Genomic DNA, 57,671 nt, shown 5'->3' on the forward strand with positions numbered 1-57,671 from the left:
GCCATTAAAAGAAGAAGTCAGACAAGGGCAAAGACGCCCCAAAGGAAATTTACTGCCTCAGGCCATAGGCTACTTTCTGCAACAGGACTGGGCTATGGATTTACATTGGCTAAGAGTTGCACGTATTGCGGTACCAGCTGCGAAAAGACGACGTAAAGCCGCCTCCGAATTGCTGGCTGAGATTTACCGGTGGGCACTGGACAACAATTACCAAATGCTGGGCACCAGTTTTGCCTGGTCACCGGGACTGGATAATTTCTGGAAGAAAAATGGCTATGCCCTTTGGCGCCTCAGTAGCCGTATAGACAGTGTGTCCGCACGGCCGGCGGCTATTTATGCACTCCCACTAACCAATGAATTCACTGAATTATACCGGGTATGTCAATTGCTCGGTCAGTGGGGACAAAACCAGCTACAATGGTTGTCAGATGGCAAAGAGATGCTGCAACTGACAGACGAACACAATGAGATAAGAACAAGCCTTATTCAAGCCTATCGCAGTAAGACTATCCCGTTTGACGCGGCACATTTTGCCTTAGCTCAGTGGTTCTGCTGGCAACATAGTAATCACCCTCTAACCGAACTGTTGTGTAACTCATCGACAACACTCAAACATCTGGGCGAGTATTGGGGTGGAGTATCTCAGCGTCAGGCGAATGAAAATCTCTGTAAAGAAGTATGCTTACTACACTAATGTGACTTGTTGTTTTGACAGCAAATTCCTATGATCACCGCAGAACCTAAACAGGAAGCCCAACCATGACTCGTTATTCAGCTTTTATTCTTTGTTCAACTGTGTTGATACTGAGTGCCTGCAGCTCGTTTGAACAGGAAAAGGAACAACCTAAAGGCCCTTACCCCGAAACTAAAACCGTCGAGCAGCAAGATGATTATCACGGTACCCGGGTTGAAGATCCTTACCGCTGGCTAGAGCAGGACAATCAGGAAGTGTCTAATTGGGTGCATGCACAAAACCAGTTATCTACCCCTTTATTGCAAAATCTTCCGGCGTTCGCGGACATTAAAGACCGCATGACTGAACTGTGGAATTATGAAAAAGTCAGCACGCCTTTTCGCTATGCTGACCGGTATTTCTACTTCGCAAATGACGGCCTTCAAAATCAGTCCGTGCTATACACCATGACCGATTTAAACAGTGCGCCGGATATTCTGATTAATCCTAATAACTTCAGCGACGACGGAACCGTGTCGCTGGCGCGTATTAACGTTTCTCCCGACGCTACCTATGTTGCTTATGCCACTTCTGACGGCGGCAGCGACTGGACGGAAATAAAAGTCCGTAATGTAGACTCAGGAAAAGACACCAGCGACGTTATTGAAGGGGTTAAATTTACCGAAGTTGCCTGGCTACCAAATGAACGTGGTTTTTATTACAGCCGCTACCCTGAAAATAAAGACGGCAGCTTTAATGATACAAAACCCGTCAGTGTTTATTTTCATAAACTGGGAACCAAACAAAGTGACGATGAGCTGATTTTTGCTTTTGACAACCAGCCCGAACTAAACCCTTACGCCAAAGTATCGGACGACGGTAAATACTTACTTATTGATGTTTTTAAAGGCTACGACGCTAATGCCGTCTACCTGCGTCCGCTAGCACAGGAAAATGCACCTTTTAAAGGGCTTTTCACCAAGTGGGACGGCCAATATCAGTACGTTACCAGCCAAAAAGGCCTGCTGTATTTTAAGACTACCAATGAAGCGTCGACAGGTCGTGTCGTTGCCGTTGACCCTAAACAACCTAAACCTGAGAACTGGACAGAAATTATTGCTGCTAAAACTCATACACTGAAAGACGTACATGCAGTAGATGGTCAACTATTTGCGCATTATCTGCAGTCAGCGCGCTCGCGAGTGGCTATCTTTGATATAAAAGGAACCATGCTTCAGGAGCTGGCTTTACCCGGTATTGGCTCAATTAGCGGTTTTGAAGGCAGCCATAAAGCACCCGATGTATTCTTTTCCTTCAAAAGCTTTACCGAACCGGGAAAAATCTATCGCTACCAGCCTGACCAGCAACGTACCACCTTGTGGTATGAAACCAAAGTGCCAGCCGAATTAGATCAATATACAACTGAGCAAGTGGTATACAACAGTGCCGATGGCACCGAAGTTCCAATGTTTTTAGTGCACGACAAGAACATTGAGCTTAACGGCGAAAACCCAACGCTGTTATATGGTTATGGCGGTTTCAATATTTCTATTACGCCAGATTACGACACAACCCGTCTTGTCTGGTTAGAAATGGGCGGCGTACTAGCCATTCCAAATCTTCGCGGCGGCGGTGAATTTGGTGAAATGTGGCATCAACAAGGCACTAAAGAAAACAAGCAAAACGTCTTTGACGACTTTATTGCCGCGGCTGAATGGTTAATAAACAACAACTACACCAACAAGAACAAGCTGGCTATTCAGGGACGGAGTAACGGCGGTTTATTGGTCGGCGCTACCATGACTCAGCGTCCTGAGTTGTTTGCCGCAGCCCTTCCTGCCGTTGGTGTTATGGATATGCTGAGATACCAACTGCCCAGCGCCAATGCACGAGGCTGGGGTAGTGAATTTGGTTTAAGCGAAAATAAAGAGGAGTTCAAAACTCTTTATGCTTACTCTCCAGTGCACAATACCGAGAGCGGCACCTGTTATCCGGCAACCTTGATCACCACCGGCGATCACGATAATCGAGTGGTTCCATGGCACAGCTACAAGTTTGCAGCTGCACTGCAACGTGACCAAAGTTGCGACCAACCCATACTGTTGAATGTAGAGACTCGCGCTGGTCACGGAGCCGGTACACCAACCTGGATGCGCATTGAAGAACATGCCGAAAACTGGGCATTTTTACATAAGCATTTAGGTATGGATTCCGAGGCAGCACAAAGCAACGCTTCTGAATGATGATTTCATAAAAATATGCTATCTTTCGCAGCAACTTTATTAGTTAAAAGATTTCTGTGAAGGATAGCATTCATGTCTAAAGTTCTAATTATTGGTGCCGGCGGTGTTGCTGGCGTAGTCGTACAAAAATGTGCAGGCCTACCTGAAGTATTCTCTGAGATTCATCTTGCCAGCCGTACCCTGTCCAAATGTCAGGCGTTGCAGGAAAAAGCGGGTAAAGACCGCGTTGTTGGTGTGTATCAGGTAGACGCCGATGACTCTGCAGAAGTAGCTGAGCTTATTCGTGGCATTAACCCGTCACTGGTTATTAACGTTGCGCTTCCATACCAGGACTTACCTATCATGGATGCGTGCCTCGAAACCGGCGTTCACTACCTGGATACCGCAAACTACGAACCAAAAGACGAAGCGAAATTTGAATATTCGTGGCAGTGGGCTTATCAGGAACGCTTTAAAGAAAAAGGTTTAATGGCCTTGTTGGGTGCCGGTTTTGATCCGGGTGTTACCAACGTATTTACGGCTTATGCCGCCAAGCACTACTTTGACGAAGTGCATTATCTGGACATTGTTGACTGCAACGGTGGTGACCACGGTCAGGCCTTTGCAACCAACTTTAACCCGGAAATTAATATTCGCGAAATTACCCAAAAAGGTAAGTACTGGGAAAACGGCGAGTGGCACGAAACCGACCCTATCAGCGTGCGTAAAGATCTGGATTACCCAAATGTTGGTGTTCGCCCGTCTTACCTGCTGTTCCACGAAGAGCTGGAGTCGCTGGTTAAGCACTTTCCAACCATTAAACGCGCGCGTTTCTGGATGACTTTCGGTGAGCAGTATCTGACTCACTTACGGGTACTTGAAAACGTTGGCATGACCTCTATCCAACCGGTAGACTTTGAAGGCAAAAAAATTGTACCACTGGAGTTTCTCAAGGCGGTACTGCCGAACCCGGGTTCTCTGGCGGAAGGCTATACCGGAAAAACCTGTATTGGTACCTATGTCACAGGACTGAAAGACGGTCAAGAGAAGACTATTTTCATCTACAACAACTGTGACCATGCCGAAACCAACAAAGAAGTTGGCGCCCAGGCAGTCTCTTACACTACCGGCGTACCGGCAATGATCGGCGCTTCTATGATGTTGCAGGGTCATTGGATGGAACCCGGCGTCTGGAATATGGAACAGTTTGACCCGGACGAGTTTATGGAACGGCTAAACAAATATGGCCTGCCATGGCAAGTTCTGGAATGCGATAAGCCATTTGAGAAGTAACAGAGAAGACAACGCATGAGTCAATATACATCGCCGGAAATTCCGTCTCCTTGCTATGTGCTGGACGAAAAGCTGCTACGCAAGAACCTCGAGCTGATGCAAAAGGTACAGGAGCAAAGTGGTGCCGACATTATTCTGGCACTGAAAGGCTATGCCATGTGGTCTGCCTTTCCACTTATTCGCCAGTATCTTAAAGGCTGCACAGCCAGTTCTGTCTGGGAGGCAAAGCTGGCAGCAGAGGAATTTTCGCGCGAAGTTCATGCTTATGCGCCAGCTTATAAACAAGAAGACATCGACGAACTATTGCCGTTAGTGAATCACTTGTCCTTCAACAGTGTTTCTCAGTGGCATAAATACCGTGAACAGGCCGCAGATGCCGGTGTTTCCATTGGTCTGCGCATTAATCCGGAGCATCAGGAAGCCGAAACCGAGCTTTATGATCCCAGCGCGCCCGGCTCACGCCTGGGGATTCGCGCAAGCGAGCTTAAGCAGCAGGACTTAACCGGCGTTGAAGGTTTGCATGTGCACAACCTTTGCGAGTGCGACTCTTTTGCGCTGGAGCGCACACTGGAAGCCGTGGAAAGCCGTTTTGGCGAACAGCTAAAACAAATGAAATGGCTGAACCTGGGCGGTGGGCATCTCATGACCCGCAAAGGTTACGATGTTGATCACCTGATAAAGCAGTTAAAACGCCTGCGCGAAACCTACGACCTGCAAGTGATACTGGAACCCGGCTCTGCCGTTGCCTGGCAAACGGGCCCGCTGGTCTGTGAGGTGGTGGATATTGTTGAAAATCAGGGGCAAATTGCTTTACTGGATATTTCAGCTACCGCGCATATGCCGGACGTGCTGGAAATGCCTTATCGCCCGGTCATTACCGGCGCAGGCTTACCCGCCGAAAAAGCCTTCAGTTATCGCTTAGGTGGCAACAGTTGCTTAGCCGGGGATGTTATTGGCGAGTACAGTTTTGATCAGCCGCTGGCTGTTGGTGACCGCTTAGTGTTTGAAGACATGATGCACTACACCATGGTGAAAACGTCATTCTTTAACGGCGTTCAGCATCCGGCTATTGGTATTTTGCGGGAAAGTGGTCAGTTTGACTGTGTACGGCAATTTAGTTACGAAGATTTCCGCAACCGACTATCCTAACTTTTCGTTAAGCTAAATCTAAAGAAAAAGGCCACTAATCCAGTGGCCTTTTTGCTTTTTCAACTACCGAAGGTGGCATCCGTTCAGCCAGCTTCGCAAGTTTTTGTTCAATATCCGCATAGGTACGCTTATCCGCTGTAATTGAGTTATGCAGCCAATGATAAGCTTTTTCGTAATCATAAGGGCTGCCTTCACCGGCGAGCAGAATATCGGCAAAGCGCCGTTGCGCAGGCAAATTCCCTAACGATGCGGCTTCACGAAGGTACAGAATGGCTCGCTCAATGTCTTTTTGCACCAGAACCCCTTCATGGTAATAGCGCCCTAACTGTTCCAGAGCCTCTAGTAAGCCATGCTGAGCTGCTTTCTCCATATACAGCAGGCCAAGTTCAGGGTCACGGTCATAACACACGCCCCAGGCCATCATGTCGCCATAAAGAAACTGATAAGTCGGTCGGCGCTCAAGCTCGGCCTGAGCTTCAATATCCTGTGCCAACTGGCAGCGATCGGTATCGCGTACTCGTTTCAGGTGCGCATTAGTTGCAAACATCTCAACCAGTTCCGCGTCTGAATATAGCTGTACCGCTTCAACGTCCTGCGCATGTGCTTTGTGTATAGCGGTCAATCCGGCTACAGCAATCAGCATTGGAATGACTATCTTCATAAAGTTGCCTGTGGTCTCTCTGAATATGCCTAAAAGCTTAACTGTTTAGGTTATCGGCACAGAGTCGTAAACCCTTAAACAACAAATCGTCATAACGGCAAAATTCAACCGACAACGTTCGCATCAAATGTTCACCGTCACCACCGGTGACCACCACCTCAAAAGGCTGGTCGGAAAAATAGCGGCCGGACAACTGAATCGCTTGTGCAATAGCGCCGGTTAAAGCCGCTTCAGCCCCTTGAGTAATGCCGTCAAAAGTATCCAGCCCGGCAGCTAAACCATCACGCTCAATGTCATTTACCGTAATGCCCTTTAAATTGGCCGTACCCTGACCCAGCGCATTTAGCATTAACTGCCGTCCGGGAACAATCCAGCCGCCAAGATGGCGGCCATCAGCCGTTAACCAATCAATAGTCAGCGCAGTACCCGCATCCACAATCAATGCGTTCTGTTTCACTTGCTCATGACAACCGAGTAATGCCATCCAGCGGTCCGAGCCAAGACGCTCTGGTTCTTTAGTGTAACCATTAGTAACCCCTGCTTGTTGTGCTCTGGTTTTTTGCCAGAAAACTTTTATACCCAGTTCCGCCAGCGAGCTATTTAATGTATCCATAACCTGAACAGCGGCCACACTGCAACCAATAGCCTGTTGCTCTCGTTCTAGCTGGTGGCTGCTGACAACCTCAAGTAACAAATCTTTCAGCGGCTGGCTTAAATCGTTTAGCCAGCTTTGATGAGGAATAGCTCCCAGAATCTCTATTTTGTCTGTGTTTGTATTCCACCATGCAAATTTGCTGCGAGTATTGCCCGCATCAATTAGTAGCATCTTGCGCCCTCAATGAAACTTCACCACCAAAATAACGGCGTACGCCCTGCTCATCTTCTACCAGTAACGCACCATTTTCGTCTATTCCACGACAGGTTCCTAAACAAACTCTCTGCCCCATAATCAGCTTCACCGGCTTATCCAAAAAGCAGTCGTATCGGCGCCAGCTTTGCTGAAAAGCAGCCAGCCCGTGTTGTTCGTATTGCTGTAAAGCCGACAGCACTGAGGCACGTACCTGCGCCGCAATATGATTACGCGACATTGGCTGCGGCAATTCGGAGTTCAGATCCGTCCAGGCCTGATCAATGCTCGCACCAACATGCTCTGGCATGGTTAAGTTAATACCAATACCGATAATACTGTGCGCCGCGCCTTCAGGGGAGGTTTCAAGATCGACCAGTATTCCGGTCACTTTTTTCCCGCCAATATAAACGTCGTTAGGCCATTTTACGCTAACGGCTTTAATACCCAAGTCAGTAAAACATTCCGCCAAAGCTACCCCCGCAGCAAGGCTTAACCCCATGGCACCATGAATGCCGTCATCTAAAGGCCAGTACACGCTAAAGTAAAGGTTATTACCAAAGGGCGAAATCCATTTTTTTCCACGACGCCCGCGCCCGGCAGTCTGAGCTTCAGCGAAAATAGAAAACCCCGCTTCTAAAGGCCCTTCTTTGGCCAACTCCTTAACCCGGTCGTTACTGGAATCAACCACCGACTTCACTTCAAACCCCGGTGACTGCCGCCACTTTTCAGGGCTTTCATTTTCAATCACCCCGGCCTGCAAAAGCTCTATCGGCCGGGCAAGCTTATAGCCCCGACCCGTTACCGAAAACAGCTCCAGCCCAAGCTCTTCAAGTTTATGAATGTGTTGATTTACCGCTGCCCGGGATATAGCCAGAGACTCACCAATAGCCTGCCCGGAATGAAACTCACCATTAGCCAGTAAAGTAATTAACTGATCAAGACGTTCTGCCTGCTTCATTTCTTTACCGCCAACTGCACAAGGCCATGTTGGCCGACCAGACGAACTTCAGGTTCCAGCATAATGCCACTGGCATCCACCACTTGTTTCATAATTTTTAGTGCCAGCTGCGTAATATCACTGCCCGTGGCCTGTGCTTTATTAATCAATACCAATGCCTGATGCGGGTTAACAGCTGCATCGCCGACAAACGCTGATTTCAGACCTAAATGCTCAATAAGCCATCCAGCCGCCACTTTTACTTGGTTATCGGCTACTGGAAAATAGACCATGTCCGGCCATTTCTGCAACAGCTCATCAAGCTGCGCTTTGGTAATAACCGGATTTTTAAAAAAGCTGCCGGCATTGGGTATAACTTTTGGGTCCGGCAATTTTTTCTGACGTACTTCCACAACCGTATCGAAAATTTTCTGAGCACTCACATGCCCCTCAAGTTGGTTTAACGGAGCATAGTGAGTAACCGGCTGCCAGTCTTTGGGCAACCGAAACACCACCGAAGTTATCAACCAACGGCCAGGATTTTGTTTGAATATACTGTCGCGATACGCGAACTGACAGGCTTCTCTGTTCATAGAAACCCAGCACTTTTCTTTAACATCCCAGGCGGTTACCTGTTCAATAAAAGTTGCCACCTCGACCCCATAAGCCCCAACATTTTGCACCGGAGCCGCACCGACTGAGCCCGGAATTAGCGCTAAGTTCTCCAGCCCGTCGATACTTCTTACGCGTAAGTCAGCAACAAAGTTATGCCAGTTCTCGCCCGCTGCGGCAGTAATTAAATACGAGCTTTCCTGCTCTTCAATACAGACACCCAGTAGCCGGTTACAAATGACAGTTCCATAAAAGTTATCAACAAATAAGGTGTTACTGCCCTCACCAAGCAAATAATAAGGTTCTTCAAATGCTAACTGCTCAACGTCGTCGCTGCTTTTCAGTTCAATTAACGAACGGCATTGTGCCGGGAGTTTAAATGTGTGTCGCTCGGCAAGCTCTATCAACTTCTGGCTCCTCCTGCCTTTCGAGTGCTAATGTATTTTAAGAATGCTTTTAATGCGGCGGGCTTAGCCGGCTTAGGTAAAAACTGCAGGCCACTTTTGCGGGCTGCCTGCTTCACGGCATCATCGCGCATGGCTGTCACCAAAGCCGCCGGTATCTGTTGCTGCCAGATATCACGTAATTCCTGCGCTAACTGCAAGCCGTCGCCGTCACCTAACTGATAATCTAATAACAGTCCGTGCGGCGCTTTGTTCTGACTGTGAGCCTTGGCGTACGCCAGAGCTTTACTATAACGATTAAAGGTCAGCGCTTCACATCCCCACTTATTCAACAGCGCACTCAACGCGCTTAAATTCTCATTGTCGTCATCGACCACAATAAGCTGTAAAGGGTCAGATAAAGCATCTTCCAGTTGTTTCTTTGGCCGGCTGACAACCTGAGCGGCATTGCCTAATGGCACTCTGACCGAAAAACACGAACCTTTACCTTCAACCGACTCAACCTGTACGTCACAGTTTAACTGCTCACCCATACGTTGCGCGACACTTAATCCAAGGCCAACACCGTCTACGGTTTGATTCTGCACTCGATAAAATGCATCAAATACCTTGTTTTGCTGCTGCGCTGCAATACCCGGACCGGTATCCCATACGGCTATCTGGAGCTCCTCTCCGCGTTTGCGCACGCCCAACAGCACGCTCCCCCTTTGGGTGTATTTTATGGCATTAGATAAAAAGTTCTGCACAATTCGGCGCAAATAAGTTGGGTCGGTATACACCGGCCTGTCTTTATAAAACGCACGAAAATCCAGGTTTCGCTGCTCTGCCAGCACCGCGTATTCTTCAACCAAAGGCTCCAGTAATGAGCTAAGTTGCACATGCCGGAACTGAGGCTTCAATGCACCCTGATCCATTTTTGCTATCGACAATAAAGTAGAGAGTAAATGTTCTGTTGAACCAAGTGCGGTATCCAGCTTGCCAACCAAAGACAAGTTCCGCTCCGAAAGTTCTTTTTCCTGAATAGCAGAAAGGTACAAACGCGCCGCATTAAGAGGCTGCAAAATATCATGACTGGCCAGCGCCAGAAAACGCGTTTTAGAGGCATTAGCCGCTTCAGCTTCCGCCTTGGCTTTTTTCAACTCCTCCTCGACCTGTCGACGCCTGTCGATTTCTGCTGTCAGTTCCTGGTTTATTTCGCGTATTTCCTGAGTTCGAACGTCGACCCGCTGCTCCAGGTCAATATTGGCATCTTCCAGCGCCTGTTGGGTTTCAACGTGCGACGTAATGTCGGTAAAACTGGTAACGAAGCCCCCGGTTGGCAGCGGATTACCCACCATCTCTATCACCCGGCCGTCGGCTCGACGACGAATAAAACGGTGTGGCGACCCAAGCTGCATATAACGCAAACGCTTATTAACCAACTCGTCAACGTCACCAGGACCACATTCTCCGCGCTCTGCGTTATAGCGAATAAGGGTGGCTATAGGCTGTCCGGGTTTCACCATGCCCTCAGGATACTGAAATAAATCCATATAGCGTTTATTCCAGGCCACCAGTCTCAGCTCTGCATCGACGACACTAATGCCCTGAGCCAAATTCTCCAGTGAGCTAAACAAAATAGATTGCTGAGTTTGCAGAGCTTGCGTTGTATCGTCGAAGAAGTGAACAACTTCCTCTAAATTCAGCTGTTTATCGCGCAGCGCAGCGTCAACCAATGAGCGCGCCGTGGCTGACCCCAATACCCCCGCTATTGCTCTCTCCACAAAGCTGATAAACGGTTTCTCTGCCACAGCTTCCAGCGGAAGTTCGGTGTTTTCCGGACGCTGATAATATTGCATTAACTGCTGAGCCCGTTCCGCACCTAAAAAGGTTCTTAACAGCAATAACATATCGGCATTGGTGGCGCTGTCATTTTTGTTGAAATGCAAATCAGGTAAAGCGGCTCTGGGTTTAACAAAGGCCGTTGCCTGAATACGATCAACGAGACGTGGTTTTGCTAACAGTGAAAACACAATAAAGCCGAAGCTGTTTAGGGCTAACGAAACCACAGTACCCCGGGTTATGATTTCCACATCGGTTAGCTGTAAGTCGGTATAAAGGGGTATTAATACAGCTAAAACCCAGCCAACGGAACCTGCAGCCAACCCGGCGTAAACACCCCGTGCATGTCCTTTACGCCAGTAAAGTGCGGCAAGCAATGCCGGCAACAACTGCAACACCAGCGAGAAAGCCAACAAACCAATACTGACTAAATTAGTCCGGGCTGCCCAGAAGTAATAACATAAGAACGACAGCACCATAGTAACGGCAATAGCCACACGTCGAATTAATAGTAACGCCCTGTCGTATTCCCGGCGTCTATGTTTTAGTGGTAAGCGCGACTCGCGCTGCAGCAAAATAGGCATGATAACGTCGTTGGTTATCATAGTACTCAAAGTAACAGACGCGATGATCACCATGGCTGTCGCTGCCGATATACCACCAATAAAAATAACCAGTGATAACCAGAGCTGGTCTTTGAGTAACGGCAGTTGCAACGCAAAAGTTGAACCGTCGGTGGTTGCTGACAAATAGAAAGTCCCTGCAATAGCAATGGGGACAATAGCGGCAGCGGTCAGTGCCAGATACAGAGGAAAGCCCCAACGGGCCGTACGTAAATGGCGGACATCAACATTGTCCACTACCGCCACATGAAACTGTCTGGGTAAACAAAGAATAGCCCCGGCCGCCATCAGGGTTTGTACAATGAATTCAAACTCACCAAAGGCTGCAAACGACCACTGCGGTTTCGTCACGTCACTAAAGGAACTGAATAAGTCCGACTGCGCGTCTCCCTGAATCAAAAACCAGGCGAAAACACCGGCCGCCAGCAAGGCGACTAGTTTTATCATCGACTCAACGGCAATAGCCAGTATCATGCCACTGCGATATTCAGTGACTTCAACGTGGCGGGTACCAAACAACATAGCAAAAATTGCCATTAGCGCAGCGGCACCCAGCTCTTTTATAGAAAACTCGGCCATCACTCCAGTGCTTTCAGTCAGAACCGCAAAGCTAATGCCCACAGCTTTTAACTGCAACGCAATGTAAGGAATAATAGCAACGGCAGCAATGGCAGTAACCGCCACCGCCAGCCGCCTGCGTTTACCAAAGCGGGAAGAAATAAAGTCGGCTATTGAAGTAATGTTTTGCTGTTTACTAACCGAAACCAGCTTTTCCAGGATGCGGATACCAAACAGGAACAGCAGAATTGGCCCGAGCAAAATAGGAAAGAACGCCCAACCGTCAACCGCTGCATTGCCCACAGCACCGTAATACGTCCAGGACGTGCAATAGATGGCCAGCGACATAGAATAGACAACTGGCTTGTGACTGATTTTATTCGCCCAGGATCCTAAACGATCACCCCAGGTCGCAATGGCGAATAGAAAAATGACATACGCCAGTGAGGCGAATACCAGCAGCCAAGTCATAACTGTAGACGTTCAGCGACCAGTACGGCTTGAGTACGGCTATAAACTCCGAGTTTACGGAAGATTGCCGTAATGTGAGCTTTGACAGTCGCTTCAGTAATACTTAACTGATAAGCGATTTGTTTGTTTAGTAGGCCTTCGTGTAAAAAATGAAGTACGCGGTATTGCTGCGGTGTCAATTCAGACACTTTACGCGCCAGTTCCTGGTCTTCGTCAGATATGACATCCAGGCGCTCGCGGGACTCTTTAGGCACCCAGGTTTCGCCTTGCAAAATGGTGTCTATCGCTTCTGCTATTTCCGCTGACGGCAATGACTTAGGAATAAAACCAAGCGCCCCAAAACCAATACATTTAGCAACAATTGACGCATCTTCACTGCCGGAAATGATAGCAACAGGCAATAACGGATAGTCTTCACGGACTCGAATAAGGCCGTATAAATCACCGCTGCCGGGCATGTGCAAATCGAGCAGCAATAAGTCGACGTCGTCGTCTTTGTTTAAAGCCGCTAGTGTCGAGTCCAGGTCTTCGGCTTCGCGTAAGGTAAGCTCAGAAAAGTGATTCGCGAGAGCGCCTTGCAGCGCCTCGCGAAACAGAGGGTGGTCATCTGCGATTAAAAATTTCGCCATGAGATTCCAAATTAAGTGACATTATTTATTCATTCGATTCTCTATCAATGAATCTACCACACTTGGATCAGCAAGCGTAGAGGTGTCACCGAGATTCTCATATTCGTTAGCGGCAATCTTACGCAAAATACGACGCATGATCTTACCTGAACGTGTTTTCGGCAAACCCGTCGTCCAGTGAATCAGGTCAGGGGTTGCAATTGGGCTTAATTCAGAACGAACCCAGTTACGTACTTCTTTGGTTAATTCATCGGTTACTTCCACACCTTCAACCGGTGTGATGTATACGTAAATACCCTGACCTTTTAAGTCATGCGGATAACCAACAACAGCCGCTTCGGCCACTGACTTATGCGCAACCAACGCGCTTTCAATTTCAGCCGTACCTAGACGGTGTCCCGATACATTCAGAACGTCATCCATGCGACCAGTTATCCAGTAGTAACCATCGGCGTCACGACGCGCGCCATCACCACTGAAGTAACGGTTCTTGAAAGTCGAAAAGTAGGTTTGCTCGAAACGCTCATGGTCGCCCCAAAGAGTACGCATTTGACCAGGCCATGAGTCATTAATAACCAAACCTCCTTCGGCTTCGCCTTCCTGGATATTCCCTTCTCCATCAACCAGTGCAGGTTGAATACCAAAGAATGGACGTGTTGCTGAGCCGGGTTTTAAATCGGTAGCACCCGGCAGTGGTGCAATTAAAATACCGCCGTTCTCGGTTTGCCACCAGGTATCCATAATTGGACATTTACCATTACCAATCGCGCGGTGGTACCACTCCCAGGCTTCTGGGTTAATTGGTTCACCAACACTGCCCAAAATACGCAAACTTTCACGGGTCGACGTCTTCGCTGCTTCGTCACCTTTCGCCATTAAGGCACGAATTGCCGTTGGCGCGGTGTAAAGGATATTGACCTTGTGTTTATCAACAATTTCGCCAATACGGCCAACCCCAGGATACGTTGGCACACCTTCAAACATCAGTGTGGTTGCACCGTTTGCCAGCGGCCCGTAAACAATGTACGAGTGACCAGTAATCCAGCCGACATCGGCTGCACACCAGTAAACATCGTCATCGTGATAGTCGAAGACATACTCATGCGTCATTGACGCATACACCATGTAACCACCGGTAGTATGCACAACCCCTTTCGGTTTTCCGGTCGAGCCGGACGTGTAAAGAATGAACAGCGGGTCTTCGGCGTTCATCACTTCTGCCTGGCATTCATCGCTGACATCGCCAATCAACTCATGCCACCAAACGTCACGACCTTCTGTCCATTCAACGTCACCTTCGGTAACACGACATACAATGCTGTGCTCTAATGAAGGACAAACGCCATCAGACAAGGCTTTATCCACATTGGCTTTCAAACCAATAGTGCTGCCGCCACGACGACCTTCGTCGGCGGTAATTATAGCCTTTGCCTGACAGTCGTTAATGCGGTCCGCAATAGCATTTGGTGAGAAACCGCCAAAGATAACGGTATGAACCGCGCCAATCCGGGCACAGGCCAACATCGCATAAGCCGCTTCCGGTACCATAGGCATATAAATAGCGACTCGGTCACCTTTACCAATACCTAATTTTTTCAGGCCATTAGCAAAACGGGATACCTCTTTATGTAGCTCGCGGTAGGTGATGTGTTTATCTACACTAGGGTCGTCGCCTTCCCAGATAATGGCTGTTTTGTCAGCTTTATCAGCAAGGTGACGGTCGACACAGTTATAACAAGCGTTTAAAGTGCCGTCCTCGTACCATTTGATGCTGACTTTACCTGGCTCAAACGTTGTATTTTTGACTTTGTTATAGGGTGTGAACCAAGTAATGCGCTTTCCGTGTTCACTCCAAAAGCCTTCGGGGTCATCAATGGATTGCTGGTACAGTTTTTTATAACCGTCATTGTCGATTTTAGCTTTTGATTTTATATGGTCTGGAACTGGATACAGTTGCGACATTACCTCTTCCTCCTTATTCGCAAGATGGTAACTGTTGTACGTTTTACGCGCGTTAAACACTATTAGACCATAGTCTAGATTGATAAAAATTGACCAATTAACGACACTTAACAGCGTTTATACATAACTATACCAATTAAAGAAAAACATTTAGCTGACAGGGAGAACACCATGGCTAAAGCAAGTATCACAAAAAAATTCACCTTATCGGCGGCGAGCGCCGCTGTATTGGGTGTTATGAGCTTGGGCGCCCAGGCTCAGGTTAACGACACCGACATTGACTTTGGCGGTTACGTAAAATTAGATCTGTTAGTATCAGACTATGCGGATGGTCCTGCGCCAGCAAGTGCCAGCATCGGCCGTCAAATATACATCCCCAGTATTACGCCGGTAGGTGGCGAAGGCGATGACTTAACGACAGACTTCCAAGCACGCCAGTCCCGTTTCTTTCTTACCAGTAAAACCGAATTAGACAATGGTGAAACGCTGACCGGACATATTGAGATGGACTTTCTATTAACCCCTGACGGCGACCAACGTATTTCTAACTCCTACAACCCGCGCCTACGTCACGCTTTTCTTAAATACGGTAACTGGACATTCGGTCAAACCTGGTCAAACTTCCTGGACTTAAACATTCTGGCAGAGTCAGTCGACTTTATCGGTATTACAGACGGCATCATCTTTAACCGTCAGGCACAGATCCGCTACACTTCGGGCGGCTTCAGCGCTTCCATTGAAAACCCCGAGACAACAGTTACAGAAACCCGGGCTAATGGCGCAACTGCGCCGGGCGGCCGCATCGTTTCCAGTGATGGATTTGTTCCGGACGTTACCTTCAAGTACACAGGCACAGCAGAAAATATCATCTGGCAGGCATCGGCGCTTCTACGTCAGTTAGCTTACGACGTTCCGCAAAGCGGTGATGATGAGACCACTTTCGGTTATGGGGTAAGCTTCGGTGCCAAATACACCTTTGGTATGGACGACATTCGTGCGTCTATTACAACTGGTTCGGGCTTAGGTCGCTATTTAGGTCTTAACACATGGAACGGCGCTTATATCGATGGTAACGGTGAGCTGGAAGCCATTGACTCAACCGGTATTTCATTTGCTTACCGCCACTTCTGGACTGAGAAGCTACGCTCGAATGTCGTTTACTCGCGTGGTTGGGCAGACAATGATGAAGAGCTGCTAGCTCTCGCTGGTGACATGACTGAATACACACAACGCCTTGCGTTTAACGTGATGTATTCCCCAGCTTCAAACCTAACCTTTGGTGCTGAAATTTCACAAGCGAACCGTGAAACTGAAGCCAATGTTGACGGTGATTTAAACCGCCTGCAATTAATGGCTATGTATAAGTTTTAATCAATAAAAGAAATACGGGCGCACAAAGAGCGGTTTTACTTTGTGCGCCTGCTGTTTTCAATAGACCACCAGTTCGTAACCTAATTTCTGCATAACGTTGGCCTCGTACTCAAGTTGCATAGTAAGTACTGAATCCTCTTTCGCTGAACCTTTCAGTTGCAGTTTCAACGCTCCGTCTTCAATAATCGCCTCTTCCAATGAAATTGAGTTTTGTCTATCGCTGTTTAAAATAACGCCCAGACGCATCATTATCAGCATTTTAATGAGCTGATTTTGGCTAAACAGAATCAGATCCGGGAACTCTGCGGTTTGTATTTTTTTACGAAAGTACCGAACAATAGTTGATAAGAACCGCTGTTCTTCGGCATTAAACCCGGGCATATAAGCATGAGCTAAAATATAACCAGAATGCTTTTGTACACCACTGGCACTAATGCTTAGCCCGACCTCATGTAACTTAGCCGCACCTTCTAATAACACTTCCAAATCTTGTCCAGTGAGTCCCCAGCTTTCAGCTACACCGCCCCAAATCTGCTGCACCGTAGATAACACCCGCTCGGCTTGAGCCGAATCAACCGAGTAACGTTGCGCCAAACTGTTAATGGTGCGTTCCCGTACGTCCTGGTGCAGCAAGACTTCGCCCGCCAGTTCATACAAAACGCCTTCTCTTAGCGCGGAGTCGTGAGGAACCAGACGCTCAATTCCCAGTTCTTCGAAAATGCCCAAGAGTACCGCAACACCGCCCGCAATAGATTCCCTGCGCTCTGGCGAGACCCATTCTTTATTCAGTTTTTTTATCGACTCAGCGGCAATAAGGTCACTCCGGCATCCCTGAAGCTGGGAATACGTTATACCCAAAGGTTGCTCGCCATCGCGCTTCACAATCCATTGGAAAATAGCCTTGATGGTTCCCGACGTACCGAAAACGCTTTCCACCGGATGCTCAGCCAAATAATTTGCTATTGGCTCGACATGCTGACGAGCTGATATAACCGCCTTATCAAAACGTTTGGGGGTGATTTTCCCTGATGCAAAAAACTCTTTTGAAAAAGCCAGGCTTCCAATACTTCGTGAGCTTAAGAACTTCGGCTGGCGATTTTTTCCAATAGCAAACTCAGTGCTGCCCCCGCCAATATCAATAACCAGCTGAGACCCCGTAGATTCTGAGCTGGTTTCTGCCACGCCACGAAAAATTAACCGGGCTTCTTCCCTGCCAGAAATGACTTCGATAGGAAACGGTAACACTTTGGCTGCTTCTGCCAAAAATCGCTTACGATTCTTAGCTTTACGTAATGTGTGTGTAGCTACAACTTTCACGGTATCGCGATGGAAACCCTCCAGCCGGACAGCGCATTGCCGGAGCGCTTCAATACCACGGTAAACCGCAGCGTCACTCAGGTGGCGATTAGAAAGACCTTCTCCCAGTTGCACGGGTTGCTTGAATTTGAAAATAGGCTGCAGCTGACCTTCAACTAAACGCGCAATAATTAAATGAAAGCTATTGGAGCCAATATCCAAAGCAGCAAACTGCTTCGGGTCATTATTAGAGGTCTTTTTGTTGGCTTTCATAATCTCTCTTACGTCGCTTAAGATATCGATGAATAGCGACTTGTGAAGGCACCAGCGAGCGGCCTTTAGGAGCCAACCTATCCGACTCAAAACAGTATTTATTCTGTTGTTCCGCATCAATAAAGCGCGATTTCGCTTTATCCTGCCACTGCAAATTCATTATTTTCAAAATATCAGCTTTCACCTCATCATTATAGATGGGCGCGGCAACTTCCACACGATGGTCTAAGTTACGTGTCATTAAATCGGCCGAAGCAATAAAGACCTCTTTCTTACCAGCATGCTCAAAAATATACACCCTGGCATGCTCCAGGTAGCGGTCAACAATACTGCGAATTTCAATATTCTCGCTGAGGTTTTCAATTCCCGGACGCAAAGAACACATGCCACGCACTATACCCCGAATTTTAACACCGGCACGCGACGCTCTATAAAGTTGCACAATTAGGCTTTCGTCTTCTAAGTTATTCACTTTAAAAAGCAGTTCTGCTGGTTTACCGGCTTTAGCCTCATCTATCTCGAACTCGATAAGATCATTTATTCTCTGCCGCATATTTACCGGTGCCACCATTAAATGACGAAACTTATGTGCCCGGTAAGGTTGCTCAAGGTAATGAAATACCGATTCAACATCGGTACAAATATCCGGCTGACAGGTAAATAAACTAAAATCGGTATAAATTTGTGCCGTTCCCTCGTGAAAGTTCCCGGTTCCAATTACCGCGTAACGCCGGTCAAGATTCCCTTCATTGCGATGAATCAGCACCAGCTTAGAGTGCACCTTAAGACCGTGGATGCCGAAACTGACACGGACACCTGAGTCGGTTAACTCCTTAGCCCATTCAATGTTTGCTTCTTCATCGAACCGAGCCTGAAGCTCAACCATAACAGTCACATGTTTACCGTTTTGTACCGCATCCATCAACGAGCGGACCACCCGAGAGTTAGGCGCCACACGATAAATACACATTGAGATTCGGGTAACTTTAGGGTCGTAAGCGGCCTGCCGGACAAACTCCGTAAAATGCGAAAATCTATGGTACGGGTAATACAGCGCGATATCGCTTTTCTGAATGGCATCGAATACATTATCAAAGTGCGAGAACTTTGGATGAAACAATGCAGGCAAAGCTTTGTGCGTCAGTGACTTTTTGCCTAAGTGCGGAAACTTAACGAAATCTCGTGTGTTACGATAACGGCCACCAGCTACAAAAGAATCAAACTGGGTTAGCTGCAGCTTTTCACTTAGAAAGGCGAGCATTTCTTCCGGCATTGCGCGGTCGTAAACTAAACGTACAGGGTCAGCTTTTACTCTTTGCTTTAAGCCTTCTTCCATACGTTCAAGCAAGCTTTGTTCAATATCATCTGAAGGGCGGTATTCCGCGTCCCTGGTGGTTTTAAACGAAAAAGCCCGCAGTTGCTTAAACGGAATAATTCCCTTAAACAATACTTCTAAATTCAATTGCAGAACGTCATCTAAAAACAAAAGCTTGTGCTTCTTACTGCGCCCCTTGGCAGGCAACTTAATAAAGCGATCCATCTGATCAGAAGGCACTTCCAACAGCGCATACTGTTTGGCATCAGCGTTTATAATCTCAACACAAAGGTAGGTTTCATCTTCACGGATAATATTAGAAAGGTTTCCTTTACCATTGACCCATATAGGTACAATAAAACGCTGTACTTTTTCCGTGAAAAAGCGCTTAAGCCTTTGCTTTTCTTCTTCGTTCAACTGGTCAATGCTTAGTAGCGAAATACCAATTTTTCTTAAGGTTTCTAAGACTTCTTCCAGTACTTCATCAAAGCGTTTTTGCAGCAACACAACCTTTTTTTGCAACTGTGCCATTAGCTGCTCATATTGTTCACGCTCTTCTGTCGCCTGACTAAAGAAAATACGGCGCTTTACGTCAGCCACGCGCACCTGAAAAAACTCATCCATATTACTGGAAAAAATTCCGAGAAAACGAATTCGTTCAATTGCCGGAACCGTGCTGTCTGCAGCTTCTTGCAACACGCGCTCATTAAAGGAAAGCCAGCTTAGTTCTTTATTAAAAAATTTCATAGCGTAGACATGGCAACAGATACATCATGCGACTAGCCTAGCGTACTCGGGCTGTATTTTTATGACAGTAATATGACAGTCGCGTTATAAAACGCGACTGTCGGGGAAACTTACAAGAAGAGGTTATTTGACGAGTTTTATTAGCTGCTTGCCAATGTCCGTATTATCCATATAGCCGCCGAAGTTTTCGCTATAAGGGCCGACAGCAAAGACCGGAACATCAACACCGGTATGCCCGCTGGTTGTCCAGCCGGTACCGGTAATATCGCCAGTTATATAGACCAGTGCCTGATGTAAAGCGTCTTGTTGTTCTTCACCCTCTGCTTCAGCGGCAATAGCAAGCTCATCAAGATACTCTTGAGTCAGCTCAAAGTTAACTTTATCAGCTACATACTCCGCCCAGCTCTCAGTATCCATGGCAAGCATCTCTTTACTCATGAAAGCAATTGAATTTTCAATCGCCATCACACGATCAGAATACCAGGCGTAGTCACCATCACGCCCTAGAGTCAGGCCACCAGTTGAATGATCAGCCGTCATCACTATTAACGTGTCGGGATTCTTCTCGCGGTACTCACTCACCACCTTCAATGCGCGATTTAGTCCATCCATTTCGTGGACGGCACAAGCGATGTCATTGGCATGACCACACCAGTCAATTTCGCTGCCTTCAATCATTAAAGCAAACGGCTGCTGCTTTTTATCCAATAAGCGCAAAGCGGTACGTGTCATATTGGCCAGCGCATCAACATCGCCGTCAATCGCGTGCGGCAAACCTTTTTCTGCAAAAAGTCCCATTACTGGCGTAGTGTCAACCGAGTTCAGCATTTGCATATCGGTTACTACCTGCATGCCGTGCTCCGGCAATACATCCAGCCAATTCTTGTCTTCACGGTTAAAATAGCTTTGTCCGCCACCTAACATCACGTCAAAAGACGGTTGACCTTCAACCACCTGAGTCGCAATTTTGTCGGCTATCTGGTTGTATTCGTAGCGCGACGGGTGATGGGTGAAAAACGATGCCGGCGTTGCATGGTTAACTTGTGAGGTGGATACCGAGCCGGTTGACCAGCCATTTTCGCGAACCAGTTCCATAATGGTCTGTAATGGGTATTTATCAGAATCGACGGCAATAGCTCCGTTGTAGCTTTTAACGCCTGTCGCCAGAGCGGTTGCGCCAGCGGCGGAGTCCGTAACCCAGGTATTATCATCCGGATAGGTGGTTGCGGCGCCTTTCAGCATGGCATCAAACTCAGTTTTAGCAATAGTTTTGCTGTCTAAATCAGACATGGCATAACGGTACGCGCTAATATATTCAAACCCCATACCATCACCAATAATATAAATAATATTGGGTTTCTGTTCTTCTGCCTGCACCATTGTAGATGCCAAAGCCAGCCCAATGCCAGCTACCAATGCTTTGAGTTTCATACCACGACTCCTTTGTGAATAACCTAACCAGTATACCAAAGCGCGAGTGTCAGGAATATGACAATAGCCGCAGAATCATTGCCGTTTAGCGGTAATATTACCGTCAGCCAGACGAACTTCTATTGATTCACCCACAGCCACTTGCTTCTCACTACGAACCACATCGCCGGTTTCTGTACGGACAATAGCGTAACCCCTTTCCAGAGTATTCAAAGGACTGACAAGGTTCAGAGACTGCATCAACTGTTGCTGCTGAGTTCGTTTGTCTTTTAAAACTCGTTGCATAACCTGCGGCAATCGTTGCTGCTGCGTCTGAAGTTTTTGCTGCAAACGCTGTAACTCTTTTTGCGGATGCATAGCCTGCAGGCGGCCGTGTAAATAAGACACTTGCTGCTTTTGCCGCGCCAGGCGGTTCTGTAACGCCCGGTTAGCTCTGGCTTGCAGTTCATCGGCTAATTGTGACTGTTGTTGCAATTGTCGTTGCGGGTGCTGCTGTTGCAGCCGGGTTTGTAAAAATTGCCAACGCTGCTGTAAACGCTGCAACAATCTCTGCTGCGCCAAGCCTAAGCGTTGCTGCAGTGCCTGCGCTTTTTGCTGTTGTTGTTGTTGATCTCTGGTAACTAACTCAGCGGCTGCAGAAGGTGTTGGAGCACGAACATCGGCAACAAAGTCGGCAATAGTGAAATCAATTTCATGTCCAACAGCGCTAATGGTTGGCATGGGCGCTGTTGCCAAAAGACGCGCAAAAGTCTCATCGTTGAAACACCATAAGTCTTCCAGAGAACCACCGCCACGGCTGACTAACAGTACATCCACTTCATTACGCTCAAATGCGGTTTTTAGCATAGCCTGCAACTGCGGAACGGCTGCCTCTCCCTGTACCGCGCTCGGATAAATAACCACTTCGACGCCGGGGTCCCGGCGTTTCATCACCGCCAGTATGTCTTTTATCGCAGCACCGGTGGGTGAGGTCAGCACGCCGACTTTGCGAATATGATCGGGTAGTAAGCGCTTACGTTCCGCCGCAAATAACCCTTCAGCGGACAGTTTCTCTTTTAGTTGCTCATAACGCTGTTGTAAAAGCCCCTGACCGGCGTCTTCAACCTGCTCAATAATCAGTTGGTAGTCGCCCCGCGGTTCGTAAACCGTGACTTTAGCGCGTACCAGTACCTGCATACCATTTTGCGGCCGAACCTTTGCACGCTGATTCGCATTGCGGAACATAGCGCAGCGAACCTGAGCCCGCTCGTCTTTTAAAGTGAAATACCAGTGTCCTGAACCCGGCGCTGCAAAATTTGAGATTTCTCCAACCAGGCTTATTTGACCAAAGCCTTGCTCTAATAGTTGTCGAATCTCAGTATTTAACTGGCTGACCGAATACACCATGAGCATCACTCTTATTTTGAAATGAAAGATAAATCATACCATATTCCGCTCGCACTCAAATACGCCAGCCAATTTGGACGTCTAAATGTCTTGACGTCCTGATATCTATTTATTACAGTCAAAACCTCACTCAGAATATTGAGGTTAACTATGGTTCAGCCAGTTGCCCGCAGTTTTTATGCAAACACTCCGTTCGCACGTCTTAAAGGTTATCGCTATGGCGATCCTGATAAACCGGTCGTTGTTGTTCAGGGCGGGATCAGTGCCAGTGGCCAAATCTGGAAAGCTGATGAAAGTGGCTGGTGGCAGTCGCTGCATCCGCTCTTTTCAGAGCTGACTGATGTGCAAGTCATCAGCTTCGATTACCCCGGCGGCATAGGAGGATCAGAGTGTCCGTCTGTGCCTTTAACGGTAAAGCAACACAGTGAAGCCATTCGGCACGCGCTGAAGCAGGAAACCGATAACCTACAAGCCTGGATCGGGGGGTCTTTCGGTGGCGTTCTGGGACTTCAGTATGCCGCTGACCACCCAACTGAGTTGCCGCGTTTAAGTGCTATTGGCGCGGCTCACAAACCGTCAGTACATTCAGCGTTACTGCGCTACTTTCAGCAAGCGCTCATTCAACGATGCGATGATAATCAGTCAGGTATTATTTTGGCGCGGGCGCTGGCCATGCTGAGTTATCGCACCGCCGAAGAATTCGAACAACGTTTTAATCATGCGGACGATGCCTTTGAATACTTACTGTATCAGGGCGAAAAACTCTTGAAGCAAAACGGCAATGGTTGCCGCAGCTTATTTACGCACCTTACGCCAATACTCAATGATTACAGTATTGATCCAACCCGCGTGCAGGCAAAAGTGCAGCTAGTCGACTTTAACAACGACGCTATTGCCCCGCCCAGCCTGGTGAATGAACTGGCAAGCTTACTTCCCAACCCATTTGGCCGGGTCACTATTGAAACGCCGTTCGGCCACGACGGGTTTATCAAGAATGTTGAACAGTACCAATCGGCTTTAACGCATTTTTTAACTGAATCTGAACTGGAGTCCGTATGAAAGACGAAACATTGGCCATCCACCACGGCTATGAAACTGACCCAACGACTAAGTCAGTAGCTACTCCCATTTACCAAACCGTTTCCTACGAGTTTGATAACGCACAGCATGGCGCTGACCTGTTTGACCTGGCAGTTGAAGGGAATATTTATACCCGCATTATGAACCCGACCAACGATGTTCTGGAAAAACGTGTCGCAGAACTTGAACATGGTGTCGCCGCACTTGCCGTAGCCTCAGGCATGGCAGCCATTGAGTACGCATTAATTACGCTTGCCCGTCAGGGCGATAACATAGTGACGACACCACAACTCTACGGCGGAACCTACACACTATTCCAGCATATGTTGCCTTCATTTGGCATTGAAGTCCGTTTTGCCGAATCGGATAAAGCAGAAGACATAAGCAAACTTATAGACGATAAAACTAAGGCGGTATTCTGCGAGAGTATTGGCAACCCGGCGGGAAACATCGCTGATTTAGAAGGCTATGCTGACGTCGCCCACCAACATGGCGTTCCGCTGGTCGTGGACAACACGGTTGCTACACCGATACTTTGCAAACCCATTGATTTTGGCGCTGACATTGTGGTGCATTCGCTGACCAAATATATTGGGGGTCATGGCAATTCAGTTGGCGGCTTAATAGTCGATGGCGGACGGTTTGACTGGGTTAAGCAAAAACAACGCTTTCCTCAGTTTAGCTCACCGGAACCGGCTTATCACGGCGTAGTCTATACCGACGCTTTTGGTCCGGCGGCCTTCATAGCCCGCGTTCGTACTGTCGCCTTGCGTAACACCGGAGCCTGCTTGTCACCTTTTAACGCCTTCCTGTTGCTGCAGGGGTTAGAAACTTTACCTTTGCGTATTGAGCGCCACTGCGACAACGCGCTGAAAGTGGCTGAATATTTACAGTCGCATCCAAACGTAGATTGGGTGAACTTTGCAGCGCTGCCAGAGCACACTAACTACGAGCGAGCGAAAAAGTATATTAAGAATGGAGTTCCCGCATCGCTGTTAACCTTTGGCGTTAAAGGCGGCTACGATGCTGGCGTTGAGTTTTACGATAAGCTGAAACTGTTTAAACGCCTGGTCAACATTGGTGACGCAAAGTCACTGGCCTGCCACCCGGCCTCCACAACTCACCGGCAGTTGTCTGCTGGCGAACAGGCCGCGGTTGGCGTAAAACCAGAAGCTATTCGTTTATGTGTTGGCATTGAAAATGCGGAAGATATTATTGCCGATATCTCTCAGGCACTCGCTTGAGCACCCACAAAAAAGGCCACTGTTGAAGTGGCCTTTTGTCAGAACAACAATACGTTAGTCGTCTTTTTTCAGGTGAACGTCCATTTGGGGAAAGGGAATACCAATGCCCTCCTCATCCAGACGGTCTTTAATTCGCTCTAGTAAATCCCAGCGGGTCGGCCAGTAGTCCTCATTTTTCGTCCACGGGCGAACATTAAAGTCGACCGACGAATCGCCAAGGTTGGTCACCGTAACAACAGGTTCAGGATCTTTTAATACCCGCTCATCGCTGGTAATCACATCCATCAGTGCTTTCTTCGTCTGCTGTAGATTCGCACTGTAACTTACACCAATAACCAGGTCGATACGGCGCAATTCTTCTCGGTTATAGTTAACAATAGGGCCACCGATAATTTCAGAGTTAGGCACAAAAACCACCTTACGGTCAGGGGTTTTCATAATGGTCTGAAAGATATTAATTTGCTCAACGGTTCCTGAAACACCACCAGCATCAACATATTCACCCGCACGAATTGGACGGAACATAATAAGCAGAACGCCCGATGCGATATTAGACAGGGAGCCCTGCAACGCCAGACCAATTGCCAGACCTGCGGCACCTAGTATGGCAATGAAGGAAGTAGTTTCAACGCCCACATGCGACAGTGCCATCATGATAGCGGCAATGAATATCACCGTTTTTAAAATTGCACCGACAAAGCTGATAACAGCACCGTCGACCTGACGCTTTTTCATGCCTTTGGTCATTACACCTGTCACGGTGTTAGCGACGATTTTACCGACAATTAGTATCGCAATAGCGATGACAAATTTAATCGAGAAACCTATCAGCATGTCCTGATTATCATTAATCCACTGGACGATGTTATCCATACAAATTATTCCTTATTCCGCAGAGACTTTAATTAGTGACTTATTATTACAGTAATCATAAACGTTTATGCCCGCAAGTGGGATCACAAGCGAAATGAGTAACGTCCGCGCGAATCCGGCGTTCCCATGTATTCCATCATTTTAGCCAGCCCTTCAGGTGTTTCCAGATTCGGCTTCACTGTGCCTTCAGCATTGAAACTCTGGCTGTTAATGCTGCCCTGAAAGTCTAACCCTAAACTGTTATTACCATTCATGGCTAAGCCCACCGAGTTATCGTCGTTACAGCTAAGTTCTACCGGAAAATCTCCCAGCGACTGCCATTGATTATTAACCAACACCCGAATCTGCTCGCCCCGGGCCTGACCTTTCAACTCGTCGCACCAACGTACCGGGCCGGGCGCAGTAACGACAAAACTGTCTAAGGACAAACGCCAGTTACCTCCGGTTTTTAAAGGCAAGCGGGTGTTTGCCAACTGCAGCAGAGCATTAACATCACCACTGGCTGTTATATTTTTGGCTCCAACTTTGGTGGACCCTGCCAGTAAGCGTCCATTCAGCGCAAACGGGTTACTTTTGGCAGGCAAGTTAACATCCATGACCAACTCTCCCAGAAATACAGAAGACACCTGCCAGTTCCAGCTAAGATTATTCAGTACGATATCGTCAACTGCGACCTGCCCGGCAACGCCATTCCATAAGCTTCCGCTGACCTGAGAGAGCCTGATGTTATCCGGTAAAGGAAACCAGTAAATAACCCTTGCCGGTAACATCACCAGCATGGCAACCAGATACACGACCACTAACCAGGGTATCCAGCGTTTTAAGTTCATGAAGCCTCACTTACTAATAGTTTACGTAAACGCACCTGTCCGGGCGTATTTAATTTCGCAATATCAACAGCTTTTAGTGATAACCCCTGGCGTTGCTCCAGTTCGGCTAAAAAGCTTAATAAATCAGAAAAAGCCACCTCATCAACACTTAACAGATACTCCTGCCCCTGAGGCTGCAAACGCGCAATTTGAATATCCTGCGCAGCTGCAGCACGGTTGATACGTTGACTGACAGAGCCTGATGCACTTTGTTGTTCAGAGCTGCTCTCTTCCAGTTTTTTATAGCGCGCTATTGCCTGCTGAACCCATTGGTATTGCTGCTGTTGAGCTGCAAGCTGACGCTCTGCATTGGCTACTGCCTGGGAGCTGGGCTGCCAAATGACAAAGTACAGAAAAGCAATAAACAGTACGCCTGCCAAAACAGCTAACAAGCTCTGCTCGCGTTGGTTAAACTGGCTCCAGCGCTGCTTGCCTAAATCCAGATAAGGCGTTAACTGACGAGTAAATCTGTTCATGACTGCGCTCCCTGAGCATCGAGCTGCACGGTTAAAGAACCCGAAACTTGTTCACCACGGTTACTCATTGAACCCGCTTCAACAGTTAGCCCTTCGGCTTTCGCCGCCTGTTGAAAAGCCTCAAATTGAGAAAAGCTACTGGCAGTTGCCTGTAAGCGCAATTCATTATTCTGAAAGCGCAGTAACTCAAGCTGCAGTTCAGGCTGCGACTTAAACGCCGGAGCCAGTTGCTGCAAAACCGCAAGCACTGAAGCTTCATCCGCACTGCCTAGTCCAAGGCTTTCCAGTTGTCGTTGCAACTGTACTTTTAAATTCACAATACGAGTCTGACCCGGAAAGGCATCACGATAAAGTTGCTCAGCCTGAGCTTTTAAAGCGCCCCGCTGAGACTCCAGTTGCCAATAGCGTACGCCGTTTAACAACACGGCCAAAACAAAGAGTACACTCGCAGCAGTAGCCAGCCCCTTCCAGGGTAAATCAACTGAACGTTTTGCCCGTTGTGAGCGATAAGCCCCCTGCCTTAAGTTAATACGATTTCCTGTCGCGATACTTTGCACCGCGATAGTAAAAGGCACTTCAATATCAGCAGGGATTAAAGGTGCTGGCGATTGCGGCCAGTTTAGCGCGCCATAGTGAATAATTTCTGTTGGACTGTTCTGTTCAGCAGCAAAAGCTGGTGCTAACTGAGCAAACTGCTCTTTTTCTATGGTAAAGCCCTGCCACTCACCAGTTCTGACAATAACACTGTCGGCAAGCTCAATGGCCTGCCAGGTATCGTTCTGATGCGGCAACAAGAAGCAGTCGGGTACCCAGAAAGCAGAATCAATGCCGGCTTCGGTTAATACCTGCAGCCAATAATTCATTCGTTCTTTGGCGACTACAGCAACTGGCAATTCTGTGTTTTTTAGATCCGGCCAGGCAAAGTGCAGTTGCTCAATGTCTGTCGCCAGCTCTTCTTCCAGAGCATAAGGAATAATGCGCTGCAGATGCCTTTTTGTGCCTGCGGGCAAAGTCACTCTTGTCATCGAAACATCTTGCCCGGGCAAGGCCACAATGACTTCGCAACGGTTGGCCTTATCTTTTAACTGAACAAGCTCTGCTACCGAACTCAGCTCTCCACTGGCTATTAACTCTTGCTGCCCTTTATGCCAGACCAACCAGGGTATGGGTTCTTCGGTACCATAAGCCGGTAACCGCAGAATCAGTGTTTCATGCATAAACTAATCTCCCATCGCCCGGTACAGGGTTTGTACTCGACCTTCGTTTAAATGTAATACCGAGCGCGCTCTCATTTCTACCTCGCCCCACTGAATCATCGCAACCAGCTGAAAATACTCACTACTCACGGTCAGTTCCGGCAACTCACCTTCTAATTCCGACCTCACTCCCGAAAGCTCAGCCAACTCAGCGAGTTCCTCATCGGATTCGTAGCCTTGAGGCGGCCGGTTATTCAACAAAGCCATAGCATCAGCAAGTGCTAGCTTACCTTCGGTAACCCCGGTTAAAACCGCAGCCTGATCCTGTTCCAGAGTATTAATATTAATTTTTAAGTCTGTCTCATTGGGAATAACGCAAGCAACAGAGTTTAAAGAATTGACAACTTTAGCGCTGTATCCACGCACCATTCTTAGTTCACTCATCTCAAGTAGTTGACTGTTTGCGGCCAAATAAGGCTTAGGTAGACTCTCGTAATCAGGGTCTTCGGCACCGTTACTGCCCGACAACTGACTGTCTTCATCCAGCCAGTCTACCAGACTGTCGGTTAAAATTTCGGCCTGATAGTTATCAATTTCCAGTGCTTCCAGCAGCGCTTTGTATTGTCGTTTGCGCTTTTCCAGAGTTCCGGGATCTTCTGCATCGGTAACCAGGCTATTAAGGTTAAAGCAACTGTATAAATCCCTGACTTTCGCGGCAATCTGCCCACCTTCTACCGGAAAAGGTCCGCTGCGCTGAGCCCAGTTTTGCTCTTTGTGCGCAACTCCATCGTTCTCTTCCAGCTCAGTTTGCAGCACTTCTTTTAGCACATCCTCTGCGCTTAACCACATCCAGTAGCTTTGTTCAGCTTGCTGCAAGTTGCCCATACGGGTTATTTGCAACTGCAGTTTGCCGCCTAAATTCACTGCAATAACCGACACAATAGCAATAACCAGCAAGACGGTTATCAGTGCCGCTCCGGCTTGTGATGACTTACGCGGGCTAATTGGCACGTTGCAGCCCTCCGCTATTACTTTCCACTTGCTGTCCTACTGCGGCTATCAAAAACACGCGTCTGATGGTGCCAAAGTTTTTGCTACGAATGGTCACTTCAACGGCTTGAGGCAAATCACCTGCGCTTTCCCAGTTGTCGCTCCAGCCTTGTTCTAACCCCTGATTCGCGTTACTCACGCCATCACTGCGGTAAAACCGAAAAGACAGTTCTTCAACGCCTTCTAATAAGGTCTGAACGGATGGCTCTGAGGAGCGATCGTTAACGAAAGTCTCGGTTACCCGTTGCAAATTCCCATCCCATAAACGGTAAACTACCGGCTGCAATTCGCTGCGGGGCATCATGTTACCGGGGTTATCAAAACCACTTCTGACAAAGGCCAGCACACCGCCGTCAGAATCGAAGTAACTCGGATCATTACTCAGGTATTGATGGGTAACCTCGACACCAGATGGCCGCGTTGGTTTAGCGACCATTTGCCGAATATCCTGCTGTATCAGCAACTGGCTAAACTGTAAACGTTCCAGTTGTTCGCGCTGTTTTTGAGATTGCTCTTCGGTATTGACCATTTGGTTCAGAACCTGAAAGCTGGCAATACCGATAATGGCAAATATCACCATGGTCACCAGCACTTCTACTAAGGTAAAACCCTTGTTTGCGGAGTTAACGACCATTGCTCGTTCCTCCCGCTGAATCCGGTTTACGCACATAGCGGGTTAGCCGAAAGTGCTCACGACCGTCCTCGTTTTTCATCACTTTCACCGTCACTGCAACAACATTCGGCGTGACGGTTTCAGTCACTTGTTGCTGCCAGTACCAGGTAACATCGGCCTGTTCCTGCTGGCCGCTCCGTTTATCTTCAAGTGGCCACTTTTGTTCAAGCGACAATTCTGCGAGGCGGTTAGAAGCTACGTACTGAGCAAAGGTTTTATCCTGTAAAGCACTTAACCCGGTCAGATGACCACTAGCGGCCTGTAGTGCAGCAAGTGCCGCCAGACTGAACACCGACAAGGCAACCATCACTTCAATTAAGGTAAAGCCACGCACCCACCGCATAGTTACTCCGGAGCCTCGGCAGAAATACTGACTTGCCAGCTGTTTTCAGCAATAAGCCAACGTTCAGCATCGGGGTCGTTTAAATGCTCAATATGCACTTCAAACAAAGTCATTTCACCACTGGGCAGAATCAGAATATCGGGGATGATATTGTCTTCGTCACTTTCCTCAGCAAACAACCCGCTACTCAGCGATTCGTTTTGTTCCAATATCTTCAGCCCCCGGCTAGTGAACTGCCAGCGTAGTGGCCATTCTGTTTCCTGCGCCCGCAAGCCACGAGCGTTTTGTTCGCGCCATTGCTCATCTTTCCAGAATAAGAAACGATAGCCATCTTCTTGAAACTTTAACCCGAGAGGTTGTTGTCGAACCATGGCGTATTCGCGCGCATAGTTTAGCTGTTGACGTAAACTCACGGCCGCATTTTGAGGAGAGTCCTGCCCCCTTTCACCACCGGGCAGTGTAAACATGACAGCGCTGGCGATGAGACCAAGAATGGCCATCACCAGCATGACTTCAATTAAAGTAAAACCAAATGAACAACGCTTATTGATCACGATTGTTGTTGCCAATCATCCAGTTGCCAAAATCATCATCCGTTCCGGGCTGACCGTCCGGGCCCGGGGAAAAAATATCAACATCATCGTACTGACCCGGGTTCAGGAGTAAATAGTCATTGCCGTAAGGGTCCTGCGGTAAACGACGAATATAACCGCCGCTGCGGTAGCTGCGGGGCTGCGGATCCATGTTCGGTTCATTGACTAAAGCCTCAAGTCCCTGCTCGGTCGTTGGAAACATACCGTTGTCTAAGTGATACTGAGCCAGTGCGTTTTCTAAAGCGACAATATCGGCTATCACTTTTTGCTGGTTAGCCTTTTCCTGATTACCCAGTACATTTGGTAACACCATAGTGGCCAAAATACCGATAATGGCAATAACCACCATTACTTCGACCAATGAAAAACCTTGTTGATTACGTCTCATAGCTAAAGCCCTACACTATTATTTAATTGTAAAATGGGTTGAATGATAGACAGCACAATAAAGAAGACGATACCTGCCATCGTCACTATCAACACCGGCTCAAATACTTTTAAGCTGACCGACACCAAGTTTTCAAATTCTTTGTCCTGATTATCGGCTGAACGTTTTAACATTTGTTCCAGTTCACCGGACTTCTCACCTGCCGCTATCATGTGCAGCATCATTGGTGGGAACAACCCCGTTTCCTGCAACGCACCGCGCATTGACGCCCCTTCACGGACGCGTCCGGCCGCTTCATCTACCGCCTGGCGTATGGCCAAATTACCGATAACTGATGAAGTAATACGTAGTCCATCAAGCAAAGGAACCGCCGAGGACGTCAGTATACTTAAAGTCCGGGCAAAACGGGCGGTACTCACACCTCTTATGACCTTACCCAGCATGGGAAGTTTTAACAGCCTTCGATGATATTTCAGGCGGTTCTTTTCATTTCTCAACCACTGGTTAAAGGCCACCAGTACCAAAGCAATACCAATAAGTAACCACAGCCCCCAGTTTTGCAAAAATTCACTAATGGCTATCATCGCCAGAGTGGTTGGCGGCAAGTCCTGGCCCATGGTTGAAAAGTTATCCACTATTTGCGGCACAATAGAAACCAACAGAAAAACCACAATGCCAATGGCAACCAAAGTCAGCATAAGCGGATAAATTAGCGCCTGAGTCAACTGGCTTTTCATGTGCTGCCGCTGCTCGGTATAGTTTGCCAATTCATCCAGTACGGTGTCTAAATGGCCGGATTTTTCACCTGCAGCGACCATTGCGGTATATAAAGAATCAAAAACACCGGGAAACTCCGACATAGCTTCGGCAAGGCCATAACCTTCAACCACTTTACTGCGTACCGACATCAGTAACTTTTTCAGGCGCGGCTTTTCGGTTTGATCAGCAACCGCTAACAATGCCTGCTCAATGGGCAACGCTGAACCTACTAAGGTGGATAACTGACGGGTAATTAATGCCAAGTCCTGCGCTTTAACCTTACGCTGTGGAAGCCCAAACCGGGGCTGTAAGGTTTTCTTTCTGTCTTGATCAGCGGCAGGTTCAATGGTTAAAGGCATTAAGCCTTTTTCACGCAATAACTGACGTACCTGTCGCTCAGTATCGGCTTCCAGTACGCCCTTTTTCTTTCTGCCGCTAGCTTCAACGGCTTGGTATTCAAATGCTGCCACCCTCTACTCCTCGCGGGTAACCCGCAGCACTTCTTCCAGCGTTGTCTTGCCTTTCAGTACTTTTGCTAATCCGTCCTGGCGAATACCGGGCGTCGACTGGCGAATATACTTTTCAATAGACTGTTCGCCGTGACCGTTATGGACTAACTCACGTACATGGTCGTCCACCAGCAGCAGTTCGTGAATACCGGTTCGTCCACGATAACCGGTGTGATTGCATCGTTCACAACTCCCTGCACGATAAATCACACTCGTATCTGAAGCATCAAGGCCCAGCATATTCTTTTCTTCGTCATCAGGCTGGTGCGGCTGTTTGCACTCGCTACAGAGTGTCCGCACCAGGCGCTGTGATAACACCGCCAATAAGCTCGATGAAAGCAGGAAAGGTTCTACTCCCATGTCTTCCAGACGAGTAATAGCACCGGCGGCTGTATTGGTGTGCAATGTAGACAAGACCAGGTGACCGGTGAGCGACGCCTGCACAGCAATCTGCGCGGTTTCGACATCACGTATCTCACCAACCATCACTACGTCCGGGTCCTGGCGCAAAATAGCGCGCAAGCCGCGGGCGAAGGTCATATCCACCCGAGGGTTAACCTGAGTCTGCCCAATACCATCAATGGCGTATTCTATAGGATCTTCGACGGTCAGAATATTACGGTCTTTAGAATTAATTTCGCTCAGTCCGGCATACAACGTCGTACTTTTACCTGAGCCCGTCGGGCCGGTTACCAAAATAATGCCGTGGGGTTTGTAAATCAGTTCCTGGAAAATTTTTCGGTTCCCGTCAGTCATTCCCAGTTCAGTCAAGTTAAGCCTTGCGTTGTTCTTATCCAGCAAACGCAGTACCACCCGCTCGCCATGATTAGACGGCATGGTAGAAACCCGTACATCCACAGCCCGACCGGCAATCAACAAAGAAATACGACCATCCTGTGGAACACGCTTTTCGGCGATATCCAGCTGCGCCATTACTTTTATGCGCGACACCAGCAGCGATGACAACTTACGGTTTGGTCGTAAAACTTCGCGCAAAACGCCGTCTATGCGAAAACGTATAAGCAAAGCTTTCTCAAAAGTCTCAATGTGAATATCCGAAGCGCCTTCTTTTATCGCTTCACTCAACATCGCATTAATTAGCTTAATAATAGGCGCGTCGTCTTCGCTTTCGAGCAAATCTTCGGTCTGCGGCAGCTCATCAGCAAGAGAGAATAAATCGGACTCATTGCCAATGTCTTCCATTAACTGCTGGGCTTCCGATGAGTCTCGTTGATACGCACGAGTTAACAGGCTTTCAAAGTCGCTTGCGGCATGCTCCTGAAGAGTGACCGGCTGACCCAACGCGCGCCTAACTTCTTTTAACGCAGCAGCCGAAATACCTGCACGGCAATGCAAAATTAACGGCTCACCCTGCTCAACCACCACGCCAAAGCGTTTAGCAAAGCTAAACGGGAGGCGAGCTGTTGCAATGGCACTGGCTTCAGTCATTTTGCGGCTCTTCATTCTGTTCGTCGCTTTCTTGGTTACCCTTTTCGTCGCTGCTCTTCTCGCTACCCTGCTTTTTCAGGTATTCGTCAAAGCCTGGCGGTAAAGTAAGCTCACTGTCCCAGTCGTTAAGCAACGGTGAATCCTCAGAGGGCATTAGCGAGATACCGCGCGAACGTTCATCCAGTTGCAGCGCCCGCATATAGTTGTATTTTGCTGAACTTAACTCACGCATGCGGTTACCGTCACGGACTATGGTTGGACGGATAAAGACCATCAGATTGCGCTTTTGCTTAGAGGTTGAAGTAGAGCTAAATAACTTACCTAAAATAGGGATGTCACCCAAAATAGGAACTTTGGATACAGATTCCTGCACGTCTTCGTCAATCAGACCGCCCAGTACAATGGTCTCGCCATCGTCAGCCATGACCGTGGTTTTCAGTTCCCGCTTATTAATAATAACGTCAACTGCAGTAGCGCCGCTTAAACTGGACACTTCCTGTTCTATCGTCATTTGTACGGCGTCCCCCTCGTTAATTTGAGGCGTTACCTTTAACTTAATACCTATCTCGGTACGATCAACCGTCTGGAACGGGTTGTCGTTGTTATCACCCGTAGTAGAGCCACTAATAGTGGGGACTTCCTGACCAACCAAAAAGCTCGCTTCTTCGTTATCTACGGTAACAATACTGGGCGTCGCCAGAATATTTGAGCGAGTATCCTGAGTAACGGCCTGAACCACCGCTGCCCAGTCGTTCTGAATGGTGCCGAACATCATACCGTTTACCGAGCCCAATAAATTCGCCAGCAACGAGACATCACCAGGTTCATCCGGTTCTGTCGTCGTCACCTCGACTCCTCCATCTGTTATCCGGGTCGTCGTTGTACCTTCCCTTTCACGTGCTTGATAAGCACCCGCGGCCAAACTCCCGATAGGTACCTGATTACCATTATTATATTGAACCATACCGCCGTCTTCACTGATCCACTGCACGCCAAAGTCAACGTTATCGCCTTCCATAATTTCGACAATAATAGCTTCAACCTGAACCTGAGCACGGCGGATGTCTAAGTCCCTAATCACTTTTTCCAGCGACGCCAGCATGTCTTTTTGAGCGGTAATGACCACCGAGTTTGTCGGCTCATGCGGGCTGATACTGACCGTTTCATCACCTCCGGTACGACGGCGCTGAGTTGCATTACCGGTACCGGACTGTTGCTCGACTTCGGCCTGAATAGAACGGCTGACATCTTTCAACACCTCAACTACTTCAGGTGCTTTCGCATACTTTAAGTAGAAAACACGAGTGTTACCTTCGGTTTTTAAGTCCTGATCAAGCTGTTTAATCAACTTAACGACGCGGGCACGGGCACGAGGCTCACCGCTAACAATAACGCTATTACTGCGCTCATCAGCAACAATTTTAGGAATAAGTAACGCCGGTACGCCTTCATTATTTTTCTCGAACAGCGACTGAGCTATACGAACAATTTCACTGGCTGACGCATACTCAAGACTAATCATATCAACATCTTGATCGCCAGCCCGGTCCACCCGCTCAATAATCTCTACTAAACGCTGCACGGTTTCAGCGCGCCCGGTCATCATGATCACATTTGATGGGTCATAACTGACGACCATACCGCCACCGCTTTGGTCATTTAGCTGACGCAATAAAGGAGCAAGCTCCCGTACGGAGACATTCTCTACCGGCACAACCCGGGTCACCATTGTGTCGCCCAGCATTTTTGTGTCACTACCAATAACAGGCAGCGAAGAGGTTTTTGCGTCTTTATCACGAATGACTTTCAGGACACCGGACTCCATTTCAACAGTGGCAAATCCGTAGACCTCAAGAACATTAAGAAAAAACTGATAGTACTGCTCTTCATCCATCACATCATAGCTGCGCACATCTATTTTGCCCCGCACGTTAGGGTCGATAATGATGGTTTTACCTAAGTTTCGGCCGACAACCTGAATAAACTCGTTAATATCAGTATTTTTAAAACTGGCGGCATATTCTTCGCTGCTTAATGGTGAACTCATCAGTGTTAATGCCAAACCGAGAGCTCCCAACCATGCTTTTAAGCCACTCTTTGCCACTGTCATATCAATTATCCTGTTTTACCGGTAGCTCAAACGACAGTTCCATCCTTTCACCGCCGCGCTCAATTTCTATGGTAACCCGCTCTTGTTCCGACAGTTCCTGACTAGCAAGCATGGCCTGCTCCATGTCGGTCAAATCGTAGCCGTTAATCGCCACTGCAAGATCACCATTCTGGAATCCAGCATCCCGAAATAACTCGGGGTTCTTGCCTGAATTCAGTTTGTATCCTTTTAACTCGCCATTAATTTGTACTGGCGAAATATTCACGTAATCGAGTAACGACGAAGGATTATCAGCAACCTGGGCCAACTGTTGTTCAACAGTCGCATCATCATTAACCGGATTGCTGTCATCACTATCGACAGGTACCAGCGCACCAGAGTTATCTGAGTCACCTACAATTAAAGACAGTGCAGGCCTGTCCTCACCAATGTCTTCCATTTTCAACGTTTCTAATCGGCCGTTATTATCAAGAATAACGCGATCGGCATGAATCTCTTCTACAGTCACCGATGAACTGCCCAGGCTCTCACCAATAATGTAGGTTTGTTGCTTGCTGCCTTGCTGAATAATAGCTGCTGAACGTTCAGGGTTAGAGCTGGCAGAGACGCCTATCAGACGGACGTTTAATGATGTTTTCGGCGCATTTTGAACGCTTTTAGGACGGTTCCCCCGCTCTGCTGCTCCGAAAAGATTCAGCGTCGTTAAAGTCTCTAAATTCATCGAACCAGTTGCAGTAGAATCAACCGTAACTATAGGTAACACCGCGCTGTCGTCAGGCTCTGCAGGGTTAATCAGTGACCAGGTAAACCGGGCCAGCAATACCGCAACCAAAAACCATGCGAAAGCCGTTAGCGCTTGCATTAAGCGGCGCCACATTTGAGTATCTTTAAATATTTGTTGGAGTCGGGCAGTCACTTTATTCTTATTCTTGTTACACTGACAAAAGGCGATTCATGCATTCTAGCGCAGGCGACATGAGTCAACAATCGATTAACACAAAGTTTATAACGAATTCGTTGCGTTTTTATGACAAAAACTCGAAAAGAAAGCCCCATTCGTCTGGATAAATGGCTGTGGGCAGCAAGATTCTACAAAACCAGAGCACTTGCCCGACAAATGATTCAGTCAGGCAAAGTACATTATGACGGGCAACGTAGCAAGCCTTCTAAGGTAGTGCAGGTTGGCGCTATTATCACTTTGCGGCAGGGCTTCGATACAAAAGAAGTTGAAGTCATGGAGCTAAGTGAGCAACGCCGCGGTGCCAGCGAGGCGCAACTACTCTACAGAGAAACTCCTGAGAGCATAGAAAAGCGCGAGAAAAATGCGGAAGCAAGAAAGCTTAATGCGTTGTATAATCCGCACCCGGATGGACGGCCAGATAAAAAACAGCGCCGTCAACTTATCAGAATGAAAGATAGCGGTGAATAAATCGCTTGTTGTCGATAAACAGGAGTGCCCATGGAATACCCAACTGATCAATTGTCACGCTACACCTTTGAAGAGCAAGATGTGCGAGGTGAGCTCGTTCAGTTGACCAGCAGCTATCAAACTTTGCTCCGTGGTCATAACTATCCTGCACCTGTTCAGGAGTTACTTGGGCAAATGATGGCCGCAGTATCACTACTAACTGCCACTTTAAAGTTTGAAGGCCATATTGCGGTGCAACTTCAGGGCGATGGGCCACTTAACTTTATTGCGGTTAATGGCAATCATAATCAGGAGTTAAGAGGCATCGCACGATTAAAATCCGAGCTTGGTGCAACGGATTTACAATCGATGATAGGAAAAGGTCAGTTGGTCATTACCTTAACCCCGGATACTGGTGAACGTTATCAGGGCGTTGTCGGCGCAGATGCCGATTCCATTTCTGAGATGCTCGAAAACTACTTCGAACAGTCAGAGCAATTGCACACCCGGGTTTGGTTATATGCCGATGGCGAACACGCCGCAGGCATGTTGTTACAACGCCTGCCCGCAACAGGGAAGGACTTAACCGGGTTCGAACATTTGGCCACTTTAACCGATACGATTACTGCCAAAGAAATTTTCACACTACCGGCTGAAGAGCTATTGCATCGTCTTTATCATGAAGAGCAAGTGCATCTGTACCCGTCACAGGAAGTCAGCTTTGTTTGCGGCTGCTCGCGTGAACGCACGTTAGAGGCATTGGCTTCAGTTAGCCCGGAAGAAATTCAGGAAATTTTAGCCGAGGAAGGCGAAATTATGATGACCTGTGATTATTGCCTGACCGAGTACCGTTTTAGCCCCTCAGACTTTAATTAATAGATAAAGAAAAGCCTGCTCAATTAGCAGGCTTTCTCGTTTAAAACTATTTTTTCTTCTTCAGAAACTTCATCAAGCGTCTGCGTTTTCGCTGCTGCGACAAAGTAAGTTGGTTTTTCTTACCTTCATAAGGGTTAACCGGTTCACGGAATTCTACTTTTATTGGCGTACCCATAACGCCCAGAGATTTCCGGAAGTAGTTAATTAAATAGCGCTGATAAGCCCCCGGTAAATCCTTTACCTGGTTGCCATGAATAATAATACGTGGTGGATTATAGCCACCTGCGTGCGCATATTTAAGTTTCACCCGGCGACCGCTCACCAGTGGCGGCTGATGCTCTTCCTGCGCCATTTCCATTATTTTCGTTAGCTTAGAGGTACTAATGCGTTGTGTTGCGCTGGCATAAGCCTCTTCAACCGACTCAAATAAATGACCAACACCTGTACCGTGCAGCGCGGAAATAAAATGCAAACGGGCGAAGTCAACGAAGCCTAAGCGTCTATCCAGCTCGCGCTTTATCTCTTCTTTGTGGTCGTTTTGCAAACCATCCCACTTATTCACCGCAATAACAATTGAACGACCGGCATTTAATGCAAAGCCAATTAAGTTGAGATCCTGATCACTGATAGTTTCACGTGCATCAACGACAATAAGGACAACGTTTGCATCCTCAATTGCCTGCAGGGTCTTAACCACCGAAAACTTCTCGATAGCCTCACCAATACGCCCACGCCGACGGACTCCTGCGGTATCAATCAGAACATATTCCCGCTCGTTCCGCTGCATAGGAATATACACGGAATCGCGAGTAGTGCCTGGCATGTCATAAACGACAACCCGCTCTTCACCTAATATGCGATTGATTAAAGTTGATTTACCGACGTTCGGACGACCAACAATAGCCAGTTTAAGTGGCAGCTTATCGTAGTCTATTTCATCATGCTCTAGCTCTTCAGACTCAACGTCCTTGGGCACGATAACATCGGGGTATTCTTCCGCTATTGGCTTAAAGCAAATTTCCAGTAACTGCTCAACACCACGGCCATGAGCCGCCGCAATACCGTAAAGTTCGCCTAAAGATAACGAATAGAAGTCGGCCATTGCCGAATGGGCATCAATACCGTCAATTTTATTACAGACCAGGTAAACTTTCTTATTCTGCTTACGCAAATGGTCAGCAATGGCTTGATCACCAACGGTAACACCGTCACGCGCGTCCACCATGAAAAGAACCACATCGGCTTCGTCAACAGCAAGCAGCGACTGCTTTGCCATTTCTTCGTCAATGCCTTCTTCATCACCATGAATACCACCGGTATCAATAACAATAAATTGATAACCGTCGTAATTTGCCTGACCGTATTTACGATCCCGGGTTAACCCGGGAAAGTCCGCTACCAGTGCGTCGCGAGTTCGCGTTAAACGATTAAAAAGCGTGGATTTCCCCACATTTGGGCGCCCGACGAGCGCGACAACAGGTAACATCTCTTATTCATTTCCTGATTGAGTATCGAGCGCGATGATATCACCGTCCCGAGTTTGTACATACATAATGTTGTTATCCACGACAGGAGCAACATAGACTCCATCGCCGCCAACGTCGTAACGACCAACAATGTTGCCGGTTTCACTGTCCAGCCAATGCAAGTAGCCTTCAAAGTCACCAACAACAATATTACCGCGATGCCATGCGGGCGCGCTTAGCTTACGCCCAAACAGCTCGGTGTTACTCCAACGCTCAATACCACCGCTCTGGTCAAGTGAGTAAACGTGGCTGTTCACATCGGTTAAGAAAATTCGGCCACTAGTCACCAACATGTTTTCAAATGCTTTGTAGTCGCGTTTCCAACGTACTTCGCCACTCATGAGTTCAAGCGCGACCAGCTCTCCGTTAAACGCAACCATATACAAGGTAGTTCCCTGCGTAGCGGGTTTTGCGTCAACGTCGGCTAAACGCTCCAGCTCGGTACTTCCGCTGGGCTTACCGATAGGCTGACTCCAGGCTTGTTGTCCGCTGTCAGCAATTAGCACCATACCGGAACCGTTGCTGTCGCCAACTACAATACCGCCACTGATAATTGCCGGAGCCGATGCCCCACGCACCGTCAGCATGGGGGTCTGATATTCGTATTCCCATTGCTCTTCACCGGTTTCAGCGTCCAGGCTAATGACTTTTCCGCCACCGGTATGCACAACCACACGTCCCTCACCAACAGCAGGATCTGACATGACTTCGTTGTTCACTTCGGTATGCCAGACGACATCACCAGTTTCAGCATCCAGAGCAACGACGTCACCATTTTCAGTACCCAGAAAAACACGGTCGTAGCGAGCAACTAAGCCACCCGATATACGCGCGGGAAAAGGGCTTGCGAATAAGCCGCTGAACCAGCCTTCGTCGGTTGCTTCATCAAATGTAATGCGCTGACGTAGATCAATTCGCCAGACGCGGTCGCCTGAAGTCTTGTCAAAAGCGCTGACCAGACCATTGCGGTCAGCAACAAAGACCTTGCCATACTCAACCACAGGATTCAGTCGGGAAAAGTGCTCACCAATACCGCTTCCGACAGAAGCATCCCATAAAACTTTTGGTTGTACTTGCTCAGAAATTGGCTGAAGTACCGCGAATTTAGGCTCTTCATCGTCGTCACCAAAAATAGAGCAACCACTAACAAGAACTGCAGCAGTCAATAACAAACTGCCTTTGGTAAAGCGTTTAATCAATTGCATTATGACTTAACCAGGCTGTTGAGTTTCATTTGCAGTGCCGGAGTCAATGACTCACCCGCCTGCAATGCGCGTTCGTAAGCGGCCCGAGCTTCTTCGGTATTACCCTGCTCGGCCAGAATGTCGCCTTCAAGCTCTGCGGCAAAACCCGCATAAGCTTCTGGCAGAGGTTTCTTAACTAAACTTAAAGCGGTATCAAGCTGTTCCTGAGCAATTAATACCCGGGCTAACCGGATACTGGCTAAAGCTGACATGTTTTCATCTTCGGCGCTGTCGACTACCGACTGTAACGCAGTAACAGCTGTTGCTAAGTCAGCTCGTTCGACCGCATGTTGAGCCAACTGCAAAGCCACCAACTGTGCATAAACATTGTCAGGGTTTTCACTAACAAACTCTTGCGCTTCCAGCATCGCGTTTTCGCTACCTTCAGAGAGCTCGGCCGTTAACTGCTGATAGTTTGACGAAGCACGCTGCTGCGTTTCCAGCGTATGCTGGTCATAGTAACGCCAGCCGTAAAACAAACCAAAGCCAATGACTACACCGGCAACAATACCTTTACCGTGCTCTTTCCAGAACTCTTTTAAACGTTCTACTTGCTGTTCTTCATCCACCTGACTACCCTCTCGTCATTGGCTGCAGATACTCAATAAGTGCCTGCCAGCCCAGAGTTTGTTGTTCTTCAGCAGTGCGTAATGGTTTTACCGTTACCTGCTGCTGTGCGATTTCATCTGCACCGATAATGAGTGCCACTTGAGCACCCGACTTATCCGCTTTTTTCATTTGTTTTTTCATAGAACCACCGCCACAGTGGCTTACCAGACGCAGTTCCGGCAACTCATTTCTCAGCTGTTCGGCAATTCGCGGGGCATTTAGTTCCGCTTCTTCGCCTAACGGCATCAAGTAAGCATCGACTACTCGTCTTGGGGTCAGCTTGCCTTGTTCCTGTAGCAACAGCACCAGGCGTTCCATACCCATTGCAAAACCGACTGCAGGCGTAGCCTTACCGCCTAATTGTTCAACCAGGCCATCATAACGACCACCGGCACAAACAGTTCCCTGAGCGCCCAGAGCCGTGGTAACCCATTCAAACACGGTACGGTTGTAATAATCCAGACCACGAACCAGGCGTTCGTTTAAAGTGTATGAAATACCAGCCGCTTCCAGACGAGCGGTTAGTTGTTCAAAATGCTCTTTCGATTCTGCGTCCCAGTATTCAGACAGGCTTGGCGCACCTTTCAGAATCTTCTGAGTATTTTCGTCTTTACTGTCCAGAATACGCAACGGATTGCTTTCAAGCCGGCGTTTACTGTCTTCATCCAGCTCGCTTGCATAGTCAGACAAATAAGCTTTTAACGCATCGCGATAATTCGCCCGAGCTTCATTAGACCCCAGAGAGTTCAGTTGCAGCTCGACCTGATCAGCAATGCCAAACTCGCGCCATAATCTAGCCGAAAGCAGAATGACTTCCGCGTCGGCATCGGCGCTTTCTAAACCAAAGGTTTCAATACCAAACTGATGAAACTGACGATAACGACCTTTTTGCGGACGTTCGTAACGGAACATAGGCCCCATGTACCACAAACGCTGAATTTGGTTGTACAACAAACCGTGCTGATTACCCGCACGCACGCAGCTCGCTGTCCCTTCAGGGCGCAAGGTCACACTTTCGCCATTGCGGTCATCAAAGGTATACATTTCTTTTTCGACAATATCGGTAACTTCACCAATAGAGCGTTTAAACAGTTGTGTGCTTTCCAGCACTGGCATACGGATTTCGCTATATCCGTAGCTTGCAGCAACACGTCGTATTACTGCTTCAACCTGCTGCCAGGCCGGACTCTGCTCTGGCAACAAATCATTCATGCCACGAATTGCTTGGATTGTATTCGCCACGGAACCTTCTCGTCTGGTTATCGATACAGAAAATAAGCGGGTATTATAGGGACTTTGTCGATGCGGGTAAAATCAACCGTTAATTTCTTTTACGTCAATTTTATTAGCTTCAATGAACTTAACCTGTTCGCGAATTTGAGCTTCCAGCTCATCCACTAAATTTTGGTTATCCAGCCGGAGTTTTTGACGTGCTCCGCCAATGTACAAGCCACTTTTGTTTTTTGCGCCAGCAAGACCTACATGCGATACCAGAGCCTCGCCCGGACCATTAACCACACAGCCTATAATTGAAACATCCATGGGAATAGTAATATCTTCCAGACGTTCCTCTAAGGCATTAACGGTGTTAATAACATCGAATTCTTGTCTGGAACAACTTGGGCAGGCAATAAAGTTGATACCCCGCGCGCGAATACGCAGTGACTTTAATATATCAAAACCCACTTTAATTTCTTCAACCGGATCGGCAGCAAGGGACACCCGCAACGTGTCGCCAATACCTTCAGCCAGCAACATGCCTAAACCAACTGACGACTTCACCGCACCGCTGCGCTTACCACCGGCTTCTGTAATGCCTAAGTGCAAAGGCTGATCAATTTTTTGTGCCAGTAAGCGATACGATTCAACGGCTAAAAATACATCGGAAGCTTTAACGCTGACTTTAAAATCGTAAAAGTCCAGCTTATAGAGAATATTGACATGCCGCATTGCGGATTCAACTAACGCCTCAGCTGTCGGTTCTCCGTATTTTTCTTGCAGATCTTTTTCTAGTGAACCGCCATTAACCCCAATACGAATTGGAATGTTACGTTCACGTGCTGCATCTACTACGGCTTTAATTCTGTCTTCGTGACCAATATTGCCCGGATTAATACGTAGGCAATCCGCGCCATATTCGGCAACTTTAAGCGCAATACGGTAATCAAAATGAATGTCAGTGACTAAAGGCACTGGACTGCGCTGCTTTATTTGCTTAAAAGCTTCGGCGGCTTCCATTGTTGGTACAGACACACGAACAATATCGGCACCAGCTTGAGCCAGCGCTTCGATTTGCGCTACGGTCGCATCAACATCGGTTGTTTCAGTATTTGTCATGGACTGCACAGCAATCGGTGCGCCATCGCCAATAGGCACATTACCTACATACAAGCGGCGTGAAGGACGGCGTTTAATTGGATTTTCGTGCATCATAACCTTAAATTGACCTCTACTGCTCTTCTGACGGTACGGTAAAGCGCGCGACACGACCAGTCCGGAACTGGTCCATATTAAAGGCATTACCGTTAAAGCTGACATTAACAGCTTCAGGTTTACACAGTGTTACTGAAAAAGGCGCTTCGCCAGGGACTGGCATACGGTAGCCTGCAGCTTTTACACCAACAGCCTGAGTTTCACCGGAAGCATCATCAATTTTAACCCAGCATTCTTCATTAAACTCTAACACCAGGCTCGCTGAAACAGCTTCTGGTTGCGGCGACGGCTCAACAGCTTCTGACTCGACCGAAGTTTCAGCTTGGTTATCTGTCTGCTCGGCAGTTTCAGTTGGTAACTCTTGGGTATCGCTAACATCATTAGCCGCCGGCTCAGTGTTAGCGGCCTGCGATTCGTCGTTATTCTCGTTGTCATTCTCGCCGCTTTCACTAACGGGTTCTTGTACCGACTCGACCGCAACATTCGTGTCATCAGCTTCAACTTCTGACTCTAATATAGCTTCATCTTCATTCGGCGCAATTTGTGGCTCTGTCGGCTGGTTTGAAATTTCAATATCACCGACGTTATCAGCTTCATCATCAGTATTTACCGGAGAAACTTCTGAACTTTCCTGCGTGCCAGTTTCGCCTTCACTAAAACCAAGATCCGGCTCTTGCCACCACCAAATAACCAAGGCCACAACAATAATGATAACCACATAAGTAATTAACATTAAGCGGTTGTCACTTTCCTCGTGCTTTTTACGTCTTGAGAAGCTCTGCATCTGGCTGCTTTCAACTTCTTTATAGCCTCTGGCTTTATAAGCCTCAAACAGCTCGGTATCGTCTAAATCAAGCAGTTTGGCGTAAGAGCGTAAATAACCTTTAATAAAGGTTGCCGTAGAGAAAGTTGAATAATCATCGGCTTCCAGTAATTCAATAATCTGCTTTCGCAAACGCAACTGGTCTGCAACCTCGCGTTGCTCTAAACCTTTAGCTTCACGAGCTTCTCTCAGAATTTCACCAGGACCTTTACTCGGCTTTTGCTCTGTTTCTTGTGCCGCTTCCGATTCTGGCTTTTTGTTATCTTGTGTTGATTCGTTTTCAGCAGTCATGATTGTAAGGGGTTTCCCTGTTATGGTTGAGCTGCGTCGTGACCTACCCGAGCCAGACATTCGGCTTTATTGGCCTCAGCTCTGGCATGATGTGGATACGCTGGATCCAATGTCACTTTATCAAAATACCTGAGTGCTTTTTCCCAGTCACCAGCCACACACAGTGCAACCGCATAGTTATTGTACAATGCACCGCTCATAGGTTGCCATGATAATGTCTGTTGGTAAAGTGACAAAGCAGAATCAACGTCATTTGTCGCTAAATACCATTGCCCTAAAGCAAGATTGGCATCCAGAGACCGGGGATTGTTCGTCAATGCGGTTTGCAAATGCGGATGCGCAAGCTTCAATTTCCCTTGCGCCAAATAAGCAAGTCCAAGCTGCAACCGTACATCATTACCCACAGATACCGACTGTTCAGGGTTAGCGGTACAACCATATAGCGCTGCGGCTATCAATAATAAAGCGGTTCGCATTATCACACTCCTTGTGCCTGCGATTCTGTTAATTTACGTGGTCTTTACAGCTATTGCTTCCCCACCACGCTGTTTCTGCTGACGTTTCAGTATACGTTTTGTACGATCGATGACATCGCCCACTAATTGCCCGCAAGCTGCATCGATATCATCCCCACGAGTCTTCCGCACCATTACCGTCAAACCGTACTCCATAAGCACTTTGGCAAAACGGTCAATTCGCGAGTTACTGGAGCGTCCGTAGTCCGAACCCGGGAAAGGATTAAATGGAATAAGATTAATTTTACTCGGGGTATCTTTTAAGGTTTTTGCCAGCGCATGTGCCTGATCGGTTGAATCGTTCACATGGTCCAGCATGACATACTCTACCGTTACTTTACGCTGAGCTTTTGACTGCTCAACATAACGACGGCTGGATGCCAGAAATTCTTCAATATTGTACTTCTTATTAATAGGTACAATCTCGTTGCGCAACTCATCGTCTGGCGCGTGCAACGAAATAGCCAACATCACATCAATGCGTTCACGCAGTTTTTCCAACGCAGGAACAACACCTGAAGTACTTAACGTAACGCGGCGTTTGGATAAACCGAAACCCAGGTCATCTAACATTAGCTCCATTGCCGGAACGACATTGTTTAAGTTAAGCAAAGGTTCCCCCATGCCCATCATAACCACGTTCGTTACGGGTTTAATTCCGGTCTTGCCATAAGCCCCTAACAGCTGATTCACCCGCCATACCTGACCGATGATTTCTGCCACACTGAGGTTACGGTTAAAGCCTTGAGCCCCGGTTGAGCAGAAAGTACATTCTAATGCACAACCAACCTGAGAAGACACGCACAACGTAGCGCGATCACCCTCGGGTATCCATACTGTTTCCACGTCCTGACCGTCGAACAGGGTCATAGCGAACTTAATCGTACCGTCCGATGACTGCTGCTGTTCGCGAACTTCAGGCGCGCGTATTTCAGCGACTTGCTTGAGCTTTTCACGCAATGCTTTATTAAGATTGGTCATCTCATCAAAGTCATCGACACAAAAGTGATACAGCCACTTCATTACTTGTTCAGCACGAAATGGTTTCTCACCCATTTCACGAAAGAACTCTTTAATTCCCTCACGATTCAGGTCGAGTAAGTTCACTTTTTTATCTATTGCGTTGGTCATAAAGCTCCGGTTTTCTGATGCAGCCTGACGTTTCCGTCAGGCTCTCACCTGATGCAATAGCATCAGGCTACATTCGAATACAGTCTTAGCGAGTGCGCTGGCAAACTTCTTCGTCGCTGAAGAAATAAGAAATTTCGCGAGCAGCAGATTCAGTTGCGTCTGAACCATGTACCGCATTTTCGTCTATAGTTTCAGCATAGTCGGCACGAATAGTTCCTGCCAGTGCTTCTGCAGGATTCGTAGCACCCATGATGTCGCGGTTCTTACGTACAGCGTCTTCACCTTCAAGAACCTGAACAACGATAGGGCCTGAAGTCATGAATTCAACCAAAGCGCCAAAGAAAGGACGTTCTTTGTGTTCTGCATAGAAACCTTCTGCCTGTTCTTTGCTTAAGTGCATCATTTTAGCACCAACAATGCGAAGACCAGCAGATTCAAAACGGTTATAGATAGCGCCGATTAAGTTTTTTGCAACTGCATCAGGCTTGATAATTGATAGAGTGCGCTCTAAAGCCATGGTTATAAACTCCAATAAAATTAAGGGATAAATCAGTCGCGCGGATTATACGTGAGATCGGCACAGAAATCGAATACCCAGTGATTGTTTTTTCATTCATTCTCGGCTAGGATGGGAGAACTTATATAGCCATATAGACGTCTATTTGACGATAAGGAGTTCTGACATGGCGAACAATGAATATGAACAAGCCACTCTTGGTGGGGGTTGCTTCTGGTGTGTTGAGTCAGCCTTCCTTCAGGTAAAAGGCATTCAGTCGGTTAAATCGGGCTACACTGGCGGGCATACCATCGATCCAACTTACGAGCAGGTTTGCAGTGGCGAAACAGGACATGCCGAAGTTGCGCAACTCCAGTACGATCCAGAGCAGATCTCTTACCGTCAAATCTTAGAAATCTTTTTCACTCTGCACGATCCAACTCAGGTCAATCGTCAGGGCAACGATGTGGGTACGCAATATCGCACATCAATTTTCTATCATAACGACGCGCAAAAACGCGAAGCGGAAAATATTATTGCGGAACTTGAAGCCGATGCAGCATTTGCGGCTCCCATCGTAACGGAAATCACTGAGTTAGGGACTTTTTACCCGGCAGAGGACTATCACGAAAATTATTACGCCAGAAACCCGGAAAACCCGTATTGTCAGGCGGTAATTTCACCGAAGCTGGCTAAATTCCGTAAAACCTTTGCTGGCCTGCTTAAGGACTAAGCAGCGCCTCGCAAAGTACCTACAGTGCGGTGGATAAGCTCTATCGCACTGTCAATGTCTTCTTCGGAAGTGTAACGCCCAATGCTAAAGCGCAGTGAACTCATTGCCAGTTCATGCCCAACCCCTAAAGCACTAAGGACATACGAAGGCTCAACGCTAGCAGAGGTGCAGGCCGAGCCCGAAGAAAGCGCAAGATCTTTTAACGCCATTAGCAGCAATTCGCCATCAACCCCGGCAAAACTGATGTTAGTAATATGCGGCACGCGTTGCTGTTCAGAGCCATTCAAAGTTACACCTTCTAACTGGCTAACCCCTTTCCATAGTCGCTGACGCAGATTTTCCACTCTTGCAGGCTCCAGTTCCAGCTCGTTACGGGCAAGTTCCGCCGCAACACCCATACCGACAATCTGGTGAGTTGGTAATGTGCCTGAACGCATGCCCCGCTCGTGACCGCCGCCATGCATTTGCGCCAGCAGCCGAACTCGCGGAGTGCGGCGTACATACAATGCCCCAATGCCTTTGGGGCCATACATCTTGTGCGCAGAAAGTGACATTAAATCAACAGGTAACGTGGCCATATTCATCGGAAGTTTTCCGGCGGCCTGTGCAGCATCAACATGAAATATTGTGCCATTTTCACGGCACAATTGACCTATAGTGGTTATATCCTGAAGCACGCCAATTTCGTTATTAACCAGCATTACGCTCACTAACACCGTATCTTCGCGCAAGGCTGAGCGGAACAAATCCATATCCAGCAAGCCGTCTGTTCCGACATCCAGATACGTCACTTCAAAGCCTTCTTTTTCCAGCTGCGCACAGGTATCTAAAACCGCTTTGTGCTCGGTTTTAAGTGTAATAACGTGTTTACCTTTATCTGAGTAATACTGAGCTGCGCCTTTTATGGCGAGGTTATCTGACTCAGTCGCACCTGAGGTAAAAACAATTTCGCGCGCGTCGGCATTAATAAGGTCAGCAACCTGATTCCGGGCAATATCGACAGCTTCTTCTGCCTGCCAGCCGTACTTATGCGAACGCGATGCCGGGTTACCAAACAAGCCATCCTGCGTTAAACATCCCATCATTTTTTCTGCTACAACAGGGTCTACCGGCGTGGTTGCAGCATAATCAAAATAAAGAGGTAACTTAGACACTTGCTTGCTCCTGACAACTTAAAGGCAATATTATAGGTGAGAGTTTAACTTAATCTCTTCTTCACTGTGGTTATGCAACGCATTCTGCCTATTCAGAACGTCACCGACGTCCTCTTTCTTCATCAACTCGGCCAGCGTAATACCGTCAAGAAAGTCGGATATTCTGTCGCTTAACCCTTCCCACAAAGAGTGGGTCAGACAACGTTCGCCGCCCTGACAGTTAGCTTTACCCTGACAACGTGTTGCATCAATTGACTCGTCCACCGCGTGAATAACGGCACCAACAGAAATATCGTTTGCGGCACAGCCCAGACGATAACCACCACCGGGACCTCGCACACTGTCCACCAACCCGTGCTTACGTAAGCGCGAAAACAACTGCTCTAAATACGACAGAGATATTCCCTGACGCTCAGAAATATCCGCTAACGGCACGGGACCATTTGCCGTAAAAAGCGCAACGTCCAGCATAGCTGTTACTGCGTATCGACCTTTTGACGTCAGGCGCATGGTGGTTTCCTCTGCTGTTTAATTCATCGTTAATGTATTGAGATTCTACATTCCCGACTATTTTAGTCAAGTATTACCCGTTGATTTGTCCACAGAGGCTAAGATGCCACGTAAAATATTAATTTCATTTTCTTCCGGGCGGGCTCGGTTAAATAAACGACGCAATTTCGTCATGACTTGTCCGGGGTGCTGAGGAACAATGAACCCAGTCTGACCCAGAGTCTTTTCAAGATGCTCATAAAACCGTTCTAAATCTTCAGCGCGCGGGTACTCCGGTAAATTTTCCGGAGCGCGTTGTTTCGATTCCAGCCACTGCATGCGTAGCTCATAACTTACAGTCTGCACCGCCATAGCCAGGTTCAGCGAGCTGTAATCGGGGTTAGTTGGTATGTGTAAATGAAACTGACTTTGCTGTAGCTCTTCGTTGGTTAATCCACTGTTTTCACGGCCAAATACCAGAGCAACCTGATGCTGACTGGTCTCCTCCAATACTTTTGCCGCACACTCTCGCGGGCCTAACAGCGGCCAATCCAATGTTCTATTACGAGCGCTAGTGGCAATAACCAGACCACAGTCGGCTATAGCTTCCTGCAGAGTATCCACAATAGTCGCCGACGCCAGAATATCGGTTGCGCCAGCGGCCAACGCCGATGCGTGACTGTCAGGCTCCTGCACAGGGTCAACTAGGGTTAATTTAGACAACCCCATAGTCTTCATGGCACGGGCGACAGAGCCTATGTTTCCGGTATGAGACGTATTCACCAGAACAATACGAATGTTATCAAGCATGGCGTTTCCCTTGAGTTTTTCTCGGCTTATGGAAAAGTTTGGCATGATACCGTAACACTGGTATGATCCGCGACCGAAAATTGTTCTTTTACAGCACAGGTAATTGGTATGCATCCGATGTTAAATATTGCGGTGCGCGCAGCGCGTGCGGCCGGCAAAATTTTAGTTAAAAATTTCGACCAGGGCAGTCCTGTTGAAGCCGAATCAAAAGGTTTGAACGACTGGGTTACTGATATGGATAAAGCCGCAGAGCAGGCTATTATCAACACCATCAAAAAGTCTTACCCTGATCACGGCATCATCGCAGAAGAAAGCGGTACTCAAGCTGGAAAAGAAAACGACTTCCAGTGGGTTATTGATCCGCTAGACGGCACCACCAATTACATGCGCGGTATCCCCCATTTTTGTATCTCTATAGCGTTGCTTCACAAAGGCTCTGTTCAACAGGCCGTTGTTTACGATCCTATGCGCGAAGAATTATTTACCGCTACCCGCGGCGCCGGTGCGCAGCTAAATGGTCGTCGTTTACGTATTTCACCTAAAGTGGAATTAAAAGGCGCTATTTTAGCAACGGGTTTCCCGTTCAAAATGAAAAACCGTTTACCGGAATACCTGGAAATGTTCAGCAAGTTGTTTGAGCACTGTGCCGACGTTCGTCGCGCAGGCGCAGCAGCACTGGACTTAGCTTACGTTGCAGCAGCACGCCACGACGCCTTCTGGGAAATGGGTCTTAAGCCGTGGGATATGTTGGCTGGCGAATTATTGGTTCGCGAAGCCGGTGGCATAGTCAGTGACTTTCAGGGTGGCCACAACTACATTCAGTCAGGCAACATAGCAGCCGGTGCACCAAAAGCATTAAAACAAATGCTGGCACAAATTCGCTAAGCTCTTTCTAAAAACAAGAGCAGTAAGCCCAAAAGCAAAACGCCGTCTGAGCTAACCCAGACGGCGTTCTTTTTTATAGTTCGATTTCTTCTAAATCGAGTTCAAGCGAGTAATCCATATCAGAGAGTTCTTCCCGCAACCGGTACTTCTCTTTTAGTTGTTCTATTTCACGCCATTTACGTTTTGCCGCGCGACCCTTACCAGACTTGTCATTAACCTTTTGCAGTTCTTCTGAATGATCCATGTTATGACCCTCTGCTTTTTTGATACAACTTTTTTAATTATGGTATTAGCGCTGCAGTTAATCTGTTTGTTAACAAAAAAACCACAACTCATAAGTACCACACACCAGGCCACATTAAAAGAACTTTGTTACGCTTTTGTTAACAAATGATGGCGAAGGTGTGAAGAATTAGGTGATCAACTCAACTTGAGGGTAATGCGTCTTAAAGAAGTTCTGAACGGAGTCAAATTGCTGAATCGGAAACACATAATGATGGCTAATTTGGTAGTTAAAAGGAAAACTCAAAATAGCTGAGTTTTTATCATATTCACCAACAGCCACTCGCTTTAACTTTTTAGCCGGCACCTGCTCAAGTCCTACACGCAATTGCTCACCCTGTACACCCAGCAACGCCATCATATTTTTTACTTCGCTTCGGTTGTGCGACCGATTCCCAAAAGCGTCAGGGGTAATATAAAAAGCCAACAACACAAGCATAGCCCCATACAATTGTCCCCAAAATCCCAACTCAAAATAAAACAAGAGAAAATAGGGAAGAAAGATCAAAGCCAATCTTATCCATTTAGGAATTTTTAGCATGTGCTCATTAAGTTTCTCTTTGAAGCTATGGTATTTATTCATTTATCTGTCACTTTTTAAGCGTTACTAACTGCTGCACGACGGTATCAATATTCGAAGGTGCCCGCTTGGGCTGATAGTTCAAAATATACTCGACCAGTCCTTTACGTTCAAGAACGGGCACGCTGGGAGGTGAAGACAACTTAACCCGTGCGCTGCGGTGTGAAAAAAACACAACTCCGTCTATCCAGGTAGATGCGCGGTTTTTCTTCAAATGCTCTGCCAATACATGTATTTGCTTTTTTAACTGCTTTATTGGATTCCGAACTTTGGCTGTATACCGGCCACCTTTGCGGCCCACTTTATGGGCTATCCAATTAGGAGATTGCTCATCTCCCGTTACTTTTGAGTTGTTGTTTTTCACTTCCACAACAAACACACCGTTAGGGCCCACCACGATTAAATCCAGCTCAGTAAAGCCTCGTTTTGCTCGTGGGTTGGGTACGTCGACCTGATTAAACAGCACATAGCTATCGGGAAGCTTTTTTAGTAGCTTCAGTGTTTTCAATTCGCCTCTGGCGCCTGAACGTTTAGTGGATCCCACACCAATAACGCTGAAAAGGTAGCTTAGTCCGACAATCCACCAGAGATTTGGTAATTTATAAATTAAAAAGCCCGCAATAGGTGCGCCAATAATAGCGATCCATACGCGGGCTTTATTCACTTCCTGAGAGAGACGATCCTTGGTTATGTACTGCGTGTCGGCCATGACAATTTGACTGCTTTTCCTTGCGAATTAGGGGATATATTAAACCACCAAAGCCGTCATTCGTCAGCTTCAATTCTTAGTTATCGGCAGGCTCCTTAAGGAGAATAAAATGTTCTACCAAACGAATCATCAACTCTTTTTGGTTTGGTAAGCTCTCGGCTACTAATAGTGCCAAAGCCACTAGCGTGTTGTCGTTAATCAATTTTTCAACGGGCTTAGCTAACAAGTGCTGATTTAATCGCAAATACCACAAAAATAGGAAAGAGCCCGAGCGTTTATTACCGTCTGCTAAGGGGTGATTCTTGATAACAAAGTACAACAGATGGGCAGCTCGGCTTGCTATGTTGGGGTAAAACAACTCATCTGCAAAACCTTGTTCTATCGTCGCTAATGCCGAGGAAAGCCCATTACCACGAACCTGTCCGAATAGCTCAGTGGCTTCGCCTTTAGCTATAAGTGTTTTTCTAAGCTGTTGAATGGCATCGGCTGCATTATCTGGATCCAGAGCCTGCATACCATTTTGTCTGGTGCCTATTTCCGCTAGAACTTGTTCGTCATAACCTTGCAGCAGTGACCAGGAACGAGCGTACTCACTTATAACCTGAGCAACGGCTTCACCAGCTTCAGATACCAAGCCTTGGTTACTCAGTGTACGACTGAGTAGATTTAGAGCCTGCTCAAACTCAACGCCCCGCTCTTGCAGCCGACGTTGGTTTAGAGTGTAGCCTTCAACCAGGTGCTCTTTTAATATTCGCGTTGCCCATTGGCGGAACTGTGTAGCGCGTTTAGAGCTCACGCGGTAGCCCACAGAAATAATGGCATCAAGGTTGTAATGTTTTACGCGACGGCGAACTTGTCGTTTACCTTCTTGCCGAACTACCGAGAAATCCTCGGTAGTTGCCATTGCTTCCAATTCACCTTCCCTATAAATATTCTTCAGGTGCAAACCGATGTTATCAGTCGAGGTATTGAATAGTAATGACATCTGAGTCTGGTTCAGCCAAACCGTATCCTGTTCCAAAGCCACTTCCAGTTGTGCCTGCCCATCCTGACTCTCAAATATCTGAACTTGCTTGTTGTTCATGCTTCGTTTCTCATCCTTGAGCTTGATGTTTTCACTAAACGTTCCAGCATAGTCAGCATTTCTTCTTTCGGCCACAATGATTTCATTAAACCACCAAAGCCGTCATTCGTCAGCTTTAATCCCTTACTGCTTTTGCCTTATTGCCTCAATCAGTTCGTCTTTTGTCATTTCGCTGCGGTTAGCAATATCAAGCTGTTGCGCCCTATTGTATAACTCATCTTTAGTGCGCTCTTCCAGCCGGGTATTGGGGTTACCTGTCCCCTGAGTAGTGGTGTTATCGGTAAGCCCCTCTTCGCGTCGCTGCTTATTCACAGTGCGGCTGGCAATTTCCTCTGCTTCATCTTCACTTTTTCCGTCATCCAGCTGAGACTGCTTAATATGCTGATACATACGCTCGTCTTTGTCGCGCCAAACGTCTGGCATAGTTGCCCCCTTAATCAGTAAAATATCAGTGCGTTTCGCTTTCTCCACTTTTAAACCTAGTACAGCACATCTTAAAATGAAGACACGCAGGTCATCTTTACGGTTTATAGAGTAGGTTCAGTGTAGTTGTGAAGATCCGATTAATACAAGCGAACGTAATTCGATAAAACCGCTTAGGCAGCCTGTTTATGAACCTGACTGAATCTGAAGTATCACGTGTTATTGAAATGGCGTGGGAAGATCGCACGCCATTTGAAGCTATTGAAGAACAATTTGGCCTGCAGGAAAAGCAGGTTATTAAGTTTATGCGTTCGCAACTTAAGCCGGGCAGCTTCCGCTTGTGGCGGGAACGTGTATCGGGGCGCAATACTAAACATCGTAAACTGCGCCCCGCGGAAGTGTCGCGCGGCTACTGCCCAACACAATATAAACAGCGTTAGGCAATAACCTACTAAAGCATACTTTTCAGAACCGTGTCCTTGCGAATAAAGTGATGATGCAAGGCAGCTGCAACATGCAAAGCAACCAGTGCCATAAGAGCTATTGCCAGCCAGCCGTGCAGTTCCCGGAATATGGCATAGTTCTCAATATTGACAGTAAGTGCCGACGGTAAGCGGAACCATCCAAATACGTCAATTGGTCGCCCGGCAAAGTACTGCATTAAGTACCCTGAAATTGGCATGGCGAACAACAGCAAATAAAGCAGCCAGTGAGAAGCCTTAGCGACAAATGTCTGCAGGCTTGATAAGTCTCCGGGTAGTGGCGGAACTTGATGAAACAAACGATTAACTAAACGTGCCATAACCAGTGCGGCAGCCACGACACCAAAGGCTTTGTGCACGGTTAAAATGCTTAACTGCCAAGGCTCTAAAGAACGAACCATCAATAAACCAGCTGCCAGCATCGAAATCACCAAAGCCGCCATAGCCCAGTGGAACAAGCGCATCGACAAGGGAAACTGTTGTGTGTTATTCATTACCCTGCTCCTCCAGCTCGCCCATTAACGCTTCTTTTGCTCTGCGACGATAAGACTCGGCATAAGCTGCGGAACGAGCCCGTAGTATGGGGTCACGGGTTGCCTCAATACCGGTTGGTAACACCAGAGGGTCGTAATTTATACCGTGACATTCGCCCTGTAACTGCGGCGTTACCCCGGTAATAACAATTTGCCCGGCCGTAATCTGCTCACGGCTGTCAGGCCATGCCTTTGTTGGATTGTTCTCGTCATCTTTCTCATTTGCCAAGGTAAAGACCCAGTCGAAAACAATATTTTCTTTCGCTACCCGGTTGGTAATTTCCTGGTGCAGAGCATCCACACCCTCTAAGTTGTCAGCAGAAACTGAAACCGTAGGCTGCATAGTCCAGCGTACGGCTTGCTTTTCGCCGTTTGAATTCACCAGATAAAACGCGTTAATGCTGTTATAGGTTTCCGCAGCAAAACTTCCGCTGGGTTGGTATTGGGCTTTCCAGCTCAGAAACTCACTGCTCTCAGGGTGTTCGGCAAAAAACGCTTGTATTGCTTTTGGGCCTGCCTGAATCGCCTGAATTTGCTGGTAAAAAGTATGCGGATCTTTAACAGCCATTACCGGCGGCGTATTCATTGCAATACGCCATTGCTCGGTCGAACTCATGGCAAAGCTCAGAGCTAAACTGCGTACCGGTGCTTTTAAGTCAGGCGCTGTTGGATTATTCCCTGCAACAGAAAAACGCCCGATAAACGGCATGGAGCCCGTTTCAAATAGTCCCGCTTTTGAATAGCCGGCTAACTGCCCGTTTGAACGAAACTCACCACTGAGGCAAATACCTTTTGCGTGAGCTCTGCGGAAGCCTTCATGGGCGTTTGCTCCCTGCTGTAAATTCACAAACTCTTGCGCACTAACTTTGGGGGGATCATCGGCTGCAACGCTCATTATTGGCGCCAGCAATAACGCCAGATATTGTTTTTTCATATTGAAACTACTCTTGTTATCATTTTTTCGGTTAGAGTATATCAGTCAATCGAGCACTGCGAGCAGCGCTCTTTCCCTGTTAGCAGCTTCGAAATACGGTTACGGTAACGCGCGAAAAACAAGTAGGCTTTATCGGCAAACCAACGAATGACAGGCCAGCGTAAAGCCGCGATCATCCAGCCTTTACCCACCTGCGACCAGGCCGCATAGGTTACATCCAGACCATAAATCATTTCACCGGAACGGGTCTGCCCGTGTAAATACTGGTTAGCCTTAGCAACGTCTACTGCAGGATAGCGCTGATTAAAATCCGGCTCGTTAATATTCTCAAACTGGATGTTTCGTTGTTCATCCAGTTTTCTTAAGTGGCGCATTTCTTTCACGCATAACGGACATCCACCGTCGAAGAAGATAACAAGTTTCGAACTTTGCTCTGACATTAGAACCACCGTTTTGCGAATTACACCTTCTTATACGCTGTTTTTGCGTATTTGACTCATAATGTAATGCGAAAATCGGTTTGCTTATCTCACAATGCGACATTGGCATGCAGCCAACCTTAGTAAGCAGTGCTAGTCTCTTTATGATACTTGGCGCAGACGCGCTGCAACTCGCTCCAAAATAAGAGGCAAGGATGCCAAAACTCTCTAGAATTCATCTTGTTTATTTAGTGGTATTTTTTATCGCTGCCTTTTGTGCCTTTCCTGCAGCCGCGTTGCAGGCCTCAACGCAAACTCAGCTGGCAAAAGTGTATGAAAAGGACAATACCATCCCCATTAGCAACTACTTAGTAAGTGAAAAATACGATGGTATCCGGGCCATTTGGACAGGATCGCAACTACTGACCCGACAAGGCAACCTGATATCAGCTCCGGAATGGTTTACTGCACCGCTACCCGCCGTTTGGCTTGACGGTGAGCTGTGG

General features: G+C 47.6%; 57 protein-coding genes (2 of these 57 cut by a window edge). 13 read left to right on the forward strand and 44 right to left on the reverse strand.

Features of this window, described 5'->3' with window-relative positions; all coding sequences use genetic code 11:
* The 4 genes from ACP7H9_RS04440 to nspC all read left to right on the forward strand — a co-directional run.
* Positions 1-694 carry the final stretch of a GNAT family N-acetyltransferase gene (locus ACP7H9_RS04440; RefSeq protein ID WP_439222239.1) on the forward strand. 1,145 nt of this gene lie to the left of the window's left edge, so 694 of the gene's 1,839 nt are visible here — the last part of the coding sequence; its start codon lies beyond the left edge, outside the window; the stop codon is at positions 692-694.
* A gap of 65 nt (positions 695-759) precedes the next feature.
* Positions 760-2,916 carry a prolyl oligopeptidase family serine peptidase gene (locus tag ACP7H9_RS04445; RefSeq protein WP_439222240.1) on the forward strand — a complete coding sequence of 719 codons (2,157 nt, stop codon included), beginning with the start codon at positions 760-762 and terminating at the stop codon, positions 2,914-2,916.
* A 72-nt stretch (positions 2,917-2,988) separates the two neighbouring features.
* Complete coding sequence (locus ACP7H9_RS04450; RefSeq protein WP_110013950.1) at positions 2,989-4,188, forward strand: saccharopine dehydrogenase family protein; 1,200 nt, start codon at positions 2,989-2,991, stop codon at positions 4,186-4,188.
* A gap of 15 nt (positions 4,189-4,203) precedes the next feature.
* The gene (gene nspC / locus ACP7H9_RS04455; protein WP_439222241.1) at positions 4,204-5,337 is read left to right on the forward strand and encodes a carboxynorspermidine decarboxylase; all 1,134 of its coding nucleotides are present in this window, start codon (positions 4,204-4,206) and stop codon (positions 5,335-5,337) included.
* Positions 5,338-5,371: 34 nt separating this feature from the next.
* Here nspC and ACP7H9_RS04460 read toward each other — a convergent pair whose 3' ends face one another.
* The 7 genes from ACP7H9_RS04460 to acs are packed head-to-tail and all read right to left on the reverse strand — an operon-like array spanning position 5,372 to position 14,865.
* Entirely contained in the window at positions 5,372-5,998 is a 627-nt protein-coding gene (locus tag ACP7H9_RS04460; RefSeq protein WP_439222242.1) for a tetratricopeptide repeat protein, read from the reverse strand.
* Between the two features lie 37 nt (positions 5,999-6,035).
* Complete coding sequence (locus ACP7H9_RS04465) at positions 6,036-6,824, reverse strand: type III pantothenate kinase (RefSeq protein ID WP_439222243.1); 789 nt, start codon at positions 6,822-6,824, stop codon at positions 6,036-6,038.
* On the reverse strand, positions 6,811-7,806 hold the full coding sequence (gene birA / locus ACP7H9_RS04470; RefSeq protein WP_439222245.1) for a bifunctional biotin--[acetyl-CoA-carboxylase] ligase/biotin operon repressor BirA: 996 nt from the start codon (positions 7,804-7,806) through the stop codon (positions 6,811-6,813). The genes ACP7H9_RS04465 and birA overlap by 14 nt, the downstream gene beginning before the upstream one ends.
* The gene (gene murB / locus ACP7H9_RS04475) at positions 7,803-8,804 is read right to left on the reverse strand and encodes a UDP-N-acetylmuramate dehydrogenase (protein ID WP_439222246.1); all 1,002 of its coding nucleotides are present in this window, start codon (positions 8,802-8,804) and stop codon (positions 7,803-7,805) included. The genes birA and murB overlap by 4 nt, the downstream gene beginning before the upstream one ends.
* Positions 8,801-12,274 (reverse strand): hybrid sensor histidine kinase/response regulator, encoded by a 3,474-nt coding sequence (locus ACP7H9_RS04480; RefSeq protein ID WP_439222247.1) that lies wholly within the window; start codon positions 12,272-12,274, stop codon positions 8,801-8,803. The genes murB and ACP7H9_RS04480 overlap by 4 nt, the downstream gene beginning before the upstream one ends.
* Positions 12,271-12,903, reverse strand: coding sequence for a response regulator transcription factor (locus ACP7H9_RS04485; RefSeq protein ID WP_058576076.1), 633 nt, complete (start codon positions 12,901-12,903; stop codon positions 12,271-12,273). The genes ACP7H9_RS04480 and ACP7H9_RS04485 overlap by 4 nt, the downstream gene beginning before the upstream one ends.
* 21 nt (positions 12,904-12,924) lie before the next feature.
* Positions 12,925-14,865, reverse strand: a complete 1,941-nt coding sequence (gene acs / locus ACP7H9_RS04490) for an acetate--CoA ligase (RefSeq protein ID WP_439222248.1) — start codon at positions 14,863-14,865, stop codon at positions 12,925-12,927.
* Between the two features lie 171 nt (positions 14,866-15,036).
* On the opposite strand from acs, the gene ACP7H9_RS04495 reads away from it, so the two are divergent.
* Entirely contained in the window at positions 15,037-16,236 is a 1,200-nt protein-coding gene (locus ACP7H9_RS04495) for a DcaP family trimeric outer membrane transporter (RefSeq protein WP_439222249.1), read from the forward strand.
* Between the two features lie 57 nt (positions 16,237-16,293).
* Here the strand turns inward: ACP7H9_RS04495 and ACP7H9_RS04500 are convergent, their stop codons facing one another.
* The 4 genes from ACP7H9_RS04500 to xseA form a co-directional block, all read right to left on the reverse strand.
* Positions 16,294-17,805: a Ppx/GppA phosphatase family protein gene (locus ACP7H9_RS04500; protein WP_439222250.1), complete on the reverse strand. Its 1,512-nt coding sequence runs from the start codon at positions 17,803-17,805 to the stop codon at positions 16,294-16,296.
* Entirely contained in the window at positions 17,780-19,867 is a 2,088-nt protein-coding gene (gene ppk1, locus ACP7H9_RS04505; RefSeq protein ID WP_439222251.1) for a polyphosphate kinase 1, read from the reverse strand. Before ppk1 ends, ACP7H9_RS04500 begins: the two co-directional genes overlap by 26 nt.
* A 123-nt stretch (positions 19,868-19,990) precedes the next feature.
* Complete coding sequence (locus ACP7H9_RS04510) at positions 19,991-21,298, reverse strand: alkaline phosphatase (RefSeq protein WP_439222252.1); 1,308 nt, start codon at positions 21,296-21,298, stop codon at positions 19,991-19,993.
* Positions 21,299-21,373: 75 nt separating this feature from the next.
* Positions 21,374-22,684, reverse strand: a complete 1,311-nt coding sequence (gene xseA / locus ACP7H9_RS04515; RefSeq protein WP_439222253.1) for an exodeoxyribonuclease VII large subunit — start codon at positions 22,682-22,684, stop codon at positions 21,374-21,376.
* Between the two features lie 150 nt (positions 22,685-22,834).
* Between xseA and ACP7H9_RS04520 the strand changes: the two genes are divergently transcribed.
* Together ACP7H9_RS04520 and ACP7H9_RS04525 are read left to right on the forward strand one after the other, a co-directional pair.
* Complete coding sequence (locus ACP7H9_RS04520; RefSeq protein ID WP_439222254.1) at positions 22,835-23,743, forward strand: alpha/beta fold hydrolase; 909 nt, start codon at positions 22,835-22,837, stop codon at positions 23,741-23,743.
* Positions 23,740-25,008 carry an O-acetylhomoserine aminocarboxypropyltransferase/cysteine synthase family protein gene (locus ACP7H9_RS04525; RefSeq protein ID WP_439222255.1) on the forward strand — a complete coding sequence of 423 codons (1,269 nt, stop codon included), beginning with the start codon at positions 23,740-23,742 and terminating at the stop codon, positions 25,006-25,008. Before ACP7H9_RS04520 ends, ACP7H9_RS04525 begins: the two co-directional genes overlap by 4 nt.
* Positions 25,009-25,062: 54 nt before the next feature.
* Here the strand turns inward: ACP7H9_RS04525 and ACP7H9_RS04530 are convergent, their stop codons facing one another.
* The 13 genes from ACP7H9_RS04530 to gspC form a co-directional block, all read right to left on the reverse strand.
* On the reverse strand, positions 25,063-25,881 hold the full coding sequence (locus tag ACP7H9_RS04530) for a mechanosensitive ion channel domain-containing protein (RefSeq protein ID WP_011235243.1): 819 nt from the start codon (positions 25,879-25,881) through the stop codon (positions 25,063-25,065).
* Between the two features lie 83 nt (positions 25,882-25,964).
* A complete protein-coding gene (locus tag ACP7H9_RS04535; protein WP_011235244.1) occupies positions 25,965-26,711 on the reverse strand; it encodes a type II secretion system protein N in 747 nt (248 codons plus the stop codon).
* On the reverse strand, positions 26,708-27,226 hold the full coding sequence (locus tag ACP7H9_RS04540; RefSeq protein ID WP_273024778.1) for a type II secretion system protein M: 519 nt from the start codon (positions 27,224-27,226) through the stop codon (positions 26,708-26,710). Before ACP7H9_RS04540 ends, ACP7H9_RS04535 begins: the two co-directional genes overlap by 4 nt.
* Positions 27,223-28,443 carry a type II secretion system protein GspL gene (gspL, locus tag ACP7H9_RS04545; protein ID WP_286823031.1) on the reverse strand — a complete coding sequence of 407 codons (1,221 nt, stop codon included), beginning with the start codon at positions 28,441-28,443 and terminating at the stop codon, positions 27,223-27,225. Before gspL ends, ACP7H9_RS04540 begins: the two co-directional genes overlap by 4 nt.
* A gap of 3 nt (positions 28,444-28,446) precedes the next feature.
* The gene (gene gspK / locus ACP7H9_RS04550; RefSeq protein WP_011235247.1) at positions 28,447-29,433 is read right to left on the reverse strand and encodes a type II secretion system minor pseudopilin GspK; all 987 of its coding nucleotides are present in this window, start codon (positions 29,431-29,433) and stop codon (positions 28,447-28,449) included.
* On the reverse strand, positions 29,423-30,106 hold the full coding sequence (gene gspJ / locus ACP7H9_RS04555; RefSeq protein ID WP_011235248.1) for a type II secretion system minor pseudopilin GspJ: 684 nt from the start codon (positions 30,104-30,106) through the stop codon (positions 29,423-29,425). The genes gspK and gspJ overlap by 11 nt, the downstream gene beginning before the upstream one ends.
* Positions 30,096-30,488: a type II secretion system minor pseudopilin GspI gene (gene gspI, locus ACP7H9_RS04560; protein ID WP_011235249.1), complete on the reverse strand. Its 393-nt coding sequence runs from the start codon at positions 30,486-30,488 to the stop codon at positions 30,096-30,098. Before gspI ends, gspJ begins: the two co-directional genes overlap by 11 nt.
* Before the next feature lie 2 nt (positions 30,489-30,490).
* Positions 30,491-31,057, reverse strand: a complete 567-nt coding sequence (gene gspH / locus ACP7H9_RS04565) for a type II secretion system minor pseudopilin GspH (RefSeq protein ID WP_439222256.1) — start codon at positions 31,055-31,057, stop codon at positions 30,491-30,493.
* A complete protein-coding gene (gene gspG / locus ACP7H9_RS04570; RefSeq protein ID WP_439222257.1) occupies positions 31,032-31,469 on the reverse strand; it encodes a type II secretion system major pseudopilin GspG in 438 nt (145 codons plus the stop codon). Before gspG ends, gspH begins: the two co-directional genes overlap by 26 nt.
* 2 nt (positions 31,470-31,471) lie before the next feature.
* Positions 31,472-32,698, reverse strand: a complete 1,227-nt coding sequence (gene gspF, locus ACP7H9_RS04575; protein ID WP_439222258.1) for a type II secretion system inner membrane protein GspF — start codon at positions 32,696-32,698, stop codon at positions 31,472-31,474.
* 3 nt (positions 32,699-32,701) lie between these two features.
* Positions 32,702-34,186, reverse strand: a complete 1,485-nt coding sequence (gspE, locus tag ACP7H9_RS04580) for a type II secretion system ATPase GspE (protein WP_011235253.1) — start codon at positions 34,184-34,186, stop codon at positions 32,702-32,704.
* A complete protein-coding gene (gene gspD, locus ACP7H9_RS04585) occupies positions 34,179-36,296 on the reverse strand; it encodes a type II secretion system secretin GspD (protein ID WP_110013930.1) in 2,118 nt (705 codons plus the stop codon). Before gspD ends, gspE begins: the two co-directional genes overlap by 8 nt.
* A gap of 1 nt (position 36,297) precedes the next feature.
* Positions 36,298-37,173, reverse strand: coding sequence for a type II secretion system protein GspC (gspC, locus tag ACP7H9_RS04590; RefSeq protein ID WP_011235255.1), 876 nt, complete (start codon positions 37,171-37,173; stop codon positions 36,298-36,300).
* 150 nt (positions 37,174-37,323) lie between these two features.
* On the opposite strand from gspC, the gene hslR reads away from it, so the two are divergent.
* Entirely contained in the window at positions 37,324-37,725 is a 402-nt protein-coding gene (gene hslR, locus ACP7H9_RS04595) for a ribosome-associated heat shock protein Hsp15 (protein ID WP_110013929.1), read from the forward strand.
* A gap of 30 nt (positions 37,726-37,755) precedes the next feature.
* Positions 37,756-38,580: an Hsp33 family molecular chaperone HslO gene (hslO, locus tag ACP7H9_RS04600; RefSeq protein ID WP_110013928.1), complete on the forward strand. Its 825-nt coding sequence runs from the start codon at positions 37,756-37,758 to the stop codon at positions 38,578-38,580.
* A gap of 46 nt (positions 38,581-38,626) precedes the next feature.
* Here the strand turns inward: hslO and der are convergent, their stop codons facing one another.
* From der to ndk, 9 genes are all read right to left on the reverse strand, one after another.
* The gene (gene der, locus ACP7H9_RS04605; protein WP_034822384.1) at positions 38,627-40,066 is read right to left on the reverse strand and encodes a ribosome biogenesis GTPase Der; all 1,440 of its coding nucleotides are present in this window, start codon (positions 40,064-40,066) and stop codon (positions 38,627-38,629) included.
* Positions 40,067-40,069: 3 nt separating this feature from the next.
* Positions 40,070-41,311, reverse strand: coding sequence for an outer membrane protein assembly factor BamB (gene bamB / locus ACP7H9_RS04610; protein WP_439222259.1), 1,242 nt, complete (start codon positions 41,309-41,311; stop codon positions 40,070-40,072).
* A complete protein-coding gene (locus ACP7H9_RS04615) occupies positions 41,311-41,919 on the reverse strand; it encodes a tetratricopeptide repeat protein (RefSeq protein WP_034822380.1) in 609 nt (202 codons plus the stop codon). Before ACP7H9_RS04615 ends, bamB begins: the two co-directional genes overlap by 1 nt.
* Positions 41,920-41,923: 4 nt before the next feature.
* Complete coding sequence (hisS, locus tag ACP7H9_RS04620) at positions 41,924-43,201, reverse strand: histidine--tRNA ligase (protein ID WP_414018681.1); 1,278 nt, start codon at positions 43,199-43,201, stop codon at positions 41,924-41,926.
* A gap of 72 nt (positions 43,202-43,273) precedes the next feature.
* Complete coding sequence (ispG, locus tag ACP7H9_RS04625; RefSeq protein WP_011235262.1) at positions 43,274-44,392, reverse strand: flavodoxin-dependent (E)-4-hydroxy-3-methylbut-2-enyl-diphosphate synthase; 1,119 nt, start codon at positions 44,390-44,392, stop codon at positions 43,274-43,276.
* A gap of 16 nt (positions 44,393-44,408) precedes the next feature.
* Positions 44,409-45,506 (reverse strand): RodZ domain-containing protein, encoded by a 1,098-nt coding sequence (locus tag ACP7H9_RS04630; protein WP_439222260.1) that lies wholly within the window; start codon positions 45,504-45,506, stop codon positions 44,409-44,411.
* Between the two features lie 20 nt (positions 45,507-45,526).
* The gene (locus ACP7H9_RS04635; RefSeq protein ID WP_110013924.1) at positions 45,527-45,982 is read right to left on the reverse strand and encodes a tetratricopeptide repeat protein; all 456 of its coding nucleotides are present in this window, start codon (positions 45,980-45,982) and stop codon (positions 45,527-45,529) included.
* 33 nt (positions 45,983-46,015) lie between these two features.
* Positions 46,016-47,152 (reverse strand): bifunctional tRNA (adenosine(37)-C2)-methyltransferase TrmG/ribosomal RNA large subunit methyltransferase RlmN, encoded by a 1,137-nt coding sequence (locus tag ACP7H9_RS04640; RefSeq protein ID WP_011235265.1) that lies wholly within the window; start codon positions 47,150-47,152, stop codon positions 46,016-46,018.
* Positions 47,153-47,237: 85 nt separating this feature from the next.
* Positions 47,238-47,669, reverse strand: coding sequence for a nucleoside-diphosphate kinase (ndk, locus tag ACP7H9_RS04645; protein ID WP_011235266.1), 432 nt, complete (start codon positions 47,667-47,669; stop codon positions 47,238-47,240).
* 166 nt (positions 47,670-47,835) lie between these two features.
* Between ndk and msrA the strand changes: the two genes are divergently transcribed.
* A complete protein-coding gene (gene msrA / locus ACP7H9_RS04650; protein ID WP_110013923.1) occupies positions 47,836-48,381 on the forward strand; it encodes a peptide-methionine (S)-S-oxide reductase MsrA in 546 nt (181 codons plus the stop codon).
* Here the strand turns inward: msrA and ACP7H9_RS04655 are convergent.
* The 3 genes from ACP7H9_RS04655 to trmJ form a co-directional block, all read right to left on the reverse strand.
* On the reverse strand, positions 48,378-49,535 hold the full coding sequence (locus ACP7H9_RS04655; protein ID WP_439222261.1) for an IscS subfamily cysteine desulfurase: 1,158 nt from the start codon (positions 49,533-49,535) through the stop codon (positions 48,378-48,380). The two genes, msrA and ACP7H9_RS04655, sit on opposite strands and share 4 nt — an antisense overlap.
* Positions 49,536-49,565: 30 nt before the next feature.
* On the reverse strand, positions 49,566-50,045 hold the full coding sequence (iscR, locus tag ACP7H9_RS04660) for a Fe-S cluster assembly transcriptional regulator IscR (RefSeq protein ID WP_011235269.1): 480 nt from the start codon (positions 50,043-50,045) through the stop codon (positions 49,566-49,568).
* Positions 50,046-50,111: 66 nt separating this feature from the next.
* Positions 50,112-50,834, reverse strand: coding sequence for a tRNA (cytosine(32)/uridine(32)-2'-O)-methyltransferase TrmJ (gene trmJ, locus ACP7H9_RS04665; protein ID WP_011235270.1), 723 nt, complete (start codon positions 50,832-50,834; stop codon positions 50,112-50,114).
* Positions 50,835-50,942: 108 nt separating this feature from the next.
* On the opposite strand from trmJ, the gene suhB reads away from it, so the two are divergent.
* Positions 50,943-51,719 carry an inositol-1-monophosphatase gene (gene suhB / locus ACP7H9_RS04670; protein WP_011235271.1) on the forward strand — a complete coding sequence of 259 codons (777 nt, stop codon included), beginning with the start codon at positions 50,943-50,945 and terminating at the stop codon, positions 51,717-51,719.
* Between the two features lie 73 nt (positions 51,720-51,792).
* Here suhB and ACP7H9_RS04675 read toward each other — a convergent pair whose 3' ends face one another.
* From ACP7H9_RS04675 to ACP7H9_RS04695, 5 genes are all read right to left on the reverse strand, one after another.
* On the reverse strand, positions 51,793-51,963 hold the full coding sequence (locus ACP7H9_RS04675) for a DUF3545 family protein (RefSeq protein ID WP_011235272.1): 171 nt from the start codon (positions 51,961-51,963) through the stop codon (positions 51,793-51,795).
* 168 nt (positions 51,964-52,131) lie between these two features.
* Positions 52,132-52,584 (reverse strand): hypothetical protein, encoded by a 453-nt coding sequence (locus ACP7H9_RS04680; protein ID WP_439222262.1) that lies wholly within the window; start codon positions 52,582-52,584, stop codon positions 52,132-52,134.
* A gap of 7 nt (positions 52,585-52,591) precedes the next feature.
* On the reverse strand, positions 52,592-53,290 hold the full coding sequence (locus ACP7H9_RS04685) for a nuclease-related domain-containing protein (protein WP_439222263.1): 699 nt from the start codon (positions 53,288-53,290) through the stop codon (positions 52,592-52,594).
* A 76-nt stretch (positions 53,291-53,366) separates the two neighbouring features.
* Positions 53,367-54,374, reverse strand: coding sequence for a RhuM family protein (gene rhuM, locus ACP7H9_RS04690; RefSeq protein WP_439222264.1), 1,008 nt, complete (start codon positions 54,372-54,374; stop codon positions 53,367-53,369).
* Between the two features lie 123 nt (positions 54,375-54,497).
* Positions 54,498-54,797, reverse strand: coding sequence for a Rho termination factor N-terminal domain-containing protein (locus tag ACP7H9_RS04695; RefSeq protein ID WP_011235276.1), 300 nt, complete (start codon positions 54,795-54,797; stop codon positions 54,498-54,500).
* A gap of 188 nt (positions 54,798-54,985) precedes the next feature.
* Here ACP7H9_RS04695 and ACP7H9_RS04700 point away from each other — a divergent pair, with 188 nt between their 5' ends.
* Entirely contained in the window at positions 54,986-55,237 is a 252-nt protein-coding gene (locus ACP7H9_RS04700; RefSeq protein WP_011235278.1) for a TIGR03643 family protein, read from the forward strand.
* 11 nt (positions 55,238-55,248) lie between these two features.
* On the opposite strand, the gene ACP7H9_RS04705 is transcribed toward ACP7H9_RS04700, so the two are convergent.
* The 3 genes from ACP7H9_RS04705 to ACP7H9_RS04715 are packed head-to-tail and all read right to left on the reverse strand — an operon-like array spanning position 55,249 to position 57,186.
* Positions 55,249-55,773 (reverse strand): cytochrome b, encoded by a 525-nt coding sequence (locus tag ACP7H9_RS04705; protein ID WP_110013919.1) that lies wholly within the window; start codon positions 55,771-55,773, stop codon positions 55,249-55,251.
* Positions 55,766-56,746, reverse strand: a complete 981-nt coding sequence (locus tag ACP7H9_RS04710) for a catalase family peroxidase (protein WP_110013918.1) — start codon at positions 56,744-56,746, stop codon at positions 55,766-55,768. The genes ACP7H9_RS04705 and ACP7H9_RS04710 overlap by 8 nt, the downstream gene beginning before the upstream one ends.
* Positions 56,747-56,787: 41 nt before the next feature.
* Entirely contained in the window at positions 56,788-57,186 is a 399-nt protein-coding gene (locus tag ACP7H9_RS04715; protein ID WP_110013917.1) for a thiol-disulfide oxidoreductase DCC family protein, read from the reverse strand.
* A gap of 194 nt (positions 57,187-57,380) precedes the next feature.
* Here ACP7H9_RS04715 and ACP7H9_RS04720 point away from each other — a divergent pair, with 194 nt between their 5' ends.
* Positions 57,381-57,671: the 5' portion of a hypothetical protein gene (locus tag ACP7H9_RS04720; RefSeq protein ID WP_439222265.1), read on the forward strand. The gene runs 114 nt beyond the window's last position; the window shows 291 of its 405 coding nt (coding positions 1-291); it begins with the start codon at positions 57,381-57,383; its stop codon lies off the right edge, out of view.

This window comes from Idiomarina sp. ST20R2A10 (genome assembly GCF_051842345.1).
GTDB classification, from domain to species: domain Bacteria; phylum Pseudomonadota; class Gammaproteobacteria; order Enterobacterales; family Alteromonadaceae; genus Idiomarina; species Idiomarina loihiensis.

Excerpts from the sequence above, each read along its gene's own strand:
- ACP7H9_RS04445 (WP_439222240.1), top strand. The coding sequence starts at position 760 with ATGACTCGTTATTCAGCTTTTATTCTTTGTTCAACTGTGTTGATACTG.
- ACP7H9_RS04450 (WP_110013950.1), top strand. The coding sequence starts at position 2,989 with ATGTCTAAAGTTCTAATTATTGGTGCCGGCGGTGTTGCTGGCGTAGTC.
- nspC (WP_439222241.1), top strand. The coding sequence starts at position 4,204 with ATGAGTCAATATACATCGCCGGAAATTCCGTCTCCTTGCTATGTGCTG.
- ACP7H9_RS04460 (WP_439222242.1), bottom strand. The coding sequence starts at position 5,998 with ATGAAGATAGTCATTCCAATGCTGATTGCTGTAGCCGGATTGACCGCT.
- ACP7H9_RS04465 (WP_439222243.1), bottom strand. The coding sequence starts at position 6,824 with ATGCTACTAATTGATGCGGGCAATACTCGCAGCAAATTTGCATGGTGG.
- birA (WP_439222245.1), bottom strand. The coding sequence starts at position 7,806 with ATGAAGCAGGCAGAACGTCTTGATCAGTTAATTACTTTACTGGCTAAT.
- ACP7H9_RS04480 (WP_439222247.1), bottom strand. The coding sequence starts at position 12,274 with ATGACTTGGCTGCTGGTATTCGCCTCACTGGCGTATGTCATTTTTCTA.
- ACP7H9_RS04485 (WP_058576076.1), bottom strand. The coding sequence starts at position 12,903 with ATGGCGAAATTTTTAATCGCAGATGACCACCCTCTGTTTCGCGAGGCG.
- acs (WP_439222248.1), bottom strand. The coding sequence starts at position 14,865 with ATGTCGCAACTGTATCCAGTTCCAGACCATATAAAATCAAAAGCTAAA.
- ACP7H9_RS04495 (WP_439222249.1), top strand. The coding sequence starts at position 15,037 with ATGGCTAAAGCAAGTATCACAAAAAAATTCACCTTATCGGCGGCGAGC.
- ACP7H9_RS04500 (WP_439222250.1), bottom strand. The coding sequence starts at position 17,805 with ATGAAAGCCAACAAAAAGACCTCTAATAATGACCCGAAGCAGTTTGCT.
- ppk1 (WP_439222251.1), bottom strand. The coding sequence starts at position 19,867 with ATGAAATTTTTTAATAAAGAACTAAGCTGGCTTTCCTTTAATGAGCGC.
- ACP7H9_RS04510 (WP_439222252.1), bottom strand. The coding sequence starts at position 21,298 with ATGAAACTCAAAGCATTGGTAGCTGGCATTGGGCTGGCTTTGGCATCT.
- xseA (WP_439222253.1), bottom strand. The coding sequence starts at position 22,684 with ATGGTGTATTCGGTCAGCCAGTTAAATACTGAGATTCGACAACTATTA.
- ACP7H9_RS04520 (WP_439222254.1), top strand. The coding sequence starts at position 22,835 with ATGGTTCAGCCAGTTGCCCGCAGTTTTTATGCAAACACTCCGTTCGCA.
- ACP7H9_RS04525 (WP_439222255.1), top strand. The coding sequence starts at position 23,740 with ATGAAAGACGAAACATTGGCCATCCACCACGGCTATGAAACTGACCCA.
- ACP7H9_RS04530 (WP_011235243.1), bottom strand. The coding sequence starts at position 25,881 with ATGGATAACATCGTCCAGTGGATTAATGATAATCAGGACATGCTGATA.
- ACP7H9_RS04535 (WP_011235244.1), bottom strand. The coding sequence starts at position 26,711 with ATGAACTTAAAACGCTGGATACCCTGGTTAGTGGTCGTGTATCTGGTT.
- ACP7H9_RS04540 (WP_273024778.1), bottom strand. The coding sequence starts at position 27,226 with ATGAACAGATTTACTCGTCAGTTAACGCCTTATCTGGATTTAGGCAAG.
- gspL (WP_286823031.1), bottom strand. The coding sequence starts at position 28,443 with ATGCATGAAACACTGATTCTGCGGTTACCGGCTTATGGTACCGAAGAA.
- gspJ (WP_011235248.1), bottom strand. The coding sequence starts at position 30,106 with ATGGTCGTTAACTCCGCAAACAAGGGTTTTACCTTAGTAGAAGTGCTG.
- gspI (WP_011235249.1), bottom strand. The coding sequence starts at position 30,488 with ATGCGGTGGGTGCGTGGCTTTACCTTAATTGAAGTGATGGTTGCCTTG.
- gspG (WP_439222257.1), bottom strand. The coding sequence starts at position 31,469 with ATGAGACGTAATCAACAAGGTTTTTCATTGGTCGAAGTAATGGTGGTT.
- gspE (WP_011235253.1), bottom strand. The coding sequence starts at position 34,186 with ATGACTGAAGCCAGTGCCATTGCAACAGCTCGCCTCCCGTTTAGCTTT.
- gspD (WP_110013930.1), bottom strand. The coding sequence starts at position 36,296 with ATGACAGTGGCAAAGAGTGGCTTAAAAGCATGGTTGGGAGCTCTCGGT.
- gspC (WP_011235255.1), bottom strand. The coding sequence starts at position 37,173 with ATGTGGCGCCGCTTAATGCAAGCGCTAACGGCTTTCGCATGGTTTTTG.
- hslR (WP_110013929.1), top strand. The coding sequence starts at position 37,324 with ATGACAAAAACTCGAAAAGAAAGCCCCATTCGTCTGGATAAATGGCTG.
- hslO (WP_110013928.1), top strand. The coding sequence starts at position 37,756 with ATGGAATACCCAACTGATCAATTGTCACGCTACACCTTTGAAGAGCAA.
- der (WP_034822384.1), bottom strand. The coding sequence starts at position 40,066 with ATGTTACCTGTTGTCGCGCTCGTCGGGCGCCCAAATGTGGGGAAATCC.
- bamB (WP_439222259.1), bottom strand. The coding sequence starts at position 41,311 with ATGCAATTGATTAAACGCTTTACCAAAGGCAGTTTGTTATTGACTGCT.
- ispG (WP_011235262.1), bottom strand. The coding sequence starts at position 44,392 with ATGATGCACGAAAATCCAATTAAACGCCGTCCTTCACGCCGCTTGTAT.
- ACP7H9_RS04630 (WP_439222260.1), bottom strand. The coding sequence starts at position 45,506 with ATGACTGCTGAAAACGAATCAACACAAGATAACAAAAAGCCAGAATCG.
- ACP7H9_RS04635 (WP_110013924.1), bottom strand. The coding sequence starts at position 45,982 with ATGCGAACCGCTTTATTATTGATAGCCGCAGCGCTATATGGTTGTACC.
- ACP7H9_RS04640 (WP_011235265.1), bottom strand. The coding sequence starts at position 47,152 with ATGACCAACGCAATAGATAAAAAAGTGAACTTACTCGACCTGAATCGT.
- ndk (WP_011235266.1), bottom strand. The coding sequence starts at position 47,669 with ATGGCTTTAGAGCGCACTCTATCAATTATCAAGCCTGATGCAGTTGCA.
- msrA (WP_110013923.1), top strand. The coding sequence starts at position 47,836 with ATGGCGAACAATGAATATGAACAAGCCACTCTTGGTGGGGGTTGCTTC.
- iscR (WP_011235269.1), bottom strand. The coding sequence starts at position 50,045 with ATGCGCCTGACGTCAAAAGGTCGATACGCAGTAACAGCTATGCTGGAC.
- trmJ (WP_011235270.1), bottom strand. The coding sequence starts at position 50,834 with ATGCTTGATAACATTCGTATTGTTCTGGTGAATACGTCTCATACCGGA.
- suhB (WP_011235271.1), top strand. The coding sequence starts at position 50,943 with ATGCATCCGATGTTAAATATTGCGGTGCGCGCAGCGCGTGCGGCCGGC.
- ACP7H9_RS04675 (WP_011235272.1), bottom strand. The coding sequence starts at position 51,963 with ATGGATCATTCAGAAGAACTGCAAAAGGTTAATGACAAGTCTGGTAAG.
- ACP7H9_RS04680 (WP_439222262.1), bottom strand. The coding sequence starts at position 52,584 with ATGAATAAATACCATAGCTTCAAAGAGAAACTTAATGAGCACATGCTA.
- ACP7H9_RS04685 (WP_439222263.1), bottom strand. The coding sequence starts at position 53,290 with ATGGCCGACACGCAGTACATAACCAAGGATCGTCTCTCTCAGGAAGTG.
- rhuM (WP_439222264.1), bottom strand. The coding sequence starts at position 54,374 with ATGAACAACAAGCAAGTTCAGATATTTGAGAGTCAGGATGGGCAGGCA.
- ACP7H9_RS04695 (WP_011235276.1), bottom strand. The coding sequence starts at position 54,797 with ATGCCAGACGTTTGGCGCGACAAAGACGAGCGTATGTATCAGCATATT.
- ACP7H9_RS04700 (WP_011235278.1), top strand. The coding sequence starts at position 54,986 with ATGAACCTGACTGAATCTGAAGTATCACGTGTTATTGAAATGGCGTGG.
- ACP7H9_RS04705 (WP_110013919.1), bottom strand. The coding sequence starts at position 55,773 with ATGAATAACACACAACAGTTTCCCTTGTCGATGCGCTTGTTCCACTGG.
- ACP7H9_RS04710 (WP_110013918.1), bottom strand. The coding sequence starts at position 56,746 with ATGAAAAAACAATATCTGGCGTTATTGCTGGCGCCAATAATGAGCGTT.
- ACP7H9_RS04715 (WP_110013917.1), bottom strand. The coding sequence starts at position 57,186 with ATGTCAGAGCAAAGTTCGAAACTTGTTATCTTCTTCGACGGTGGATGT.